The organism is Thioclava sp., from assembly GCF_048263065.1.
Taxonomy (GTDB): domain Bacteria; phylum Pseudomonadota; class Alphaproteobacteria; order Rhodobacterales; family Rhodobacteraceae; genus Thioclava.
The window spans coordinates 1-53,197 of the sequence record NZ_JBLXEM010000015.1 but is presented as its reverse complement, the minus strand read 5'-3'; the positions used below and the strand labels follow the sequence as shown (position 1 = coordinate 53,197).

The 53,197-nt window shown below is 56.7% G+C and carries 36 protein-coding genes, 3 tRNA genes and 3 pseudogenes; 20 read left to right on the top strand and 22 right to left on the bottom strand.

The window, feature by feature from the left end:
- Positions 1-48: 48 nt before the first annotated feature.
- Positions 49-159 (top strand): annotated as a pseudogene (locus ACN0SD_RS15470) (DapH/DapD/GlmU-related protein); the annotation flags it as partial.
- A gap of 12 nt (positions 160-171) precedes the next feature.
- The gene (locus ACN0SD_RS15465) at positions 172-429 is read left to right on the top strand and encodes a hypothetical protein (RefSeq protein ID WP_417809125.1); all 258 of its coding nucleotides are present in this window, start codon (positions 172-174) and stop codon (positions 427-429) included.
- Between the two features lie 194 nt (positions 430-623).
- On the opposite strand, the pseudogene ACN0SD_RS15460 reads toward ACN0SD_RS15465, so the two are convergent.
- From ACN0SD_RS15460 to ACN0SD_RS15435, 6 genes and pseudogenes are all read right to left on the bottom strand, one after another.
- Positions 624-1,749, bottom strand: a pseudogene (locus tag ACN0SD_RS15460) (IS3 family transposase).
- 335 nt (positions 1,750-2,084) lie between these two features.
- Positions 2,085-2,160 (bottom strand) — tRNA-Val (locus tag ACN0SD_RS15455).
- 116 nt (positions 2,161-2,276) lie between these two features.
- Positions 2,277-2,351, bottom strand: a tRNA-Val gene (locus tag ACN0SD_RS15450).
- A 20-nt stretch (positions 2,352-2,371) separates the two neighbouring features.
- Positions 2,372-2,803 carry an HU family DNA-binding protein gene (locus ACN0SD_RS15445; RefSeq protein ID WP_417809124.1) on the bottom strand — a complete coding sequence of 144 codons (432 nt, stop codon included), beginning with the start codon at positions 2,801-2,803 and terminating at the stop codon, positions 2,372-2,374.
- Between the two features lie 93 nt (positions 2,804-2,896).
- Positions 2,897-5,317, bottom strand: coding sequence for an endopeptidase La (lon, locus tag ACN0SD_RS15440; protein WP_417809123.1), 2,421 nt, complete (start codon positions 5,315-5,317; stop codon positions 2,897-2,899).
- A 203-nt stretch (positions 5,318-5,520) separates the two neighbouring features.
- Positions 5,521-6,855, bottom strand: coding sequence for an ATP-binding protein (locus tag ACN0SD_RS15435; protein ID WP_417809122.1), 1,335 nt, complete (start codon positions 6,853-6,855; stop codon positions 5,521-5,523).
- Positions 6,856-6,891: 36 nt separating this feature from the next.
- On the opposite strand from ACN0SD_RS15435, the gene ACN0SD_RS15430 reads away from it, so the two are divergent.
- From ACN0SD_RS15430 to ACN0SD_RS15395, 8 genes and pseudogenes are all read left to right on the top strand, one after another.
- A complete protein-coding gene (locus ACN0SD_RS15430) occupies positions 6,892-7,764 on the top strand; it encodes an MBL fold metallo-hydrolase (protein WP_417809121.1) in 873 nt (290 codons plus the stop codon).
- Positions 7,765-7,833: 69 nt separating this feature from the next.
- Positions 7,834-7,908 (top strand) — tRNA-Asn (locus ACN0SD_RS15425).
- Between the two features lie 120 nt (positions 7,909-8,028).
- Positions 8,029-10,272, top strand: a complete 2,244-nt coding sequence (locus ACN0SD_RS15420) for a DUF6538 domain-containing protein (RefSeq protein ID WP_417809120.1) — start codon at positions 8,029-8,031, stop codon at positions 10,270-10,272.
- A gap of 134 nt (positions 10,273-10,406) precedes the next feature.
- Positions 10,407-10,871, top strand: coding sequence for an antitoxin Xre/MbcA/ParS toxin-binding domain-containing protein (locus ACN0SD_RS15415; RefSeq protein WP_417809119.1), 465 nt, complete (start codon positions 10,407-10,409; stop codon positions 10,869-10,871).
- 109 nt (positions 10,872-10,980) lie between these two features.
- Positions 10,981-11,174: pseudogene (locus ACN0SD_RS15410) on the top strand (integrase core domain-containing protein); the annotation flags it as partial.
- A gap of 570 nt (positions 11,175-11,744) precedes the next feature.
- Positions 11,745-14,999 (top strand): hypothetical protein, encoded by a 3,255-nt coding sequence (locus ACN0SD_RS15405; protein WP_417809118.1) that lies wholly within the window; start codon positions 11,745-11,747, stop codon positions 14,997-14,999.
- Positions 14,996-20,902 (top strand): DEAD/DEAH box helicase, encoded by a 5,907-nt coding sequence (locus ACN0SD_RS15400; RefSeq protein WP_417809117.1) that lies wholly within the window; start codon positions 14,996-14,998, stop codon positions 20,900-20,902. The genes ACN0SD_RS15405 and ACN0SD_RS15400 overlap by 4 nt, the downstream gene beginning before the upstream one ends.
- 227 nt (positions 20,903-21,129) lie before the next feature.
- On the top strand, positions 21,130-21,918 hold the full coding sequence (locus tag ACN0SD_RS15395) for a hypothetical protein (RefSeq protein ID WP_417809116.1): 789 nt from the start codon (positions 21,130-21,132) through the stop codon (positions 21,916-21,918).
- A gap of 93 nt (positions 21,919-22,011) precedes the next feature.
- Here the strand turns inward: ACN0SD_RS15395 and ACN0SD_RS15390 are convergent, their stop codons facing one another.
- From ACN0SD_RS15390 to ACN0SD_RS15360, 7 genes are all read right to left on the bottom strand, one after another.
- Entirely contained in the window at positions 22,012-22,374 is a 363-nt protein-coding gene (locus ACN0SD_RS15390) for a hypothetical protein (RefSeq protein WP_417809115.1), read from the bottom strand.
- Positions 22,375-22,615: 241 nt separating this feature from the next.
- Entirely contained in the window at positions 22,616-22,840 is a 225-nt protein-coding gene (locus ACN0SD_RS15385; RefSeq protein ID WP_417809114.1) for a hypothetical protein, read from the bottom strand.
- Positions 22,841-23,400: 560 nt separating this feature from the next.
- Positions 23,401-23,715 carry a hypothetical protein gene (locus ACN0SD_RS15380; protein ID WP_417809113.1) on the bottom strand — a complete coding sequence of 105 codons (315 nt, stop codon included), beginning with the start codon at positions 23,713-23,715 and terminating at the stop codon, positions 23,401-23,403.
- Positions 23,716-23,917: 202 nt separating this feature from the next.
- Entirely contained in the window at positions 23,918-24,208 is a 291-nt protein-coding gene (locus ACN0SD_RS15375; RefSeq protein WP_417809112.1) for a hypothetical protein, read from the bottom strand.
- A gap of 135 nt (positions 24,209-24,343) precedes the next feature.
- Complete coding sequence (locus ACN0SD_RS15370; protein ID WP_417809111.1) at positions 24,344-25,708, bottom strand: hypothetical protein; 1,365 nt, start codon at positions 25,706-25,708, stop codon at positions 24,344-24,346.
- A 1-nt stretch (position 25,709) separates the two neighbouring features.
- Positions 25,710-27,632 carry a site-specific integrase gene (locus ACN0SD_RS15365; protein WP_417809110.1) on the bottom strand — a complete coding sequence of 641 codons (1,923 nt, stop codon included), beginning with the start codon at positions 27,630-27,632 and terminating at the stop codon, positions 25,710-25,712.
- Between the two features lie 268 nt (positions 27,633-27,900).
- Complete coding sequence (locus tag ACN0SD_RS15360) at positions 27,901-28,269, bottom strand: helix-turn-helix domain-containing protein (protein ID WP_417809109.1); 369 nt, start codon at positions 28,267-28,269, stop codon at positions 27,901-27,903.
- A gap of 214 nt (positions 28,270-28,483) precedes the next feature.
- On the opposite strand from ACN0SD_RS15360, the gene ACN0SD_RS15355 reads away from it, so the two are divergent.
- Together ACN0SD_RS15355 and ACN0SD_RS15350 are read left to right on the top strand one after the other, a co-directional pair.
- Entirely contained in the window at positions 28,484-29,026 is a 543-nt protein-coding gene (locus ACN0SD_RS15355; protein ID WP_417809108.1) for a DEAD/DEAH box helicase family protein, read from the top strand.
- Between the two features lie 308 nt (positions 29,027-29,334).
- On the top strand, positions 29,335-29,514 hold the full coding sequence (locus ACN0SD_RS15350) for a hypothetical protein (RefSeq protein ID WP_417809107.1): 180 nt from the start codon (positions 29,335-29,337) through the stop codon (positions 29,512-29,514).
- A gap of 126 nt (positions 29,515-29,640) precedes the next feature.
- Here the strand turns inward: ACN0SD_RS15350 and ACN0SD_RS15345 are convergent, their stop codons facing one another.
- Positions 29,641-29,949: a hypothetical protein gene (locus ACN0SD_RS15345; protein WP_417809106.1), complete on the bottom strand. Its 309-nt coding sequence runs from the start codon at positions 29,947-29,949 to the stop codon at positions 29,641-29,643.
- 73 nt (positions 29,950-30,022) lie between these two features.
- Here ACN0SD_RS15345 and ACN0SD_RS15340 point away from each other — a divergent pair, with 73 nt between their 5' ends.
- A complete protein-coding gene (locus tag ACN0SD_RS15340) occupies positions 30,023-31,141 on the top strand; it encodes a thiamine-phosphate kinase (RefSeq protein WP_417809105.1) in 1,119 nt (372 codons plus the stop codon).
- Between the two features lie 253 nt (positions 31,142-31,394).
- On the top strand, positions 31,395-31,841 hold the full coding sequence (locus ACN0SD_RS15335) for a thymidylate synthase (protein WP_417809104.1): 447 nt from the start codon (positions 31,395-31,397) through the stop codon (positions 31,839-31,841).
- A 15-nt stretch (positions 31,842-31,856) separates the two neighbouring features.
- On the opposite strand, the gene ACN0SD_RS15330 is transcribed toward ACN0SD_RS15335, so the two are convergent.
- Entirely contained in the window at positions 31,857-35,033 is a 3,177-nt protein-coding gene (locus ACN0SD_RS15330) for an RNA-binding domain-containing protein (RefSeq protein ID WP_417809103.1), read from the bottom strand.
- A 119-nt stretch (positions 35,034-35,152) separates the two neighbouring features.
- Positions 35,153-37,471 (bottom strand): hypothetical protein, encoded by a 2,319-nt coding sequence (locus ACN0SD_RS15325; RefSeq protein ID WP_417809102.1) that lies wholly within the window; start codon positions 37,469-37,471, stop codon positions 35,153-35,155.
- A 400-nt stretch (positions 37,472-37,871) separates the two neighbouring features.
- Between ACN0SD_RS15325 and ACN0SD_RS15320 the strand changes: the two genes are divergently transcribed.
- From ACN0SD_RS15320 to ACN0SD_RS15295, 6 genes are all read left to right on the top strand, one after another.
- The gene (locus ACN0SD_RS15320) at positions 37,872-38,057 is read left to right on the top strand and encodes an AAA family ATPase (protein ID WP_417809101.1); all 186 of its coding nucleotides are present in this window, start codon (positions 37,872-37,874) and stop codon (positions 38,055-38,057) included.
- Positions 38,058-39,170: 1,113 nt separating this feature from the next.
- Positions 39,171-39,794, top strand: a complete 624-nt coding sequence (locus ACN0SD_RS15315) for a hypothetical protein (protein WP_417809100.1) — start codon at positions 39,171-39,173, stop codon at positions 39,792-39,794.
- Between the two features lie 457 nt (positions 39,795-40,251).
- The gene (locus ACN0SD_RS15310; protein WP_417809099.1) at positions 40,252-41,796 is read left to right on the top strand and encodes an N-6 DNA methylase; all 1,545 of its coding nucleotides are present in this window, start codon (positions 40,252-40,254) and stop codon (positions 41,794-41,796) included.
- Positions 41,793-43,301 carry a type I restriction-modification system subunit M gene (locus ACN0SD_RS15305; RefSeq protein WP_417809098.1) on the top strand — a complete coding sequence of 503 codons (1,509 nt, stop codon included), beginning with the start codon at positions 41,793-41,795 and terminating at the stop codon, positions 43,299-43,301. Before ACN0SD_RS15310 ends, ACN0SD_RS15305 begins: the two co-directional genes overlap by 4 nt.
- Positions 43,294-44,496, top strand: coding sequence for a restriction endonuclease subunit S (locus tag ACN0SD_RS15300; protein WP_417809097.1), 1,203 nt, complete (start codon positions 43,294-43,296; stop codon positions 44,494-44,496). The genes ACN0SD_RS15305 and ACN0SD_RS15300 overlap by 8 nt, the downstream gene beginning before the upstream one ends.
- Positions 44,493-47,453, top strand: coding sequence for a type I restriction endonuclease subunit R (locus ACN0SD_RS15295; protein WP_417809096.1), 2,961 nt, complete (start codon positions 44,493-44,495; stop codon positions 47,451-47,453). The genes ACN0SD_RS15300 and ACN0SD_RS15295 overlap by 4 nt, the downstream gene beginning before the upstream one ends.
- A 163-nt stretch (positions 47,454-47,616) precedes the next feature.
- Here the strand turns inward: ACN0SD_RS15295 and ACN0SD_RS15290 are convergent, their stop codons facing one another.
- From ACN0SD_RS15290 to ACN0SD_RS15265, 6 genes are all read right to left on the bottom strand, one after another.
- The gene (locus ACN0SD_RS15290; RefSeq protein WP_417809095.1) at positions 47,617-48,762 is read right to left on the bottom strand and encodes a DUF4268 domain-containing protein; all 1,146 of its coding nucleotides are present in this window, start codon (positions 48,760-48,762) and stop codon (positions 47,617-47,619) included.
- An 83-nt stretch (positions 48,763-48,845) separates the two neighbouring features.
- On the bottom strand, positions 48,846-49,739 hold the full coding sequence (locus ACN0SD_RS15285) for a metallophosphoesterase (protein WP_417809094.1): 894 nt from the start codon (positions 49,737-49,739) through the stop codon (positions 48,846-48,848).
- A 98-nt stretch (positions 49,740-49,837) separates the two neighbouring features.
- Positions 49,838-51,403 (bottom strand): ADP-ribosylglycohydrolase family protein, encoded by a 1,566-nt coding sequence (locus ACN0SD_RS15280; RefSeq protein ID WP_417809093.1) that lies wholly within the window; start codon positions 51,401-51,403, stop codon positions 49,838-49,840.
- A gap of 110 nt (positions 51,404-51,513) precedes the next feature.
- The gene (locus ACN0SD_RS15275) at positions 51,514-51,927 is read right to left on the bottom strand and encodes a hypothetical protein (protein ID WP_417809092.1); all 414 of its coding nucleotides are present in this window, start codon (positions 51,925-51,927) and stop codon (positions 51,514-51,516) included.
- 216 nt (positions 51,928-52,143) lie between these two features.
- Entirely contained in the window at positions 52,144-52,827 is a 684-nt protein-coding gene (locus ACN0SD_RS15270; protein ID WP_417809091.1) for a hypothetical protein, read from the bottom strand.
- Positions 52,828-52,901: 74 nt separating this feature from the next.
- A partial coding sequence (locus ACN0SD_RS15265) for a hypothetical protein (protein ID WP_417809090.1) occupies positions 52,902-53,197 on the bottom strand: 296 nt, incomplete at its 5' end.

Sequence of the window (53,197 nt, the reverse complement as noted above, 5' to 3'; positions counted from 1 at the left end):
GTCGGTTTGCTCATGCAACCCAGCTACCATGCTGGATTCACGAGATGAATCCCTCACAGGATTTGTGCAACAGAGCCCATCGGCAACGACGTTTGGTTGGGAGCTCACTGTATAATACGTAGCGGAGTTTCAATTGGTGACGGTGCTGTCGTAGCCAGTGGGAGCGTCATCATGAAGGATGTTCCTCCATATACGATTGTTGGAGGGAACCCAGCAAAGAAAATTCGTCCACGCTTCCCACAAGAGATTACAGATCGCCTTTTAGACCTGAAATGGTGGCAATATTGCCCGTCTGGGTTTCGGGATTTGGACATGTTCGATGTTTGTGGTTTTCTAGACAACATGGAACGCGGAAAGGCTGCAAACGAACTAAAGGTGTTCACTCCAAAGACGATGAAATTCATGAACGGCAGTCTGGTTTTGGTATAAATATCTCTCAATTTCGGACCGAGACGCGTTGAGCGCTAGGTGCTTGGCTCAACTTAAACCGCCTGGAGTTTGTCGCAGACCTATAGTTTCATTTCACGCGACCATATCAATTTTACTGAGAAACTCTGTTGAGAGAGGTGGCTCGGTTTGTCTGAACAGGTTTCTGGCGTTCGCCAAGTGGTTTTCCGCCTTGATTACGCCGCCGCTTCGGGCATGGGCTGGTTGGAGTAGGCCTGATCGGGGGTTTTCCCGTCAAGCGATGAATGCGGGCGGCGGCTGTTGTAGAAGCCAAGATCCCGGCGCGGGCTTCCGAGACGCTGGAGTATGCCCGCAGGTAAACCTCTTCGTATTTGATGGTCCGCCACAGGCGCTCTACGAAGACGTTGTCCCGCCAGGCCCCTTTCCCGTCCATGCTGATCTTGATCTCGCATGCGGCCAGCACCTTGATGAAGTCGGTCGAGGTGAACTGGCTGCCCTGATCCGTGTTGAAGATCTCGGGCGTGCCGTGACGAGCCAGCGCCTCCTCCACAGCTTCTATGCAGAAGTCGGCCTCCAGTGTGATCGACACCCGCCATGCCAGGACGCGCCGGGTGAACCAGTCCAGCACGGCAGTCAGGTAGATGAAGCCCCGCGCCATCAGAATGTAGGTGATGTCCATCGCCCATACTTGGTTAGGCCGGGTGATGGGCCGCTTCCGGAGCAGATAGGGGTAAATCTTGTGCCCTGGCGCCGGTTTCGAGGTGTTCGGCTTGCGATACAACGCCTCAATGCCCATGCGCTTCATCAGCGTGGCAACGTGCAGCCGCCCGACCTTGAACCCCTCCTGGACCAGCAGCCCCTGCAACATCCGGCTGCCCGCGAACGGGAACTCCATATGCAGTTTGTCGATCCCGTGCATCAGCTTCAGATCGGCCTCCGACACCGGGCGGGGCTTGTAATAGACGCTGCCCCGGCGGTTCCCCAGCATGATCGCCTGACGGCTGACACTCAGCTTGGCTGCGGGAGAAATCATTTTCTTGCGCTCGGCAACAGACCCGCCTTGCCGAGCGCGCTCGATAAAAAATCCTTCTCCAGCGTCAGTTCTCCAATCTTCGCGTGCAGGGTCTTCACGTCGATGACCGGTTCCGGCTCGGCCTTCAGCCCATCACCGAATACCCCGGTCGCGCCCTCAAGAAGCTGATCACGCCACTGCTTGATCTGGTTCGGGTGAACGTCGAAATCCTGAGCCAGCTCAATCAGGGTCTTCTCACCCTTGATTGCGGCCACCGCCACTTTCGCTTTGAATGCCGGGCTGTGGTTCCAGCGTGGTCGTCTTGCCATGGTCTTCTCCTCGCTCGCAGCATCATGCTGCTGTTGCGCGGAAAATCCACTTATCCCAGTTGTTCAGATTTCCGGAACCACCTCTGGGCGCTCCATGGAGAAATTTCCTGATAATTCATCCATTAAGGCTGAATTTTAGATCAGGGGCTCATAAGGACGGTGGGTGCGCGCACCGCATACCTTCTTCCTGCCGCAATCACGAGACGGACGTAGCATCTCCCGCTTCCAGTGCCGATGTGCCGAATCTTGCCCGTCATAATGGGGCCAGTTTTGTGACCTCAGGATGGGCACCCCCTTTGGCTTGCAAGCACTTTTAGCGTTTCCAAGGGGATATCTGGTGGGCGGTGAGGGGCTCGAACCCCCGACATCTTCGGTGTAAACGAAGCGCTCTACCAACTGAGCTAACCGCCCCCTACCCGCTCTTTAATCGGGTCGTGAGCTGCAAGCAAGAGCGGTTTTATCATTCCGGCGCGAAGCCCTAAAACGACCAAGGCGCGCCCGGATCAGGGGCGCGCCTTAGGGGGGAATGGTGGGCGATGAGGGATTTGAACCCCCGACATCATCGATGTGAACGATGCGCTCTACCACTGAGCTAATCGCCCCCGTGGCGCGCTTTCTAGCCTCAGTCCTCATCCTCTGCAAGAGGGGACGGTGTTGTTTTTTCATCCGCGCTAGCATCGGCGAGCATACCCGAGGGGCGGCGCAGTTTCACCACCAGAATTTCATCGCCATTCTTTTCAAACTGGCGGTTGATCTTGAGCTTGCCCAGCGGCGGAACGCTAAGTTCCTCGCCATCCGACAGCGCCTCGCCCAGCACCTTCAGCACCGCTTCCGACATCTGGCGCGCCTGCCCCTTGTTAACACCCGCCGCGATCATCACGCGCTCGACAAAGGTTTTCTTGCTCACAACGACTTTGGTTTCCGGGGTCTCTACGGGGTGGGAGGCCACTGAAAGCGTCGCCGCAGACGCGGGCGCAGATTTGACGGCGCGCGGCTTAGCTGGCGCTTTGGTCGCGGATTTCACAGTGGTCTTGGGTTTAGCGGATTTGGCCATGATAGGTCCTTTTTCCCTAATTTCGGGAGGGGTTGGCGGGTCTGAAAAGGTAAAGCAAAGCGCCCGCCGCAAGGCATGCGACGGGCGATTATTTCAATGCGCGGTGGTTGCGGCCCCTGCCCCGTCAGACCCGCTTTTGGCGGCAGCGGCAGCGGCGGCTTCTTCGGCCTCTTCATCCCATTCAACGGGCTCGGGCATACGCACCAAAGCGCGTTTAAGCACCTCGGTCACATGGGTGACGGGGACGATTTCCAGCCCCTCTTTCACGTTGTCGGGGATCTCGGCGAGGTCTTTTTCGTTTTCCTCCGGAATGAAAACGGTCTTGATCCCGCCGCGCAGGGCCGCCAGCAGTTTTTCTTTCAGACCGCCGATGGGCATCGCATTGCCGCGTAGGCTGACTTCACCGGTCATCGCGATATCAGAGCGCACCGGAATGCCTGTCAGAACCGAGACAATCGAGGTCACCATCGCCAGACCCGCCGAGGGGCCATCCTTGGGCGTCGCGCCATCGGGGACGTGGACGTGAATGTCCCATTTTTCGAACTTCGGCGGCTTGATGCCCATTTGCGGGGCGACCGAGCGCACATAGCTAGATGCCGCCTCAATCGATTCCTTCATCACATCGCCCAGCTTGCCGGTGGTCTTCATCCGCCCCTTGCCGGGCAAACGTAGCGCCTCGATTTGCAGCAAATCACCGCCCACCGACGTCCAAGCCAGACCCGTCACGACGCCGACCTGATCTTCCTTCTCGGCCAGACCGTAGCGATGCCGTTTGACGCCCAGATATTGCGCGACCTTGGCTTCGTCGATCACGATTGACTTGATCTCGCCTTTCGACTTGATCACCTCGGTCACGGCCTTACGCGCGAGTTTTGCGATCTCACGCTCAAGGCTGCGCACCCCGGCCTCGCGGGTGTAATAGCGGATCACATCGGACAGCGCGCCATCGGTGATGGAAACCTCACCCTTTTTCAGCCCATGCGCCTTGATCTGTTTCGGGATCAGGTGCTGACGCGCGATCTCGGATTTTTCATCCTCGGTGTAGCCCGCCAACGGGATGATCTCCATCCGGTCCAGCAACGGACCCGGCATATTATAGCTGTTCGCGGTGGTCAGGAACATCACGTTGCTCAGGTCATATTCGACCTCAAGGTAGTGATCGACAAAGGTCGAGTTTTGTTCCGGATCAAGCACTTCGAGCATCGCCGAAGCCGGATCGCCACGGAAATCCTGCCCCATCTTGTCGATCTCATCGAGCAGGATCAGCGGGTTCGTGGTTTTGGCCTTTTTCAGCGCCTGAATGATCTTGCCAGGCATCGAGCCGATGTAAGTGCGGCGGTGACCGCGGATCTCGGATTCATCGCGCACGCCGCCAAGGCTGATGCGGATGAACTCACGCCCCGTGGCGCGCGCAACCGAGCGCCCAAGCGAGGTTTTACCCACACCCGGAGGGCCGACGAGGCACATGATCGGCCCCTTCAGCTTAGCCGAACGCGCTTGCACGGCGAGATATTCGACGATGCGTTCCTTGACCTTTTCCAGACCGTAGTGATCGGCATCCAGCACTTTTTCTGCTGCGATCAGGTCTTTCTTTACGCGGCTTTTGGTGCCCCACGGAATCGCGAGCATCCAGTCCAAATAGTTGCGCACAACCGTGGCCTCGGCAGACATTGGCGACATGGATTTGAGCTTTTTCAGCTCTGCCTCTGCCTTGTCTTTGGCCTCTTTGGAGAATTTCGTCTTGGCGATCCGCTCTTCCAACTCGGCGATCTCGTTTTGGCCTTCTTCGCCGTCGCCCAGCTCTTTCTGAATGGCCTTCATCTGCTCATTCAGATAATATTCGCGCTGGGTTTTCTCCATCTGCGTTTTTACGCGCGATTTGATCTTTTTCTCGACCTGAAGGACGGAAACCTCGCCCTGCATCAGCCCGTAAACTTTTTCCAGCCGCTCCGCGACATCAAGCGTTTCCAGCAAATCTTGCTTTTGCGCGACCTCAAGACCCAGATGACCCGACACCAAATCAGCCAGCTTATCAGCGTCACCTGCATCGCCGACAGCGACCAGCGCCTCTTCGGGGATGTTCTTTTTGATCTTGGCGTAGCGGGCAAACTCATCGCCCACGGTGTTGAGCAAAGCGCGCACCGATGCCTGATCTCCGGGCAGCTCAAACAGCGGCTCAGCCTCAGCCTCAAAGTAAGACTCGTTCACGATGAAATTGATGATCTTCACGCGGCTCTTGCCCTCAACCAGAACCTTGACGGTGCCGTCAGGAAGTTTAAGCAATTGCAACACGTTAGCCAGAACACCGATACGGTAGATTCCATCGGTGTCTGGATCATCCTCAGACGGGTCAATCTGGCTGGCCAACAGGATCTGGCGATCCTCGGCCATCACTTCCTCAAGTGCGCGCACTGATTTCTCGCGCCCCACGAAAAGCGGCACGATCATATGCGGAAACACCACGATGTCCCTCAGCGGCAAAACCGGATGGGTGACGGGGGTTATTTCGGTCATAAGTATTCCTCTGTGGCAAAAGGGCTTGGTCCCGTTCATCGGCGGCCATGTCCCTTCCCTGTTCAACCCAATATCTAGGTGGTCGGTTGGGTCGGTTCAACACGTCCTTGTCACTCAAACGCTACAATGCGCGCGCAGCCGCTTTTGGGCAAGAGGCAGCGCGCAGCTTTGATGGGACCTAGCACATCCGAGTTACCTGACCCTTAGCGCGGCAAGATCATTTCCGCGCGCAATCCGCCGAGTTTCTCGCTATCGCCCAGCTTGAGCGAGCCCCCGTGACTGCGCAAAATATCGACCGCAATCGACAGCCCCAAGCCAACCCCCGGCCCGCGATCCTGATTGCGCGCGGGGTCAAGCCGGGTGAAGGGGCGCTGCGCCTCGTCGCGTCGATCAGGAGGAATACCCGGCCCATCGTCTTCGACCACGATGCGCCAGCCCTTTTGTGAAATCGACACCGAGACATCACAGTGATTGCCATAACGCACGGCGTTGCCAATCAGGTTTTCCAACGCACGGCGCAGCGCATCGGGGCGGAACGTCGCCGCCCCCTGCCCGTCACAATTGCGCAGCGTCACATCCTGCCCGGCGCGCGCGCAATCCGCGACCACGGCGCGCACGAAGGGACAGATTTCCACCAACTCCGGCTCACCTTGCGTCGCGCCTTCGCGGGCAAAATCGAGAAACGCATCGACTAAGCGGTTCATCTCATCGACGTCCCGCTCCATTGCTTCGACCTCGGGGCCCTCATCCAGCATCGACAGCCCCAGCCGCAACCGTGTCAGCGGCGTGCGCAGATCGTGGCTGACGCCCGACAGCATCAATGTACGTTGCTCGATCTGGCGCTCGATCCGGTTGCGCATATCCAAAAAGGCCGAACCCGCCGAGCGCACCTCGCTGGCCCCGCTGACCCGATATGACACGTTGCGCCCCTTGCCAAACGCCTCTGCCGCAGCGGCGAGACGGCGAATGGGGCGCAACTGATTGCGCAAAAAGAGATAGGCCACCAGCGTCATCAACACCGAGACAAACATCATCAGCACCAGCAATTGATGCGGGTTTGATGCGGAAACGCGATTGCGCGGAAAGCTAAGTGCAAGCGCCCCGTGTGGCGTTTCCAACACCACAGTCACCTGATCATTGCCATCGTTAAGATCAATGTAGCGCACGTTTTCCAGCGTCGCGCGCAGCGTCGCGATCACCACAATCCCGGTCAGATCAAGAAAACTGCGCTGATCGCCACGGGCATTGGCCAGCACAGCGGGGGCCGGATAGCTTACTGTGAAACCCAGCACCGAATCGAGATCCGCCAGCCGCGCCCGCGCCGTCGCCAAATCCGGGGCTGTGCGGGCCGCGCGATCGAGCAGGTCGATCTCATGCACCATGGATTGCGTCATCTGCCGGGTCACGCGTTCAAAATGGCGCTGGATAAACACCACCGACACGACCAACTGGATCGTAACGACCGGCAAAACCAGAATAAGCGCGGCCCGCCCATAAAGCCCACGCGGCATCATCTGTTTGAGCCAGAGTAAATTCATGGCAGAACCCTAACCGGGCCAACAAGCGAGGGAAAGATGGAACAATTGCAACAAGGCGTGCGCCGAATCGTGGCGCCCAACCCTTCGCCGATGACCTATCAGGGCACGTGCTCCTATGTCATTGGCACCGGGGATGTGGCGGTGATCGACCCCGGCCCCGATGATCCCGCACATCTGCGCGCGATTGTGGACGGGCTTGGCGCGGGCGAACGCATCAGCCATATCCTTGTCACCCACGCCCATCTTGATCACTCGCCCGGAGCACGCGCACTGTCTGAGGCAACCGGAGCCCCGGTTTACGCCTTTGGCCCCCCAGATGCAGGGCGTTCGGCGATCATGACCGAACTGGCCGCGCGCGGCGTTCCAGGGGGTGGTGAAGGTGTTGATCATGGCTTTGCGCCCGATCAGTTGCTGGGTGATGGCGAGACGCTGGCGCATGGCGATTGGGCGCTCACCGCGCTGCATACGCCGGGCCATTTCTGTAACCATCTCAGCTTTGGGTTCGAAGATGCTGTGCTGAGCGGAGACGTCATAATGGGCTGGTCTTCAACGCTCATTTCGCCCCCCGACGGCGATCTGCATGACTATTATCAGTCCCTCGCCCGTATCGAGTCTCTCGCCCCACGTATCCTGTATCCGGGCCACGGCGCGCCGGTGCTTGACCCGCGCGCCCTCATCGCCGAGCAACGCGCCCATCGCGAGACCCGCAGCGCCCAGATCCTCGCGGCGCTAAGCACTGGCGCGGCAACGCCCGCATCTTTGAGGGCGCAAATCTACCGCGATCTTCCGCCCCCTTTGCACGGCGCTGCCCAACGCAATGTCTTCGCCCATCTCATTGAACTTACGCAACAAAACAAAATTCATCCTGCATCCCATCTCGCCCCGACGTCTGAATTTTCACTTCGCTGAAATTTAGCCGGTTTTTTGCAACAAACCCTCTGGACAACCCGTTTACAGATTCATATACACCCCTCGTGTTCCGGCGTAGCTCAGCGGTAGAGCAGTTGACTGTTAATCAATTGGTCGTAGGTTCGATCCCTACCGCCGGAGCCAATTTCTTCAGACTACATTGAAATCATTGGATTTTCTCCTTCGGGAGTCGATGCTCACTGATGAGGTGCACATTTCGGTGCACATGGCAGTGCACAAACACGTGCACAAGGACGTCTCGCCATGGCTCAGAGTCGCACCTCCCAACTCCATCTTGAACATCGTCCCTCGGGCTTCTACTGGCGCCGTAGGCTGCCCATTCGAAACGGAATCGACCTTCTGACGAAAAAGCGTTTCCGCGTCTTTTCACTCCGTACCACGTCATTGCGAGACGCGGAGACCCTTGCTGCCCGGTTGACCCGGATCAGTGATCAGATCTTCGCCGCCATGACGGAGAAGACGATGCCAATCGCAGCCGATATCGCAGACCGCTTGCTTACCGATCTCGCACGTTTCGAGCTCGAATGCTTTGAGCGTACCCGTGCGGTGGCGCCGCAACGTTCGGCAGAGGCAGCCGCCTTTGAGTTGCAACGCGAAGCCGCTTTGCAGGAGACGTTGCGTCAGGCGATCTTGTTGCGGGACCGCGAAATATGCCGCCAACCCTTGCGCCACGTTGCTGCCGAACTTGGCATTGAGCTTGACGAGGAAGATCCGGATTGGCTGAGCCTCGCGATCCGAGCAATGCATGTGCTTATCGACATCAGCGAAGAACGTGTCCGCCGCGATCAGGGGATTTATGATGGCCCAAGCCCAATTTTCCGGTCCGCCATGGCACAGATGCGCGGCGAGGCCGCCGTTCGCCGTCCAGCGGGTGCTGTGCCACAAAACGGCACGGTTACAATCGACCCACAATTGGCTTCAGGGCTTTTCGCGGCCGGCCGCAGCCCTGCTTCCGCGACCGAACCCGCGCCTACACCGACATCCCTTCGCCCAGCGCCACCGCTCTACGAAAACAAAGCAGCACCGGTAGCGGCTGTCAAAAACGGCGCTTCGACAGGTGACCTGCGGGTTGCCTCAGTAGTTCAGTCGGAAGAGGACCAACGTACAGCCGCAGCCGCCGCTGAAGAGGCTGTGCTGGCAGCACGGATTGCTGCGCGACCCCCAAAGATCACCGTCAACCCTGAGTACTTGCACGAAAATGCCAGAAGAATACTTGGTAAGCAGCGCGGCATAACTCTTAAGGAAGCCTTCGAGCTTTATGTCTCAGTCAAAACTGCCGGATATGGAGAGAACTTCTGCAAGCGTCAAAAGCGCCACAAAGAGGCAGGGGTGAGTTGGGTCAAATCGAGTGGCTCAAAGCTGGACGTTGCGAGCCGCCTCTGGATCGATCTATTGGGTGACCAACCCTTTGAGAGTATCTCTGAAACTGCTGTGGAAGATGCGCTGGATACGATTTGGCGCGTCCCCCGCGATCATGGTAAAACCGAAGAGTTGAAGGCGACAGACGGATATCGAGAGTTGATCGAACGGGTTGATGCGCGCGAGATTGAGTGCGCCGCGGCGCGGAGTATGCAGGTGTCGCAAAATCCAGGTCATACCAATGCTGACTTAGAGGCTGCACAGCACAGTGCAACCGTGCCGCGATTGCGTGTCGATACCTACCTTAAGCATTGCCGCGTTCCCAATGCGATCGGCAAGATGTTGCATGCGATGCAACTGATTGACACTAACCCCTTCGAGATTTGCTCTTGGACCGCGGCGGAAGTGGACAAATTGAAGCGTTCCCAGGACTGCCGGGCGCGCACAAGCTGGGATGATCGGATCAACACGCTCTTCGCCTCGTCGGTATATCAGGGTGAAACCAAGGAGCCAGGCGAACCCTTGTTCTGGGCCCCGTTAATCGCACGCCACCAAGGATTGCGTATGGAAGAATGCCTGCAGCTGGGGCCTAAAGATTTTGGCAGTGAGAGCGGGATCGCTTACATGACGATCCGTAACATTGAAGGAAACAGCGTCAAATCGGAGGCAGGCGAACGGAGGATGCCGATACACCCGAACCTCATTGAGCTGGGAATTCTGCAGCTTGTTAACCTGCGCCGTCAGCAGTCTCAGTCGCGACTGTTTCCAGAGCTCACGCGTGGGGCCACCAAGAAGACCTTTACGGAGAATTTTACCAAGGCCTTCGGCTATTACAGGAAGTCACAGGACTGCTACTGGCGCGGCTTGGATTTCCACGCCTTCCGGACGACGTTCCATGGTGATCTATTAAACCAAGACCGATCGGATGCGATCCGCCGGCGATTGATGGGGCACGCGCCGCAAGATGAGGGCGAAAAAGCCTATGCTCAGGGCTTGAAAATGGCGCCGCTGCTGGAGCGTCTAAGGGAAGTCGATGTCGATATTTCCATGATCGTCAGCCCCTTTGAGGTGCCTCGCTCGACGACACAAATGGCTGACAGGCCAGGGAGATATTTGAGGGCCGTATAGAAGCTATGGCTGACAGCCAGCGCCTCCCTCCGTTTGGCCTACCTATCACGACATGATATCTGAGTTCAGCGACAGAACCCGCACCATGAGGTATCTTGCACCCCGTCGCATAGGGGGGTCGCAATGGAGGGGCCATGACAGACTTTGAGATCATCGAACGCTCTCGCCTCAGTGGCCCAGGTTTGCGGGCATTTGCCAAGATTGCCGATCTCTGGGGGCTGGATGAGGCGCAGAGGATTGCCACTCTCGGTGGTCCAGATCAATCAACCTATTGTAACTGGGTAATACGGGCCAGCGCACTCGATGCGGTGACACTTCCACAGGATACATTGATCCGGATCTCCGCTACGTTGGGCATCTACAAGGCTCTGCAATGCCTGTTTAGCGACCATGCCCAGGCGCTCGAGTGGTTGCAGTCTTCACATCGAGGAGCGTCCTTCCAAGGCAACAGTCCCTTGGATCTTATCGTCCACGGCGGACAGGATGGGATGATGAAAGTCCGACGCTATCTTGATGGATGGTGCGAGGGGCGCGTCGGCCAAGGGGTGCCCGAGGACAGCTTTGTACCTGTAACTGAAGAGGACATAACTTTCGAGTAGCTCGCGAACAGGGAGGGACCATGTCTACCTTTGACATCCCTGTCTCGATTGCTTCGATCGCTGCGGCGGGCGTTTTGGTTGCTTGGATGCGCCATATGAGGGTTTACGAACCCTGGACGATGCGCGGCGGAAACTGGCCCTCTGGCGCTACGACTACAACACCGTCAGGCCACACTCATCGCTCGGAAACCAAACGCCAAAGCAAGCGCGGCAGGCGCTTGAGCAATTTGAGGGCTCCACGCCCGCCGCGTTTGCTCACCCGGAACCCCGAACTATCAAAACCAAACCTGCAGACTCTCGTTATGGATGAGGGACCAGTGGGGGGGCAAGTCAAGGGGAGTGGCTGGCTTTCAAACCAAGCGACGGCCTCGTCGTAGCCTCCCGGCTTGACCAAAGCAATGATCTGCTCAGCAATGTCCTGCTCCTTACACACCATACGGGGCCTCCGAGATGAAGCGGTGCAGCCGTTCAGGAATTCGCTGCCGACTTGGGCCACCAATCCGGACCAGGTCGATCGCATAGATGATCGCGACGCTGACCCAGGCGACTTCAGAGACAGACAAAATGATCCCAACAGTGCTCCTAATTAAGCCTGTAGCATGGATTGGCCCCACATGGTGCCGCAGCAAAAAGTTTGTCCCACGTTCTGATATGACCATGGAGGCTCTCATCCCACTGATTGCGAACGTCTTTCACGCGCGCCCCATAAGTCGAGCGCTACATTGTATTGACAACTATAAGTTACGCCCCCAAGCTGTTTTAAATAGTTTGTTAAATTAAGAGATAAAGCGCACAGAATGGCCGGCGCAGCACCTATTTAGCCAGTCCTGGGCCAAGCAAATTGGACGGCAAAAAACATTAAGGATGTAGTAATTGCAACAGGTTGCACTGAGGCTTGCTGCACAGTCAGCCCAAAACAAGCTTAGAACCATCGATTTCCAAGTAATGCGGTCACAGCTGATTGCAGGTGCGTCTCCATTCCTTGGGCTCGCCTTGGACGCTGAAAATCTGCCCGACGTTAAACGCTCATTTCACACGCTCTCTGACTGGAAGCTTGAGATCTTGATGCGCAAGTTTCGCTTCGCAGCAAGTTGGGCAATCTGCGCCACTCTTTCTGAGCATTATGGCGAAGAAGGCAGCTCTAAAGTGTGGCCTCATGTTGAAAATCTTTTGGGAAGGTCAATGGATGCTCAAGAAGCCCGAAAGGTAGTAACTTCCACATTTTTGTCCGCATGTCGGAAACTTGGTCTCGCATCGGATGGATTTGACCGTTCGGTGCAGGCTTTTCAGGTTCACGCAGGTGTCTCACGCTCACAGCTGAAGCATTTAGCGCGGGTGTTCATTGCGCAAGAGCGCTCAATTGGTCTTCCGGACCAAGAGGATATCGTACTGTTAAATCGCTGGGAAGATGACGCCCTCCATTTCTTGGATGCGGGCGTTCATGTGCTGCAGCGTCCAATTCTCATGGATCACTCAGCTTGGATGGCGTCGGCTTACGTAGATTGGCGTCGGGACCAGAATGCGTTGCTGGAGAGATCAAGTTATTTGAAATGCTTTGGTGAACAACTTCAAAACGTGTTCATCGGCTCAGGAGGAGCTGCGACCAGGATCGCGCCCGTCCCCCGACTTGTCTGGGAAGACGGTCGTCCGCAGTTGTCGATCCCAGGGCAACAGCAACGCTACAAGCTTCTTCTTGACGGTAAATTGCACAGAGTACGTGCCGGGCGCCTTTGGCCGCTGCCGTTCCCTCTTCCTGCAGAAGTTTCTTGGGAAGGAGATAGTCCAGGCTGCATACGTTTATTCCAGACGTCAGAGTTTGTTGTTTTTGACAGCAATACTGGCCGCCAAGTCGATTTGACAACTCGCGTCATCGAAGGTGAAACACGGCTGAGCGGCGTAGTCGCGACTGCTACCGTGGTTTCGAAGGAGAGCTTTGCGGTAGATTGCAAGCTAAGCCGGGAAACGATGCCGGAACTTTACTGCGCCGACATAGACCTTCGTTCAGGCAAGGTAATGCTGGCAAGAGGATCCAAGCATTGGATGCTCAGCGGCGTGCGCCGACCGCAAATCTCGATATATGGCCAACCGATTGCCAGGGGCCTTGGTGGTCCGGCCCTTTGGGGGCCGGAGGCAGAGGTAGAGCTTGATTTCGGCTCGAGTGAATTGCTCGCCGGACACATAGACGGAAAGCGGCGCCTCGCCTTCCTTCGTATCGAGGCACTTGGTAAAACCACAGATATGCCAGTCGAAGCAGACGGACGTGGCATTGCGACAGTAAGTGTCGCCGAGATCGCCCAAGCCGCAGACTTGCCTGCTGATGCGGACCCGGAAGCGCTTTCGCTTACGCTCCTCCGCACGAGCGCGGATTCAAGCGAACGGATTTTGACCCGTTTCAAGCGAAAGCTGATTGTTTGGCTCGGCTTCCGTGCACTGGAGGGTGTGCTTATCCGTTCAGAGAAAGCGCCCAAGAATTTCATTGAGGCTGATGCTCGACATGCCACGCGTGATGACGCTGGCCTCCTGTGTCTTGAGCGTGGAGGGGGTTATGTAGAGGGGCGCCTCGCCTTCCGCATTGGCGGACATGTAAAACTTTTCACCGTTCGGCCGAAACTCCTGTCAGCCGCTCTGGAGCGCGTTGATGGGACTGTGTCACCATGGAAGCTCGGCAGTGTGATCATCAAAGGATCAGCGACTAAAAGCGATGCTCTCGTGCTGTCATCGCCCGACAAGCGAGCGAGCCTGAAAGTTGGTTCGCGAACCATCCCTGACCCATTTCGAAATGGACCAACCTACGCAATTTCTATCGCCGTGCTGGACGGAGGAGACATTGTGCACCTTTCGGAGACCGGTGCGCCTACCTTGATTGCAACGGTGCAGAGCGCATCGATGCCGTCGAACCTTTCGATCCGGACTTGGGCAGGGGGCACCCGGATTTCTCTCGATATGCCCTTCAGTGTCGGCGGAATCATGGTCGGGCTCCAATCGGAAACGGGTGAACATGATCAAAGCGAAGTGAGCTTCGACCATTTGCTTGCGGCCGAGCCATGCCGGTCCTGGCTTCGAAGCTCGGAAGCAGACCGGAAATCGGTAACGTTGAAGATCGACGGAACCCTCTTGCGGGGGCTTAGTCTAATTACTCTTAAGATTCGTCCTCTTGGGGAAGACAACTGGTTACAACTAAGCAACCCGAGAGACGACTTATACGCTTTTCCGCTCATTGGCAGTGTGATGGCCGAACCGAGCGCATCTGCTCTTTACAACCTCGAGGTTTGGCTCTCGAGATGCTACGCGCCTGATGTCTGGGACAAAGGTCTTGGGAATGCGTTGCAACAAAGATGGTCAACGCTGGTTCATGCTGTCAGCGCGTTGCCGGGGGGCACAGAACGGCTCCTCTTGCTGTCTATGCGCGACGATGAGCCCGATTGGTTACCAATGCTTCACGTCCTTCAAGAGATACCAACGCTGTTCTCTGCCTCTGCAATTAAGTTTCACGCCTTCTCCAATTCCAACGGCGCTGACCGCGTCTTAAGGGTGATCGCCGATGCCTGCTCGCGCAGGCTGCGTGAATTGGATATCAACCCCATGGCAATGCTTGCTTTTCCGAATGCAAAGCGACCAGATATGGCTGGACAGAAGCTTCGCAACTTTCGCCCCAGCAGCTTACCGGTGATTTTCTCAACCTTGCCAGAGAAGCCGACTGAATGGTTGGCAAAGGATGCGCTGGGGCCTGACCATGCTTGGACCGGCCTGGACCTCCTGCGCGACCGTATCGAAACTCATGAGGTGCTCGGAGCCGGCGAGGCGGAGGCACGAATGTCGCTTCGGAGCGCGAACTTAAATCGGGCGGCCGTCGCATTGAGAGATCCTAATTTGTCAAATCTCTGCGTGAGCACAGAAGATGAGAGCGACACGTCTGTTCGCCTTATTGAACAGGCTCTTGTGGCTTTTGCTGTCCGGAGCCGTGAGGGCCCCGCAGCTGTCGAAGGCATAATTATGCGTGCGTCGCAAAAAACGGGACAGAGCAAACGCGAAGTTCTTGCTTCGGTAGGAGAAATGATCCGGCTGGGCAGAGAGATTTTCATGTTCCATCTGATTGCCGCTGAAATCGAACAAAGGAGTAGACCATGAAGGACCATGTCTGTGGAGACTTCAGCGGATCAGAATTGGACCCGCTTCATTTTCGAAATACGCTTGAGAACCGCCTTCGTAGTTTTACAACCGCCGCGGCTGCTGTATCGCCAGTTATCGCGCCCGCGCTTGGAAAAGAAATCAGCAAAATGATTGAGGGAGAGACCCTGATAAGGGGTCCCTTCGTGGAGAGCTTGCCAGATTTCGAAAAAGGCGATTCAATCGAACAGTTGGTTTCCAACGGCGTGTTATCAGATCAGTGGGCAGGGATGTTAAAAAATGCCCCAGACCTCTGGAAACGGCCACTCCATCGTCACCAACAAGCTGCTATTGGCCGAGACGAAAATTATATCGTCGCCACCGGTACAGGTTCAGGTAAGACGGAGTCCTTTCTTTTCCCCTTGATCGATGACCTCATGCGTAATGGCGTCGGTAAGCCAGGGATTAAAGCCATTCTGGTCTACCCTCTAAACGCGCTTGCAACCGATCAGATGTTCCGGATTGCGCGTCTGCTCTTCAACGAGCTGGGAGACCCAGGAATTACTTTGGGGCGCTTTACCGGACAGACCACTCCCGGTGCCAGCCGGGCGGAGATCGAGCGCGAAATCTTATCGTCACCGAGCTTTGAGGACGCATTTCCCGACGCGACCAGAGCACCGTCTAATTGGCTATTGTCTCGATCCGAAATGCTTGAGACACCTCCAGATATTCTTATCACAAACTACGCGATGCTCGAGCACGTGCTGCTGCTACCGCGAAATCGGGCGTTGCTCCAAAAGGCTGACCTCCGCTGGCTTGTTCTTGATGAATTGCACACATATGCCGGCGCCCAGGCGATCGAAGTCGCCTTCTTGCTTCGCAAACTAAAAGCAAACTTGGGCATGCCTACTGGGACGCTGCGATGTGTGGGGACCTCTGCAAGCTTAGATCCTGAACGGAAGGACGATTTGTCGAAGTTTGCGTCGGATCTCTTCAATGAACCGTTTGGGGCCGGTGATGCAGCGGTTATTACCGGTGAACGCGAACTTCATCCGAGACTGCGTGAGGACAAAACCAGCCATTCGCTCGCCCCAGAGGACTGGGTTTCGCTCGGCGACGGGCTCGCGCGCTTGCGCAGCGAGGGTGCCCTCTTGCCTGAAGAAGAGCGCTTTCATGTCGAAAATTGGAACGATGTGCTGGGGGCTCTTTTACCGCTCACGGGAAAAGATTTTGGCGAAGCGCTGCTCACCGCACTTTCGAGCCTGAAAGAGGTGCGTCAGGTTGCCATGGTGCTGCACCATAAGACCCACGGCCTGATGCTACTTGACCGCTTGGCAAGGGAAATTTTTGGCGACGCAGACCAAGAATTAGCCGAACGTGCCTTGATCGCGCTCGTCAATGTTTCCGTGCTCGCGGTCCCGCGGCAAGGGGGAGGGTTTCCTCTCCTCCCGGCTCGCTACCATATTGCGGCGACGACAATTGAAGGAGCATTGGTTGAGCTCTCGGCGGATGCGCCAGAAAGATGGAGCAGGGTGCGCGCGGGAAAGGTGGGGCGCGACGCGACCGACGACGCCCCGCCTGCCTTTCCGCTCCTCGTGTGCAGAAGTTGTGGTGAACCTTACATTGAGGCTTGGGATGATGGGCGACGACTGGCCGCTCTCCCGCCCCGGAACAACAACGGTGAACGGACCGTGCTCCGATTGATTGGCGCGAGTCCCGCAGCCTTGGACGAGGAAGAGATCGAAGACGAAGAAGCAGACTTCGTACATCTGGATCCAAAAACGGGCTCAATCGAAGACAGCCCGGGCGAGGATATTATCTCGTTACAAGTCGCTGAATGTGTGGCTGACGACCATGACCGGAAGAAATACGTAAAAGCCTGCTTGGCGTGTGGAGAGAAAAAGGGCGCTTTTGCTGAACCTTTGACCTCGATTTATGCAGGTGATGAATCCACTTCGGCAATGGCAACGCAGACGCTGTTGGAAGCACTGCCAGCAAAACCAGACTCCGACGCGCCGATGCGGGGACGTTCGCTTCTTGCTTTCTCCGACAACCGCCAGGATGCTGCGTTCTTCGCGCCTTTTCTGGAGCGAATTTCGAGAGTAGAGGCCATCCGCGGCGCAATTATCGATGCGGTTCGGACTGAGGCGGGTTTGTCTATCACCAACCTCTCCGCAGAAGCGAGCGCACGTCTCAGAAAGCACCGTTTTCGAATTTTTGACAGAGGTGATCAATCGGCGCCGCTGTCTGGTTCAGAGTTGAAGGACCGGATGACGGCACTTGTAACCGCAGAGATCACGCTGGGTGGGCGTGGGCGAGATTCGCTCGAAGCTTACGGCCTGCTTTCAGTCGAGCACGATGGGCTGGATAAAATTGAGCGTCGTGTGGCCCTCGCGTTAGAAGAGGGGGGGAGGCAGCACCTAAGCGGCCACGTCTCAGGCGTCATCGGTCTGATTTTGATGATGATGCGGCAGAGCCGGGCAATCTCCGATCTGGATGGGCGACTGGATCTTGGTGACGAAGCTATTTGGGGGCGAGGACTGGGGTCAGAACGTATCTCATGGGAACTTCGAAAAGAAAGCAACGCATCGCGGATCCGACGTGTCCTGCCGACGAGGCCGCGCGACAGAACCCGGTTGATCTGGGTGTTGTGTGATCGGCTCGGGTTGTCGCGAGAAGACGCGAACCATGTTGCTGAAGCCTGTTGGGAGGAGATGGTTCGCCCGCGTGTTGGTGTTCTCAAAAAGGGAAGCTTGGCGATGGTCATCGACCTCGACAAGATCAAACTCGGAGAGACCTCTGAACGGTATCGGTGCAATTCTTGTGGTCGGATTGCGCCCTTTGACCTGGGCGGCGTCTGTCTTGCAAACAGATGTGAAGGGGCAGTGTTCAAGCTACCACCGCTTGGAAATGACGCCGACGTCACCCGAAATTTCTACGTGGCGCGATGGCTCACCCAGCCGGGTGCTGCTATTGCCAGGGAGCATACCGCGGCGATCGGGACTGGGCTTCGAAACGAAATTGAAGGCAAGTTTCGAACTGGCGATATCAATGTCCTCAGCTGCACCACGACAATGGAAATGGGCGTTGATCTGGGTGACCTCGAAGCCGTAATCTGTAGAAATGTTCCGCCTGGTATCGCAAATTACCAGCAGCGTGCCGGGCGCGCTGGGCGGCGCGCACAGGTTGCGCCTATCGCGCTTACAATCGCCAGGGGTAGTCGATACGATCAGGCCTCGTTCCGACGCTTCGACGACTATCTGAAGGCCTTGCCGAACGTTCCATATATTAACCTTGAGAACCCTCGCTTCTTCCATCGCCATCAGGTGTCTTGCGTTCTCGCCGGGTGGTTTTCCAGGCGATTGGCTACCAGTTCGCGTTCGGGCTCCCCAAGACTTCGTGACGTGCTGGGCGAGCGCCTTGATGGCGCTACCCACAAGAGCCTGTTGGAAGATTTCACCATTTGGCTGCAAACGGAAGAGGGAAAGCAGTCGTTGGAGATTGCGCAGGCCATGGCCGCCGGCCTGCCGCACGGCGTCGCGCTCCATGGTGTGGAGCTCATCAAACATGTTAAAGATGAGGCCTTGTCGAGGTGGCTGGACGACGTGTGTGGCCGTTGGCAAATAATCGATGATCGCGCTCAAAGATCTGAGGAGGATGCGGCCTCTGCGGAAACCGAGGATGAAAAGCAGAAAGCGAACGGGCGTGTATATCGGGCGGGCAGAGAGAAGCAGCTCTTTCTTGATCGTCTTCTGACCGAGAGCCTTTCAAGGCTCGGCGTAATCCCGACCTACAGTTTCCCGGTGAGCTCATTAAGCTTGGAGGTTGTTCGGGATCGGGGGCATGGACGCGGAAGTGATGATATCGAACTTGCACGCGACGCATCCCTCGCGATCTCCGAGTTCGCGCCGGGGGCGGAAACCATCGCGGCGGGCAGAGTCTGGACCAGTACCGGCATCTCGCGACGCAGTTCGCATAGCGCAAACGACGTCTGGATGGACGAAGGTCGCCTTCAGATTTGCCGTTATTGTCGAAATGTAGAGCGCCTGCCAAAAGAAGGGGAAACCCTTCCGGCTTGCCCGTCCTGCGAAGGAAGTTTGGAACCACCGCGACGGTTCGTAGAACCGGTCGGCTTTTTGACCAGCTATAAAGACCGCGCGGGCGGCGAGCCGGGGTCATCCAGATTGCGGCCGCGTGCGGTGGATGAAGCCCGATTGCTCACGCAAGCTCCATCCAGTCTCATGAGAGCCACCGATGTCCGCGATGTGAGTACGTTTTTTGCCTCGGCTATTGGCAACGCGGATTGCCCCGAGGGCCAGATGATCGTCGTCAACCGCGGTCCAAACGGCACAGGCTACATGCGCTGCCCAAGGTGCGAACATGCCGAGCCGGCGCCAAAAAGCTACTTTGGGTTTTCGCCGCTGGCCACTAAGCATCATGATCCCCGGACTGGAGAGCAGTGCCCGGTCCAAGAACTCAAAGGCTCGACGGACCTCGCCCATACTTATTCGACGGATATTAGGCTCATACGGATCGCCGTCTCAATCGATCCTCCAAAATCATCGGTAGATGAGCGTGCTTGGCAGGAAGACGTGCTGCGCGGTGCAGCGGAGGCAATCAGACTGGCCGCCGCAGACATGCTTGGAACCGATCCACGAGACCTGCGGGCGACATTCGAATTGGCCCCCGCAGGAGGCTTCGACATTGTATTGGCTGATGCTACGCCGGGAGGTGCTGGATACGCTCGACGGCTGGTCGAAGAGAGTCGGTTTTCCGCCCGTCTGCTTCTTCTTGAAGCGATCAATAAACTCGATTGCGAAAAAGCCTGTCAAACGACCTGCGTCCACTGCCTCAATGACTATTCTAATCAAATCTGGTGGGACCGCATGGACCGGCATCTTTCGCGCACCTGGCTGGAAAAAGTAGTCGTACGATCGGTCGCACGGCCGAAGCACGTCCCTGAAAATGCGGTTCCCTGCATGGCGCCAATGGGCATCGCTCTTGGACCATTGCTAAAAGGACACAAACAGGTTGTTGCCACTGGACCTTCTGTTTGGGGCGCAGAGGTGCCCGAACAATCTCTGGGTAGTGCCCGCGCGCTCCGCGATTGGCTGGAAGATGATCGCGATCGGCGATTGTGGTTGGTAGTTCCAGAACACGATGAGAACAGCCCCACGGGGATAGACCGGCAGATCGCTGAAATGCTGAAGCCCTTAGAAGGCGCAGGCCGTCTTGTCTTTGTCAGATTGGACAAAAGCAAGCTCCAAGGATCACCGCGGCTCACGATGTTCGGCGGAATGATGAACGAAGAGCTTTTCGACGATCAGCCCGTGCAGAACCTCATGTCCGGGTTGGGTAATGGGATCTGCTTCCGGCGACACGGCGTCGACGCTGTAAAGGATTTGTGGATTGCTAAGCATGTCCAAGAGGTCAGCAAAGCTCCTCCGTCAAGGGTGTTCGAAAGGTTGCTTGATCGCCTCGTGGTCCATCGTTTCCAAGCCGGAAAGCCTCGGGATATCGCGACTGTATTTCAGGAGATCAGCGGACAAACGGTTTCACTCACGATCCAAGATCCCTGGCTTGGCGCACAACATCGCAACCGGGAAAAACTCGGTGAGTTCCTTCGTGCGCTGCGGCAGGCAGGTGTCTCTATCGCGTCTTTGAAACTGACCTGGAACCCTCGGAACGGTACCGATAGTCAGCAAGTCCAAAATGAAGGATTGCGCAGCCTATCGGAACCGCACGTATCTGGCGAAATCTCTTTGCGACCATGGGAACCCAGGCGCGGTCAGCATTTTCATGATCGGATTGTCCATATCCAAAACGAAGCCGGCGGATTGGGTTGGCGTGTTGATGTAACTTCAGGGATCGATAATCTGATGTCACATCAGAAGGAATGCAATCTGTTTATCGAAAAACTATGAGCCCGTGTTTCATCGCAGGTCATTCCGTTGCCCGTTCCCCGAAGAGAGCCTAAAGTGCAATTTATCTATCTAACGTTGCCGGGGTATAGACACTGCTGAAGATCTACGGCTCACAGCTGCCGACAAGGGGCTGCGGGTCCATTCATGCAAGAGTTCAGCGTGTTCCGGGGTTGGCTTAGAGGCGCACACCCCGGACGCCCGCGTACGGGTACAGGAAGTAATGAGTTTTGGAATTCTTCGACAATTTTAGGAAACTTTGGTTTCCAAGCGCTGAAACCAAGGCACATTTAGCCAAAATCGGTGATGTTTACACCGCCACCCTGGAAACGAAAAAACAGGTTTTGCTCGAGTATAAAACCGAACAAAAGGCCACAGAGATGGCACTTCGCGAGGTGGAGATTGCTTTCCGAAGTAAGTTTATTCGACTGAGCAGCTTAGAGAATTGCTTCAAAAACAAGCAAGGTCTCCATGACGGACTTGCCAAGCTGATCTCTGAAAGCAAATCTATGCAGTCAGACCTTGATTCAGCATATCGTAAGCTGAAAAAAAACAAGAATTCCAAAGCAGATTTCTATGATTGGTCAAATCGTCAGAAGTCCGTGTGGAATGGTTTTAGCGGGCGTGGAGGTCGCAGGATCAGAGGTGACCTAAACCCGATGAGCATCTTTAACAAGTATTCACGGGGGGATCTGGACAGATATAAAGCCAATATAAAATCCGCGGGGGCGACGATTGGCCGGATTAAGTCGGAGCGGGCCTCTATCTCGTCAAAAATTGCTTCAGTAAAATCGGATATTAGCGAAGCAAAGCGGCTCTGCGCATATGTCAAAACCTCGGAAGGCAAGAAAGAGAAAAATGACCTTAGGCAAACGATCGTCTCCCTGACCGATCAAATTTCCCAGCTGCAGTCGGTTTCGAACGCTCAGAAAGCTAAGGTTGAGGAGCAAAATATGTCAATAAAATTAACGAAAACACGATGGAGAGACGAAGCAAGAAAGATCAAGCTGTCTCAGTAATATAAGAATACGCCGAAAAACGAAGTCTGAGGGTTAATCAGGGTGGCGCGAGTACTGACTTGTCCCGGCTGTTTCCCAGCCGGGACCTCCGGTTCAATCAGCTGCAAGGCTGGCCGCAAGATCGGTCAGACGCGCGCCGAAAAATCGGATTGCGTTGTCCAAATCTCGGCAGCTTACGTCTGGCTCGCATAGAGGTTGCTCGATGGTCGTAGGCAGGTTTTCCAACACCGTAATCAAATCAACTAACGCGGCGCGGACATCATTCAGATGAGGCTCCGGTGACCAAAGAGTGTCTAACAGTCCCTGGGCAGTCCGAACTGCCGATGGCCCTGCGGCGGATTTCAGGATCTGGAGCAGATCTGAACCATCACGCCGCGCGAAGCTCTGGACAGCTTTTAGGCCCGACAACGCGCGTGGACCGTGGTTGGCAGTTGGAATGAGGATGCTATTCTGCATCTCGTTCTCCTTGCGATCGAGCCCCAGCAAAGGCCGGGCTTGGATAACTCGTCGCTCAAGTCACCGGCTGGAAGCCGGTGTATGACCTCTGAATGGGGCCAGTTCTCCTACTTGTTGATTTAGCTATAAGGGAAGTTCAGATAGAGGTTGGTGTGGGTCGGCACCTCGGACTGAGGCTGCAACTACTCTTTATTATAGAAAAGTCAGCTGGCGCCATTTTCCGTCTGCCATAACGTACGCATTATTGATTTGAGATAGCTGTAAGTTTTCTAACCGCATCCGTAATGGCACAAATGTCGCCTGTAAGGCCGGCAGCCAGTTTGCCGTCTTGGGGCAAATCCAGAACAGTTTGAATCCTTTCGAAACTTTTTATCATCTGGCGGTTTGACGTGAACCCGGCCGACACGCCTTCAATCAGGTAGAATGCCTCGGTTCGGGCTTTAGGGTCGCCCAGCAACCCGATCATTTTGGGTAGGCAATGGTCGTAGTTGGCGAAAGAAATTAGGGGGTGTTCGCAGGTCGTGTTAGTTCGGTGGGCGCCGCTGTCTCTGCGCGACCGTCGTGCAGTCGGCCAAAGGCGGCTTGGCCGACTGAGGGCAGTGCAGGCGGCGCGGCCTGGATCGCTCCACCCCTGAGTATTGTGCCGGCTATACCGGAATGTTAGCACCAATACCGTGTACATACCGGCTTGTGCATTCGACCGACACGATCTGCGAACACTCCCCCCAAATTACGTGCGGCTCGCGCGATAGGCGTCCCTTCTGGGGCAACACGGTTGTTTGTTGATGGATCGAGCATTTGTTATGAACCTTCAAAAAGCTTCTCCAGAGCGGTAGCGTCAAGGCGCTCGATTTCCTCCTTTCAAAGAGCGGGGTAGGGCGCACGGTTCAGCAGCTTCGATCCGGTGCGCTGAAGGTGAAATGATCGGGTCTGTCTGTCTGTTTTTTCGCTCGATTGGTGTTGAGGCTTGGTTCCACGTAGGAAACCGAGCCTCAACACCGAGCCGAGCCTCATTCTCACGCTTTTTTACCCCTCCGTGACAGCGGCCGCATCGAGCAGATTTTCCATCATGTCCTGCCCTCGGTTCATTCTGGCCCGCGCGACGGCCTGGCCCTGGTAGTAGACGGCAGATCTCAGATCCATTTGCGCATTAACTGCCAGCGCTGCAGTCATACCTTTCTGGCCCAGCCGTCCCAATTCCATATGCACCCGCGACCACGAAATATGAGCCCCGGTACCCATATGTTCGGCCCAGACCTTCGACGGCTGGCCGGCAGCGAGCCTCCTACCAGTGGTGGCGCGAAACAGAGGCAGCTCTTCTGCAAGGGTTTTAACGCGCATGTTCTCAAGATAGACAGGATCTACCCCCTGGAATACCACCGCATCCAGAAACAGCGTGAGCCGCGCGTGCAGACGTCCTGGCGCGCCACTTCCGCTTTTCGAGTGATAGCACCGAGCTGAGACTGCGAAGTTTTCTCGATCGGCGCATCACGCGGTAAGCCAAGTTCAGCCGGCCGCGGCTAAGAGTTCTAATCAAGCTCACTTACTCATAGCTATCTAAGTCTAAAACCTCAGACAGTACCTCGCAGACGTCATCTTGGTCTACGTCGACTCCGACGCGCTTGGCGAACTCGATGGCGCTCTCGAGATCGAACGGACCGATTAAAATTGGCCCCTTATTCAGTGCTGATAACAGCGCTGCATATGTTTGATAGCCCAGTCCGCGCGCCACGAACTCCACCCTGTGCGAGGGGCGCATTTCCGGAAGTTGCAGTGCGACGCAACGCTTCAGCCGGTTAATTGCAGTCTTATCGAGCAGTCTCATCAGCTTCATTGATATCCTCCTGGGGGGGCAAGCGAGCGAACCGTGGCAGTCCTGTTGGATATGGTCCCCTTCTGGAGCCGACGGAAATCATAGGCTGTGTGGAACGGGAGACGCCGCCGGCGATCCGTCATCAAAAGCGGCGCGTCACGACCGCCAGCGTTTTTTGGATGGCCCTGCCGATCGCGCATCGATAATCTTGCGCGCATCCTGCCAGGCCGCCTCTGCTGCTGTGCCCAAGCACACTGCCCGATAAGACTTACCAGCCTCCCGCGTCCGGTGCCCGAGATGCGTCGCAATGACATCTGCGGCATGCGTCGGGTCGTGTCGCCGCATGTAGTCCGCAGCGAGCGTCCTCAGGTCTTGAGATGGCACGCCGATCGCCGCCTTTGTAAGCTCGGTCGGAAGGTTGCGGTACGGCGCATCCTGCTCCAGCGTAAGCCAGTTTTTCCCATGCAGTTCCAGATATCGGTGGTGGATCAGGCGATCCGGACGACCGCCGAGTATCCATTCATCGAGGATCTCACAGATTTCAGGCTGGATAGCGCCCGACTCCGTCGCGCCTCCTGTCTTCTCCTGCTCCCATTCGGCGCGCCATGTGCCGTCGGTTTCACGGACAAGCTGCTCGCCAAGCCGCCAGACGACGGCATCGCCCTTGCGGGGCGGCTTGTCGAGGATGACTGCGCAGACGACGGCCTGCTGCATGCAGCGGCGTCGGGCGGCACTGTGCGCCGGCAGGTCATGCGCACGTTCTCGTAATACTCCGATCTTTTGCGCGACATGGGCGAAGCCTCCCCGCTCCATGAGGCTCGACAACCTTTCATACTTGTTCTTCTCCCCCAGCGTGGCCTCATCACGAAGCTCGCGCAGGACGACCCGCATGGCGGTCAAGCTCGCTTCTGCAACTCCACCTCCGGTGCCCAATGCGATCAGACCTTCGATGTAGTTGGCCGCCGTGACGGGCTTCACACGTCGATCCTTGTCGGGATGAAAGACGAACGCCTCCGACAGATCGCAGGCCGCAATGAACCCGAACTGCGCAGACGCGAGGTTTTCGGCGACGACGGTGGCGCATCGGTCTATGCTCGCGAGATAGCGTTTCCGGGTGCTGTTCTTGATTCGTGCAGCATCGAGTCCCGGCTTCATGAGCAGCCAGGCTTCAGGCCACGCAGCTGCAACAGTTTTTTCCACAGGCGGTGCGGTTGTTGCGGCTGACTTGGATCGCCGCGCATACCATTCATCGCTGACGAGCTTCGCGGGTGCTGTGGACACGTGCGGCGCGTAAACCGAAAGCGCTCGGAGCAGGCATCGGAATGACGACTCCGAGGCAGCTGCATCTCGATACGCATCAGCCGCGGGCATTGACAGATTATCCTTCCGCGCGCGCACAGCGGACCAGAAACGGCCCATGACATGGGCCGCGCCCGGTGCCAGACTTGGCGCGTCATCAATCATCGCGCGACGGACGGCTGCTGGCGCATCCCTCAGAATGACGCCGAGATCGGTTCTCATCTCATGTTCTCCTCTTCATGAGTGCATAGATGTTTGGGTGGCGCGCGAGCAGGGCTTCGCGAACGGCTACGGCTGCCGCTTCGCCGCTGTCTTTTCCGTAATGGCGGCGCGCGACCTGCTCCGTATTTGCGAGGACGGAGGCCACGCTTGCGAAATCGCCGGGCCTGACGGCAAGCATCAGCGTCGCAATCGCGTGGCGGCACTGATGTGGCGTCATGCCAAGACCGAGCTGGCGGTCCCCGAGGTCCCACAGATCCATGATCGCGGCCACGGACATGCAGCCCCGCGGAAGATTTAGCGCGGACTTGCGCAACCGCGGAAAAGCGGTTCCCGGAAACAGGTAGGGCGAGGATTCGATACCGCGAAGCTCCATGAGCTTCGGCCGATCGACCCGTTCCCATTGCCACAACACTCGGGCGTCTTCGCCGTGCACATTGACAATCACGGTCTCTCCGTTCTTGACCTCTCCGCCAGTAAAGCGGATTTCGGCATGCTCCCCGTCGACAATCCAGGTCAGGTTCCGCGGGGAATCCTTCTCGGCTTTGTGACGGGTCATGAACAGGTTGGCCGGTCGCAGGGGCCTGCTCACTTGAATGGCGTAGGCGGCGGCACAGGCGGAAAGCCGCAGCCCGCGTTCGTGCGCGGACGCGTTCGATGCGGTCTTGAGCACATTTGCCGAGATCGTAGCAAGCCGCCCGGGTGCGTTCACGAACGCGGCCGCCAGATCGGGCGACTTCCGCAGCCGGTTGCAAATGGCTTCGGCATCCGTTGTCATCTCGATCGGCGACAGCACGTAATCTTCGTAAAACATGCGGACAAGCCGGATCCGGGCGAGGATCTCCTCGTCGCGGAGCCCGTGGCGCGCGACCGTCGCGAGATTGGTGAAGCGCGACCATAGAGTCGAACTTTCGTCGGCATTCTTCAGTGTGACCGATGCGGCGGACCGCGCAATTTGGGCAGTGCAGGCTGCCTCCAGTGCATCGGCCGTGAACAGATCGCGCAGCGTGCCGAGCCCCTTGAACCCCGTCTCCGGACAGTAGCCCTCTCGCAGCAGCCATGTCGACGCCTGCCGGTAGCCAGCGAGCGCATTCTCCGTATTTTTCGGCAAACGCTTTTTCTTGCCGACGCGCTCGGCGACCTCCGCGTCGACTTCGACGGCGGACCGGCCCTGGCGCATCTGTTCCCTGGCCCAGGTTCTCATGTCGGACGGCAGACGCAGAGTCTGGCGAAATACCTCTTCTGCATCCGCGCGGAACCCTTCGGGCAGCGACTTCCAGGGAATGCGGCGCGCCCGGTCGGAGGCGGCCGGCACGACGAAATCCTGACGCGGCAAGAGATCGGCAAGCTCGGGCCAGCGGTTATGCCCGCGCCGCAGCTCCGCAACGCGACCCGCAAATTTCCGCAAAGACTTTCGACCCTCTGACGTTGCGTCGTGCCAGAGCCGGTCGAACTCCGCCTGGTCGAGGTCCGACAGGGCAAGGCGAGCCCGCGCCCGGACCAGGAGAAACGGCCTGTGGGTGCCGGTGGTGAAAAGCGCGCCGCTGTCGACGAACCCCTCGTTCTCGACGATGAACCCGATGGCCTTGTCGTAGCTCGCGCGGGCGCCGATGTCCGGGCTGACATGTCCGCGCGCCGCAAGAAATCGCTGTAGAGCGGAGCGGACGCGGGAATTCCCGCGCTTGCGCGCCGTGTCGAGATTCTTCGAGCGGGAGACGGCCCCATAGGCGGATACGGCGATCACCTTCTCGAAGTAACCGAGGTCAGCCGGAACGAGATCCAATTCCTCTTCGGTCAGGTCGAGCCGCGCGGCGACCTTCTCGATCTCATAGACGGTGTCGCGGCTCTCGTCGGTCTCCCTCGCCCAGTCCAGAAAGTCCGGGAACATCGGGGCGGCGGCGTTGGTCAGTGTTCTGTCGTGTCTCATCTTTTCGATCTCCAGGGTTGGGGCCTCTCGGGCCGCCTTCACGCGGAAAGGCGGCTCGTGCGGCCCAGGCCAAGGACCCCAGCTGGTCCCTTATGAAGATCGCGCCCGGCGGGGCTTTTCGCACAGTCTGTCGCAATTTTACCGCGTTTCGCAGGATCGCCCCCAAACATAACCCCGATAAATGTTTGGGGACGTCTGTGCGACGGACAGGATCCTCCGGCTCGTGTCGCAAAGAAGCCTGTGGCTACTGTGCGAAGGTCGGGCAGCGTCATATCCACCACTCTTGGGGAAGGTCGACGCCCCGCAGTTTCAGCCAATCGGTAACATCATGTGGATTGCAGCGAACAACTCCGAAGACGTTTCGCGTCGGCAGCCCGTCATCGATCCACCTATCGACCGTGCGCACGCTGACGCGGAGCGCTCCAGCGATGGCCTTCTTGCACAACAAATCATCTTGGTAACGCGCGATTTGCGCACGTTTCGGCATCGGCCCGTCCTCGCAGGCCCAGACGTCCGGCCAGGCCAGACGGTAATTCCTGCCAATGCGGATAGCATCAATATTACCCGTCCGGATTTTGCGCCGGACTGTGTCAGGCCTCAGACCAAAGTAATTGGCAACATCTTCAACTGAAAGCATTTTTTCCTCCTCATGCTGTTCATGAGAAGGAATTAGTCCCTCCGCAACTGCTACCAAAACGCCGGAAGTCATGACCAAAGGTGCCAGGTCTCAAATAGAAACAACAATCGAGAAGCGGCACCTTTGCTGGTGTGACATAGATCACGCAGTCGTGATAAAAGACGTTTTTGCGCGACAGCGCCTGCGCCCAGATTCTCCGGAATGGAGAATGTAAATGAAACAGGACACACATCTCAAGAGTGCGTTCCAGGTGCCACACTGGATCACGCCATCAAATGCCAGAGTGCGTCTCAATCGGGAAATCGATGACTTCGTGAGCAGGGCCGCCGCCGTAGCAGCGCCAGGCGCTGCACTTGCGCATAAGGTGACAGCCGGTCTCGGCAAGACAGCGACGACTCTGCGCGCGATCGCGCGCCATGGTGAGGCCCTTGTGGGACAAGGGCATGTACTGTTCTACGTGCCGACACTCGAGCTTGCAGAACGGGCATGTGAGGATTTCCGGAGGCTCGCATCGGGTCTTCCCTGCCGCGTGGTCCGCGGTCGCGACGCCCTGCGCCCGGATGACCGCAAGAAAGCGATGTGCGAGCGCGCCGAGTTGGCGAAGGCGGTCGCTGGCTTTGTTCCCTCTGTAACACAGGCGCTCTGTTCGTCATGTCGCCCTGTGCCGCTCAATGTCCTATCTTCAGCAGAAGGACGTCAAAGGTCCGCATATCGTGTTCTTGTCGCACAACTACCTGACCGTCGAACCTCCCGTTGACCGAGAGTGGCCGGTCGCTCTTCGCGTGGTCGACGTGAAGGTCTGGCCGACCCTGACCCGGACATCTCACCTCTCGATCAACGATCTCATGCGTGCTCCTCCGGCTTCCTATCCGGGGCGTCTTCACGACGTGCTCAACCTGGCCAAGGCCAGCCTCGTCGATGGCTTGCGATCTTCCGCTCCACGATCATCTCCGGAGTTCCGGGATCGATACTGCGCAGTTCCAGGAGCTCGCAAAAGAAGAAGGTCGGTTGCGGAACCACCTCGACATTAGGCCTTGGCAATCCTCCGAAGCGCTCACATTCCAAATGACGACGTTCGATACGAAATCCTTCATCGCCTCCCGGCGGCGGCAACGCGTATGCGAACGCCTGTCCGACAAGGAGGCGGGACACTGTGTCGGCCTGAAGTTGTCCGAGGTAAAGACCGCGCATGGCGTCGAGAATTTGATCCAGTCCTCCCGGATCGAAGACATCGATCGCGATTGACCGTTGCTCCTTTTGGACGCCGTTGCCGATCCTGGCATCACCCAACGTCTCGCGTCTGGAGCAGCGTTCGTTTCGATTCAGTCGCCTCCGATTGCCGACATCGTTCTGGTCTCCGACCGGACTCTGTCAAACAGTCGGCTGCTCCATCCGGAGGACGGAGAGCGCAGACGCGCCGCGGTGCTGACGATCCTCGCGCGAGAGGTCAAAAGAGCCGCCGGAGGTGGCGTCATGGTTGTCGCAACTAAGGCCGTCCTCGTGGCGCTTCATAGCGATGTGGGTGGTCGTCATCGAGAAAAGTCTCGCCAATCGAGAAATAGGGCCGTTCGCCATCAATCGGAGGGGCCCCTTTAAGAAGGCGTAGGGAAAATAACTCTGGGTGGCGCTTTGCGGCAATTTGCGGTGGTTGAATATGTTACCAAACATTGACTGCGTCATTGAATCCTGTTGCAACTTAACCGCACTTCCAAGCGGAGGTTTGCTTGCGCGACATTGAATAACTGGATAGCCGATGGACAAAAAAATGACGGTTCGGGAGGCCGGGGAACGGCGTGCCGTGGCCGCGATCACCGACATGATGGGCGCTTCGAGCATGTTGGTAGACGGATTTGGACACGATGCCGCGTTCGTAGACTTGAATCGTGGGGACGATGAGTTGCTTGTTCTGAACACCGACCGGTCCGGGCTTAATGCGGCCTATGGTCTTGGACTTGCCGGACCAGAATGCGTTGGCGATTTTGGCGTTTCACATGCCATCAGCGATATCGTTGTCGCGGGCGGCAATCCGCGCGCAGTGACCGTGGCTTTATTGCTTCCTGGCGACAGCACGCTCGAGTTCGTCCGTGATGTAATGCAAGGCGCCTCCGAAGCAGCCAAGCGCTACGGCGCCGAGATCGTTGCTGGCGACACCAAGCAGAACCCAAAATTCGCCATGGTTGCCACCGCTCTTGGCACGGTCTCGCGAGGGAAACGTATTTGCCGGTCGGGTGCCCGTCCCGGCGATGCGCTGGTCGTCACCGGCTTCCTTGGCTCGATGCTGCTGGGAATGGTCGCCTTCAAGCGCAATCTCCCGCACGGCGACCGAGCCCGGCGCATCGTCGAACGGGCGATCATCGAGCAACGTCCGCCCTTCACCCTTGGCCGCGCCATTGCCGAGGACAGTATACCGCATGCCGGTACAGACATCAGCGATGGCCTTCCAGGGGCAATTCATGCGATCTGCGGCGCAAGCAGCTGTGGCGCCCTGGTCGATGAATTGCGCATTCCTCTGCATCCCGACCTTGACGAGCTCGTTTTGGCGTCTGGTCTGTCACCGCTGCAGCTGGCGACAGCTGGAGGCGACTGGCAGTTTCTTTATGCTGTGCCACCAGATCTACTGTCGACCCTGCAGCAAACGGCCGCATCGTTGGATGCAATGGTAACCGTCATTGGCAGCTTCACGGAGAGGCGGGAGATCGCCATCCGTCATCTTGATGGCGCTTGGCACCAGCTCGAACGCGTGGAGCATGACAGTTTTGCAGACGGTGGGAATGGCCTCGGCCATTTTTCGCGGATCGGGGCGGCACCTGCCCGACGCGGCATGGAGCTCGAGGCGCATCACTTCGAGGAACGATGGAGTCGAATGTTCTAAAATGTGTATCAGTTTAGCGGCAGACCGCCTGTTGGGGGTCCGTGCTGAGACCATCGGGGAGTGCTGGATCGAGAGCATTCAACATGTGCTAAGCCATGGAGAGGCTCATTCAGACGGAGAGGTCGGGCTTATCGAGGTGCTCGGGCTTACTGTTGAGGTCTCTGCGCCGTGCGTTCACGATCCGCTAATATCTGCCCATGGGGATCTTACGGTTCTGGCCCGCACCCTATCAAAATTTGCGCGGGGCGCGAGTATGCCCGAGCGCCCCTTCACCTACGGGCAACGTATTTTTGCCATGGAAGGGATCGATCAGTTTGAATGGATGGTCGAACGGTTGCAACGCAAGCCGGACACAAAATCTGCAACGATTAACCTGTTGGTTCCCGGCTGCACTGCAGCCAGCCTTCCTTGCTTGACGACGCTTGACGCAAAGATCCGCGAAGGCCGACTGGACCTGCAGTTCTTCTTTCGCAGTCAGAACATTTTCGGTCGCCAATACGCCAACCTGGCCGCATTGGCGCAGCTGCAGCACGATCTGGCGGCGCGATGCGATACGATCAGTGGAGCTCTGCGCGGTTATGTCGCGTCGGCCCATATTTATGATTTTGACGTGAACGAGGCGCGCAAGCTGGCCGCCGGGGACCCGCTGAGGATTGCCGACAAGTATTATGAATTTGGACCGCAAACGGCTGGACCTTGATGCCGCCTGATCGTGCTAAGTGCAGCGCCCGGATTCTACTGCAAAGCCCCACTGTTGGCGCCTCTCGTCAAAGCTCGCGGTGATCCTCACGTCGAGCTCCTTTCCCTCGCGGAGCATATTGCGGTCCGGCGAGGCAATCCTTGACAATAGACAAAAGATATCGCGATCGAAATCTGGATGCCGAACAAAGCCGAAACCTTTCCCAAGGGGAATTCGCTGCAGAACGACTTTCCAGCGTTTTTTCGCCAGCTCTGCGGTGACCTCCTGTCGTGACTTTGCAACACTTAGCATGCCGGCCGAAAACTTGGCGCTTCCCAATCTTGCCGTCCGCGCTTTACTCGAAAGGGGGGAGGCAATCGCTATCTGCTCGCGCAGCTGCATCGGTAAATCCTCCCTATCAAGCAGCCCGTGCTTGATCGCGTCCTCAATGTTACGCTTTGTCGTTTTGCGATCATAGACAAGTCGTGCTCGTGTTTTGGCGTCGATATCCGCACGACGCAGCAAGCCAGCTTCCTTTTTGGCTAATCGTATGGCGTTCATCATTGACATGCGGGCACAAGTATTCTCCAGAAATCCCGGCCGTTGCCGAAGCTCAGCGGCAGAAACCACCTTGTACCGCAGCAGAATACTAAGTAGCCGCAGCGAAAGATCTGGTTGGTAGGCAATCCGACGCAGCTGGGCTTGGTAGCGTGGTAGCATCCCTTTCAGAATATCGTCTCGCTGTCTGTCCTTCTCGGTACGCAGTATGTCCAGAAGGTCGATATCCCGTCTCTCTTCTGAGGACCGGTCGAGTGCGGGCTTCCAAGAGGAAACGAAGGTCTCGGCCGAGATCATCTTGCGCCGCCGGAGAGCGCAGAGTTCGGAGACCGTGGCTGAGGACAGCACCTCGCTCAGAGTCGGCGCGGGACTGACTCCGACGATGGCGCGCAGCGCTGGCGAAAGGCCATCGCCCCAAGCATCGCAGCCGACCAGTGCATCTTGAAGTAGTTCAATCCAAGGGAAATCGGTTCCGCAGATCAGGTTGCGCAGTCGTTCGACACGGGCGGCGCCGGCCGCATGAGTCGACGCCGAATACCAGAATGCCCGGCTGTTCAGGCTGGTCAGAAGATAGGGCGAGATGGGATATTTCGGCGGCAAGCGGGCGACGATCGAGATGGCGCGGGCCTGTGCAGAAGCATCCTTTCCGAGAAGGACGTTCAATACTGCTTGAAGCCAAAGGTCATCGGCCAACTCTTCGGCGCGATGAGGTAACGAATTTCGGGTTCCAGCGGCGACGATCAGTGGCTCGACCCTCCAGGCTGCATCTACGAGTGCCGCCGATGGGTGAGCGAGCATCTCGAAGGTGAAAGCCAGAGGCATGGCCCATATGCCCGGCTTGGCATCGGCGCGCCGGGACAGCATGCCGGAATGCAAGTCATCATGCCGTGCCACCAGATATTCGGCACATAGATACTCCTGGATTGTCTCGTGCTCGAAGACGAGATCCCCGCGACCAGAGTTGCGAACCAGAACGGTGCCCTGTGATGCCCAGTCGATGAAGTGCTGGGTATCCTCGCCAAGGCGATGGATCAGGATGTCGCGTGCATGGTCCAAGGGAATTCGGCTGCTACCCTTCTGCCGCGTCTGAAATGCCAGCTCCGCCAGCGCGCTGAAGGTCAGTTCGCGCCCCCAGGGCAGCGACTGTCCGCCGCGCCGGGCGGTCTCGACCTCGCGCCGGAACCAGGCATCGAGAAAGCGGCGATAGAGCGCCGAGCGCTCATTCGGAATTTTATCGGTCTCGCGGGCGACCTCTGCGGCGATGCGGAGCAACATCGGACTACCCGCGATCGCGCTGCCACCGGCGTGCAAGTGCAGCTGTTCGAGGATCGGCTCTGCCTTCTGCGGCTGCTCAAGGTAGGCTTCCAGGAACTGGCCCTGGCACGCCCGGTCCATTGGCTCGATTTCCAATATCTCCAATTGCAGGTCCGGCGCCAATTGAGAGGTCCGGCTGGTCAGAAGCACACGTACAGCAGGATATTCACGTAAGAGCCCTGCGATTTCGCTCATGCATTGTGCATAGTACTGGTCAGGACACTCGTTTAGCCCATCGAGACAGAGCGTCAACTCGCCCGCATCGATCAGCTTCAGCAGTTCTTGCCAGTCGATGCCGCTTTCAGCCTCCAGTAACCCGGCCAGCCCCTCGGCTGTAAAGGCCGAGAGCGAGATCAGTAGCGGCCAGGGGCGGCCGGGCTGCCAGTTGCGCGCAGCATCGAGGGCGAACGCCGCAAGGCACCTGCTCTTGCCCGATCCCCCCTCACCGACCAAGAGAGCCCGGCGACTCTGTCGCAGGAATTCGGTCGCCGGCCCTCTGCGCGGTTTGGGTTTGGTTCGCAGCAAATCGCGGCCTCCGCTACGGGCCCAGCTGTCGCCAACATCCCCTGCTCGACGTCTGCCGCCGACGTCCGCCACGGTCCGTCCGCGGCGCTGAACCGCCGCAAGCGGGATGAACTTGGACACGGCTTGCGCCAACCGCGCCTCCAGCGCCGTGACATTGCGCCGTACATCCGGCAAAAGCTCCTCGGCCGGGCGGGCAAGTTGGCCGCTCTCTTCAAACCGCTTCCAGACCAGTCCGATCTCGGCGGCAAGCTCCTGGCGCTGTGCTTCATGCGCGGTCAGAACATCCGGCTGATGCGCGAGCAGCTCTCGGACCCGTCCGACCGCACCGCGCTCGCGCACATAAGTCACTGGGCTGGCGTCTTTTGGCCCTTTGACCTCGACAAAGCCGTAACCTGCCGGCGCCGGATCGACGAAGATCGCCAGGACGGTCTGCTCGCCATCAGGGATCTCCTCCAGCGCAACCAGCCGCTCGAGCAAAGCAGCATTCACCAGCTGGAAAGTTCCTTGCTGACCAGTTTTCCAGCCCTTGGGCGGCAGCAACAGCTTCTGCATGACTACTTCGCGACGAAACGCTTCCGCCCCCTTTGACTGACGTCGTCTCTTGGGGTCGCTGGCCTCAATGCCGATCACGCCGCCGTCATCAGTGACCCCAAGCAGCAGTACACCTCCGATCGAGTTAGCCAGCGCAATGACAGCCTTCGCCACGTGCCAATAGTAGTCATCGGCATTTGTGCCTTTATCGAAAACACCACCCTTGGGGTGGATTGAGGCCTTTAGCTCCAGCCACTCGGTTTCGCTTTGCTGGACGAGTTGCATCAGTGGTTCTACGCCCCCACGAGGGTGCAGAAGAACGCGCCGAGCAAGTTGGGGGGCAGAAATTGGCTTGGTAAGATGAGACATAGATCTTGCTGCCTATGGTAGGACCGGCGCGTAGCTCAGTGAAAGTTGAAGGGAAGGCATCTTGTTAGATGTGCCCAGATACGGGCAGGCGGCATTCCACCCTGCGTGGCCTCAGTACCAAATTCGACCAATGCCTCCCAAGGCGCATGACCCAGGCGCTTGCGCAATTCCGTCGCGGACGCTCCGTGGCGACGGTCAAGCGGCAAGTCAATTGCCTGTGCCAGAGTTTCGAGCACAAGTGCCATCCATCCAAGCGTCACCCCGTGATCATCGTCGAGACAATCCGCAACGGCGTCATCCATGAACGAGCGTGCAGCGTCAGTGTCGCCTGCGTCTCTCAGCAGCCAAGCCCGATAGGCAGATATCAGCGGCCAGGGATGATCGCTACCGGACCTCCATTTGCCTCGGTTGTCGAGATAAGCGGAGCGGGCACCGGCCAATTCCGTGGGAAATCGGCTCATCGCCCGCAGCCACAGATGATGTTCAAAACGCTTGATCTGATCTGAAGCTGACAATGATCGGCTGATTGCTTCGGGTTCCCGATTGTCGAGAAGTCGGCATATAGACTCCAGCACCGCTTCACCCTCGGCGCACAACTCGTCTCCTTCAATGCCGAAGGGCACGGAGTCCATCCGGGCTATCATTTCGTAGATCCCGCTCTGCCGCGTCTCTCGTACAACTTGCCGCGGATCGCTCAGGCGGGAAAAATTCGCTGAGGCAGCTTTGAAACAGGGGACAGCTGAGGCTGGATCTCCAGAGAATGCGTACATCTGTCCGCGCGTGGATTGCAATTTTCCATAGTTCAGCAGACCGGCCACAGCAACCGGCTTGGCCAGCCATTTGTCGACGGCTTCCTGTAACGCATCGAACTGAAAATTATTTGTCATGGCGCTTGCCATGCGCAATAGCGCCTCTGACACCAGTTGCGGCGCCTCGTCCTCTAATTTATGCACCCAAGCAAGACAGCGGAAGAGAAGATCATCTTGAATTTGTCCGCGATGATTGGACAAGGCCAGGATGCTGCTATCGAGTTGCAGCTGCAGCGTGCCGGGGATGACCTGCGATTGGCCCGCATAGCGTTGCAGCCAAGCGATTGCCCAGCCCAGCTCGGCGAGGGAGTACTGCTTGCTCGCAAGGCGTAGTTGCACTTCCGCAAGGTAGAACTCCCAATGCTTCGGGAAGTGCGCCATCGTCTTGCCCAAGCGGTCAAGCTCTCGGCGGAGGAAGCTGCCTTCATTCTCATCCGCTGCCGCTGCACAAAGCGCGTACCAATCGGCCGACGCCAGGGGGCCACCTTGAGTTAGTGCCAAAAACAGGTGGTGAAGGCTGCGGTCGTTGGCCTTCACAAAACAATGGCCCAGCAACTGCGACTTCCGCAGCCGGTCCTTGTTCGACCAGTCTGAACTGCCCCAAGTGAAGGCGACGACGTCGACGTAACCATTCATCGGATGGTTCTTATCCATGAACTTCATTTCCAGGGTGAGGTTGTTGAACCGCTGCGGATCAAGAGCGGTCACCTCGCTTTCGAGCGCCTGGGTTAAGATCTTTAGATCCGTTTGGGGGCCGTAGGCATCACGCTGCTCGATCAGGATACGAACACGGCTTCTCTGGCCATCATTAGGTACCGGCAGTTGTAGGAGCGTCCAGCGGATGAGATGGAGGACATGGCCGATCCAGTACCGATGACGCGCAGTGTTATCGAGAATGCTGAAACCGAGAATGCCGATGGGCGCATCCAGAATACGTTGGAGCACCGTGTCAACCTCATCAAAGGTCCGCTCGACGGCATGAAACCCACCGCAATCGGCCAACTTGACGCCATCGGGTATCGCCAAGGCCACAACGCGCCCCACCTGCTTCGATGTTGCGTCCAACTTTTCAGTAGCGTCGAATTTGCTGCCGGTTTCGTCCACATAGATCGTCCAGCAGTTTGATGACCTTAGGGTCCGCAGGCAATTCGGGTGTCGACCATCTTCAAAGCGCACATTGACATTACTTTTTTGGAACCGCCGGCTTTTTCGTTTCTGAAGTTTGTGGTCCCGATCGATCAGGTTCTTCATCTCCAGTGCCAGGCTTTTTTGGATATCGTGATCAGTCAAGCAGGACGCATTTGTCTCCATTAGCCATTGTCGCGCGGCTTTTTCCCCGCCTGCATGAAAGACTTTCGTCAGTTCCTTTTTTGCCTCAAACGCTCTTCTCCCTTTGGCTCGTGCAGCCTCAAAGGCATGTATTCTGTCTGAGGAACCTTCAGCGCGAATACCGTCCTCAAGTGCTTGCAACTCTCTTAGACGCTCCGGTGATGGCCCCCAAGCTTCGTTTCGATAGGCCAGCCAGAGTATGTCAGTCTTTTCCATTGCGCGAATTTCTTTCATCCCGTGTCGAGGCGTCGATGGAGCACCCTGAGAGAGAGGCAACTTCCGAAGCCGATCGATATATCTACCGCGATCATAGGTAAACGACAGGCGCCGACTTTGCATTTGAAGTTGGCACTATCTGTGCTGACAAGATACGCAAGGTGGTATTCAAGCCACATATTTAATAAGTTCACGATATGTCGGCATCGCTGTTGATGAAAGGACTCAAGAGATGACTCGAGCTACAACCGCCTTACCATACGAACATGGGGCCCATTGCTACGCCCTTCATTATCTTGATGATAGATTTTAGCCTGGGGCCAGAAGCGCGGGGCAGTCATGTTGTTAGCAAGATTGAGATTGAAAATTCCCGTTGTTTTGACGAGGCAGAGAAGGGTTTATGCTCCCACTCTCCCCCGGCCTTACCGCCTTGTTAGGGAAAAATGACGCAGGGAAGACGGCTGTCCTCGATGCATTGCGATTTATCTGCGGAACGCGCGCTGAGGAATACTGCCCGGTTCAGGATAGCGGGCACGTGTCTGAGGTCCCCCAACTGGTGAAGTCCAAAAGTCGGATGAGCGCCTGAAGAGCTTGAGTCGATAACGACGGCTTGGCGACCCATCTCGGCGATCGACCAGTTGCGTGGCCTTCTTCATTGAACGGCCAAAAAAAACGATTTGGCGGTTGAAGAAATTGGGGGTGAGCCGGTAGATTGTCGGTCTCCCAGGTAGCATTGGGCGGCGTGCCGTCCGAAGCTTAAAAGACCCCGCCGCAACCCATCGAACGTGGCGACAGTCTCGCGTCCGACCGGCGGAAAGGTCGATCGCGCTCGGCATTGGCCCCCGATCGGTGGGAAGCCCTATGCCTTCCTGCCAGCGGTAGATAGTACGGGCACTGACGCCGCGAAAAACGCCTACTTCTGCCGCTGTCATCAGTGGCTTCTTTAATTCGCAATGGTGCTCAGGATTCTGCTTCGCTGCGAGCCCCAGTGCCTTCCAAGCGACCGGCCAAGTCAAGTTTCCGCCCAAAGGGCGAAGGTTCAGTTCGCGCAGCACACAGGGTAGGCCCCGTTCTTTAAGGTTAAAGAAGTCAATGAGATCCGAACTTGGGACGATGTTGTTTGTCATAGTCCGAGGGATTTAGCCCCCTGTCTAAGCTTTACCTAATCGTCGACGCAATTTTTGTCCTGTCGGTCGCCTATGCGATCCATTCCCATTCATGGGCCGGCGGAAAAACGCGTCCACTCTGCGGGAAAATCCGGCTGCCCGTCGGGAAAATCCGACCGTGCATCGGGAAAATGGGACCAGACGTCGGAAAAACACGTCCCGACTTCGTGTAAGCGTCTGAACGAGAAACGGTTTTCGCGCCCTGAAACAAGAGAACCTTAGAACCCCCTGAAACAGGCATAGACGATGCCTCTGGCAGGCTTTTAACGAAGGAACCGCGATGGCCGGCTGAATGTGAGCTGTTTGACGCTGTCAACATCATGCTGACCTGGTCTCCCAGATCCTATATAAGATACTGCACTCGCTACCTAATTTGCGGCCGCGCCTTTGTTCTGGGAAAGTAATTTCCGAAACCGCTTTGCACACAGTCAAAACAACCAACCTTCTCTTCAGGCACTGGATGGTCCGCGGCCGAACTGACAGTTCATAAATGGCAAAATTAACTGACAGTTCAATTCACTTTTGGAGAACACATGAACGCAAATCGCAAACCTGGTCCAAAACTCCCCTATACCGACGAAATGTTAGAGAAGGCCGTCGATATGGTTGAGGCGGATCCAGACGTATCGGAATTCAACCAGAAAAATGTAGTTGAGAAACTTAATCTGCTCTATGGGCTCAAATACAGACCGCGGGCAGGTGATATGGAGTGTAATATCATAAGGGTGTTAAAGCTCCGCGAAGATCGAGAGGCACGAAGCAAAATTTCTTCGCTTCCAAGCGACGTGGTCGCCAAATTTGATGCCAGCCTAAAGGACTTTAGATTCCAAGGACTACTGAACATTTCTGACGCCCATGTGACCCTGATCGAGCAAGCCCAGATCCCACTTGTTGAAGCAGAACATGAGGTGTGCAGGATGAGGGCCGCGTATGACGCAGAACGTGCAGCACGCTTGCAGGAGGAAAAACGAGCAGCGGCATTTGAAGACCAGACGCTAAGACTTCAGAAAAAGCTTGGCGCAGCGGAGCGGAAAGTTGCTCGACTTGAAAGAAAGGTGCAGGCTCTAAGCTATTCGGGCGCCAAAAATGGCAATTCAATTTCTAAGGAGGACTTGGCCACACTGATTGGTGAAATAGTCGCGAAGAATGGATCGTGAAACTGTGGTGTCGCGTCCAGTTGGTTTCCTGACCAAAAAAGGCTGAAAGTCCGAAAAACCACAGCTCGTTGAAATTTATTTCTAAGGGCAGGGGCGCCGGCTATTTGTTCTCAGCAGGTAACCAAGCAAACCTGTGGCTTGGTCAACAAGTGTCGATTTGGAGGATGAGGCGGAGATTTAGAACCCATTATCTGTAGTCGTAAGCAATATCGTCCTAACCTTAGCGCTTTCTATATCTCTTTCCGTAAATTCCTATTCAGGTTCGCTTTAGGTTTATTTGGGGCTCGAAAACGGAGGGTTCGGTGGGGGAGAAGAGCCAGGAGCGTAGTAGGCCCATGCTTCGCTGAAAGGGCGTGTGCTTATGGAGACAGGTCTCTGGACAACTACCGCTTTAGGTTGCGGTTGCTATGCTATCCTATAGAAGGAGAACTGATCGAAAGCGCAGTGCCAAGCAAGCATGGACGGCGCGGGCACAATCAGTCCGAAAGGCTACTTTGACTATCCGATGACAAATGATGGACTGAAGTCTTCTCTTTGGGAGGCCGCAAATACACTTAGAGGCTCTGCAGTCGACCGCACTGATTGGAAAGGGTACATTCTACCACTTCTTTTCTTCAAGCGGATCTCCGATGTTTGGGATGAGGAAACTTTCGAAGCGCAACAAACCTATGGGGATGCTGATCCGTCGGTGTTCCCAGAGGTCCACCGCTTTGTCGTTCCTGACGGGTGTCATTGGGACGATGTGCGTGGAGTCGCCGCAAATGTTGGCGCTGCGCTTCATCGAGCAATGCAGGAAATCGAACGGGCCAACCCTGATACGTTGTTTCGTGTTTTCGGAACCGCCGATTGGGGCAATAAGGAAAAATTCTCTGACGAGTTGCTAAAGGATCTGATCGAAGGGTTCTCAGAAATCTCTCTCGGCAACACCGCAGTTTCCACCGATGTGCTTGGCGACGCCTATGAATTCCTGGTTGGAAAATTTGCTGACGTCACCCGTCGCAACAAGGCGGGGGAGTTTTATACGCCGCGTAGTGTCGTTAAGATGATGGTAGAGATTCTTGATCCCCAGGAGGGCGAGAGCATCTATGATCCGGCATGCGGTACTGGCGGCATGCTGCTTGGCGCGATCGAGCACGTTGTGCGAAAAGGCGGTGATCCTCGTACGTTCTACGGAAAGATTTACGGCCAAGAGAAAAACCTAACGACGTCGGCGATCGCGCGTATGAATCTTGTTCTGCATGGAATTGAGGACTTCCAAATCGCCCGGGAAGACACGCTTCGAAGTCCGGCGTTTACGGATTCCAGTACAGGCGGGACCGCCACCTTTGACTGCGTGATCGCAAACCCACCGTTTTCGCTCAAGGGATGGGGGCGCGAGCTCTGGGAGGCCGATCCTTGGGGGCGTGCCAAGTACGGCATTCCCCCAGAGAGCTACGGCGACTATGCTTTCGTTCAGCATATGATCGCCTCGATGGCGCAGGTCGGAAATGGCCGGATGGCCGTTGTCTTGCCGCAGGGAGCCTTGTTCAGGAAATCCGCTGAAGGAAACATCCGACAAGCGCTCCTCGAAAACGATATGATCGAAGCGGTCATCGGCCTCGCTCCAAACCTGTTCTATGGCACACAGTTGGCCGGTTGCGTCGTCGTCCTGCGGCGCACTAAGCCGCCTGAGCGTAAGAACAAGGTACTGATCATCGACGCGTCGAGCCTGTTCCGCAAAGGCCGCGCGCAAAACTTCCTCGACCAGGAGCACAGCGACCAGATCGTCGCCTGGTATCGCGCCTTCGAGGATGTCGAGGATCGGGCCAAGGTCGCCACCATCGACGAGATCAAGAAGGAAGGCTGGACGCTCAACATCTCCCGCTACGTGCTGCCGCCCATCGGTGAGGACATCCCCCCGCTGCCCGAGGCTGTCGATGCCTTCAAGACGGCCCTTGCGGACGCACGCGCGGCCGAAGATCACCTGCGCAAGGTACTGACCGAGGGAGGCTGGCTGCAATGACCGACCACCTCTCCCAGCGCGAGCTTGAAAGCTATCTCTGGGGCGCGGCGACGCTGCTCCGCGGCCTTGTCGATGCCAGCGACTACAAGCAGTACATCTTCCCGCTGATGTTCTTCAAACGTCTCTCCGACGTCTGGGACGAGGATTACCAGGAAGCTCTCGACGACACCGGCGATGAGGGCTACGCGACCGCCACCGCGAACGACCGCTTTGTTATCCCCGAGGGCGCGCACTGGAACGACGTGCGCAGCGCGCCGAAGGATGTCGGGCGGGCGCTGCTCTCGGCCTTCCTGGCCATCGAGGCGGTCAACCCCGAGCGGCTGCAGGGCGTCTTCGGCAACGCTCCCTGGACCGACAAGGGCCAGATGCCCGACGCCACGCTCAAGAACCTGATTGAGCACTTCTCGAAGCACGACCTGACGCTCGCCGCCGTACCGGAGGATGAGCTTGGCAACGGCTACGAATACCTCATCAAGAAGTTCGCCGACGACAGCGGCCACACGGCGCAGGAGTTCTACACCAACCGCACGCTGGTCCACCTCATGGCGCAGATGCTCGAGCCGAAATCGGGCGAGAGCATCTATGACCCGACCTGCGGCACCGGCGGCATGCTGATCTCCTGCCTCGCCGAGGTGAAGCGGCGCGGCGGTGAGGCGCGCACCATGGGCCTTTACGGGCAGGAGCTCATCACCATCACCGCCGCCATCGCCCGGATGAACCTCGTCATCCACGGCGTGTCGGACTTCCAGATCTCCAGCGGCAACACGCTGGCCGCCCCCGCCTTCGCGCAAGGCGACGAACTGCGCACCTTCGACGTGGTCCTCGCCAATCCGCCGTATTCCATCAAGAAATGGAACCGCGGCGCGTGGGAGAAGGATGTCTGGGGGCGCAACTTCCTCGGTACCCCGCCGCAGGGGCGCGCGGACTATGCCTTCTTCCAGCACATCCTCAACAGCATGGACCCCGAGACCGGGCGCTGCGCGATCCTGTTCCCGCATGGCGTGCTCTTCCGCAATGAAGAGGCCGAGATGCGGCGCAAGCTGATCGAGGCCGATCTGGTGGAATGCGTGCTGGGGCTTGGGCCGGGGTTGTTCTACAACTCGCCGATGGAGGCCTGCGTCATCCTCTGCCGCAGCAAAAAGCCCGCTGACCGGCAAGGGCGCATCCTGTTCATCGACGCAGTGGCCGAGATCGCGCGCGAACGGGCGCAGAGCTTTCTGAGGCCACAGGATCAGGCGCGCATCCTTACGGCCTATCAGGATTTCACCGATGCACCGGGGTTTGCCAGCGTTGTCAGCACCGCCGATGTGCTGGCGTCCGAGGGCAATCTGTCCATCGCCCGCTATGTGAAAAAGCCAAAGCCAGAGGTGCCGGTGGGTGAGGCCGTGACCCTGACCGCCGCCTGGGACATCTTCGATGCCGAGGGGCGCGGCTTCTGGACCGGTATGGATGCGCTGGTCGATATGCTCGATGGGTTAGAGCCTGCGGAGGACGCCGATGCTTGAGCGGGTGATCTCGAAAAAGGCTGGCTGGACCCGTGTGGCGTTTGGCGATGTGGTGCGCAAAGTCAACGACAAGGTCGATCCTTGGGAGTCCGGACTGGAGCGGTATGTGGCCGGAGACCACATGGTAACTGACGATCTTCGAATTCGTCGTTGGGGTACAATCGGAGACGACTACCTCGGGCCAGCATTTCACATGCGGTTCAAGCCAGGCCATGTGCTTTATGGGTCCCGTCGAACCTATCTGCGCAAGGTAGCGTTGGCCGATTTTGAAGGCATCACAGCTAACACGACATTCGTGCTCGAGTCGAAAGACTCATCTATATTGATGCCTGAACTACTACCATTCATCATGCAGACCGAGGCATTTCACGCAAATTCGATTGCACGATCCAAGGGATCGGTGAATCCCTATGTCAATTTTCCAGATGTTGCGTGTTTTGAATTCTCTCTACCGCCGATCCAAGAGCAGGCGCGGTTGGTGGAGGTCATGTCGGCGCATTGGAATGCGTTAGAGGGCATCCGGTCAGCAGAAGCCTCTCTTGCCAGACTACAGAGTTCATTTATTGAGGACTTCATAGAGAAGAAGCACCCCGATGCACCAACTATCCGAGTATCTCAATTGCTGCGCGAGGGTCCACGAAATGGAAAATCGCCACAGGCAGCGGAACAGGAAAATGGCTTCAAGACAGTAAGCATTAGCTCGGTTGCAAATGGAGTGTTCAATCCAGATGGTTGCATCAAGTTCGTCGACATTTCCGCAAGCGAGGCTGCGCCTTTCCTCGTCGCGGAAGGAGATGCCTACGCGATCAGGGGCAACGGGAATCGTAATCTGATGGGCAAGGTGGGACTTGTTACTCAGGCGTATCCCGATCTGATTTATCCAGACCTTCTTATTCGCTTGCGCTTTGACGAAACCAAGATTCTCAAAGAATTCGCTGCCGCGCAATGGAACCATCCGTCAGTACACATTCAGCTCGCATCCCGTGCGAAGTCTTCTAACGGCATTTGGAAGGTGAACGGGCAGGATATTCGCGCACACACTTTAAAAGTGCCGACGCTCGACGCCCAAAAGAGCGCAGTTTCAATTCTATCGGAATTCCAAGGCCAAGCGATTGGTCTACAGAAGCGGTTTAGGCAACTCCGAGCGATTCAAACATTTCTTTATGATCAGGCATTTGCCATGGACGTGAAATGACATTCAACGAAGCCAATACCGTCGAAGCCTTCATCCGCGACCGCCTCACCGGAACGAGCGGCCCGACCACCGTCACACCCGGCCTCGCTCGGCAGCGCAGTGCGATCTCTGGCCTCGGCTGGCATTTCGTCGGCCCCGCCGACCTGCCGCGTCAGTCGCAAGAGGCGCTGGTCGAACCCTATTTGCGCGACGCCTTGATCCGCCTTAACCCCGACATCGCCGCCAACCCGTCCCGCGTGGACGATGTGCTCTACCGCCTGCGCGCCATCGTCATGAGCGCGCGCTCGGACGGGCTGGTGAAGGCCAACGAGGAATTCGCCGCCTGGATGCTCGGCGAACGCTCCATGCCCTTCGGCGCGGACGGCCAGCATGTCACCATCCGCCTGATCGACTTCGACGACATCGAACAGAACAGCTTCGTTGTCACCCAGCAGTTCACCTTCCGCGCCGGGAAGACAGAAAAGCGCGCTGATCTGGTGCTGCTAGTCAACGGCCTGCCGCTCGTCCTGATCGAAGCCAAGACACCGGTCCGCTCCAGCCAGAGCTGGCTCGACGCCGCGCTTCAGGTTCATGACGATTACGAGAAGAACATACCGGAGCTGTTCGTGCCGAACGTCTTTTCGGTCGGCACCGAGGGCAAGGAATACCGCTACGGCTCCGTCCGGATGCCCGTCGATCTCTGGGGCCCGTGGCGCACCGATGACGATGTTCTGCAATCGATGGGTGAGGTCGACAAAGCCGTCACCGACATGCTGCGCCCGGCGATGGTGCTGGACCTGCTCGCCAACTTCATCGCCTTTGCCACGCAGAAGGGCAAGCAACGCATCAAGATCATCGCCCGCTACCAGCAGGTCGAAGGCGTCAACAAGATCGTTGAGCGCGTCGTCGCCGGACAGGTGCGCAAGGGGCTAATCTGGCACTTCCAGGGCTCCGGCAAATCGCTGCTGATGCTGTTCGCCTCCAAGAAGCTGCGTCTGCACCCCGCGCTGAAGAACCCGACGGTACTGGTGGTGGTCGACCGCATCGACCTCGACAGCCAGATCGCCGGCACCTTTTATGCCGCCGACATGGCCAACCTGGTGCGCACCGACAGCCGCAAGGAGTTGTCCGATCTGCTGGCAAAGGACGTGCGCAAGGTCGTGATCACCACGATCCACAAATTTGGCGAGGCTGACGGCGTTCTGAATAACCGCGACAACGTCATCGTCATGGTCGACGAGGCGCACCGCACGCAAGAAGGTGGCCTGGGCCGCAAGATGCGTGAAGCACTGCCAAACGCATTCCTGTTCGGCCTGACCGGTACCCCAATCAACCGCGCGGACCGGAACACTTTCTACGCTTTCGGTGCTGTGATCGACGAGAACGGTTACATGAGCCGCTATGGCCTGAACGACTCGATCCGGGACGGTGCGACGAAAGAGTTGCATTTCGAGCCACGGCTGGTCGATCTGCACATCGACCAGCAGGCAATCGAAGCGGCCTATGCCGAACTGACCGATAGTTTGACAGACGAGGACAAAGACAAGCTCGGCCGCGCCGCCGCCAAGATGGCGATCCTCGTGAAGGCCCCCGAGCGTATCCGCGCCATCTGTGGCGACATCGCCAAGCACTACCAGGAGAAGGTCGCGCCAAACGGATTCGGCGCGCAGGTCGTCACCTTCGACCGTGAAAGCTGTCTGCTTTACAAACAAGAGCTCGACAAGTCGTTGCCGCCAGAAGCATCCGACATCGTCATGTCGGTGAATAGCGGCGAGGATCAGTATGCTGCCTACCGGCGCGACCGAGATGCGGAAGAGAAGCTCCTTGACCGGTTCCGGGACCCCAAAGATCCACTAAAGATAATCATCGTGACATCAAAGCTGCTGACGGGGTTCGATGCTCCAATCCTGCAGACGATGTACCTGGACAAACCGCTACGAGATCACACACTGCTGCAGGCAATCTGCCGGACGAACCGCCCCTATGGCGAGCAGAAAACCCATGGTCTGATCGTGGACTACCTTGGCGTTTTCGATGACGTCGCGCAGGCGCTGAAATTTGACGAGAAAGGTGTTCAGAAGGCCGTTTCTAACATCGCCGAACTGATGGCGATGCTCCCCTCGGCAATTCAAAAATGCTTAGAATACTTCGCAGGCGTCGACCGAAAACTAACCGGCTACGAAGGCCTAATAGCAGCACAGGATTGTTTGCCCGACAACGAGCGGCGCGATACGTTCGCTTCCGACTTTAGTATTTTGAATCGGATCTGGGAGGCGCTATCGCCGGACCCAATCCTGACACCACATGAAAAAGACTATCGTTGGTTGGCTCAGGTGTACGAATCTTTGAAACCATCAACCGGTACAGGTCGGCTCCTGTGGCACCGACTTGGAGCAAAAACTATCGAGCTGATCCATGAAAACGTACATGTGGATACCGTTCGGGATGATCTTGAAACCCTGGTGATGGACGCGGAGCTCTTGGAGGCAGTCCTCTACAATCCGGACCCAGAAAAGAAGGCGAAAGAAGTATCAGTTAAGTTGACCGGTCGTCTTCGAAGACACGTAGGAAACGCTCAGTACAAAGCGCTGGCTGAGCGGTTAGAAGATCTAAAAAACCGACATTACCAGGGTTTGCTTCTCAGCATAGATTTTTTGAAAGAATTGCTTAAGCTCGCCAAAGAGGTCGTTGTCTTAGAACGCGAAACTCCTGATGAGAAGACTGTAGATCAGGGTAAAGCGGCTCTGACTGAGCTTTTTGAGGATGTGAAAAACGAAGAAACCCCAATCATGGTTCGGCGGGTGGTCAATGACATTGACGAAATTGTTCGGGCGGTTCGGTTTGAAGGTTGGCAGGCAACTCATGCAGGAGAGCGAGAGGTCAAAAAGGCGCTTCGTCAAACGCTATTCAAGTACAAGCTTCATCAGGATCCTGAGCTTTTCGAGAAAGCGTATAGCTATATTCGCCAGCATTATTGATAATGGGATTCCCTATACAGTGACCCCCCTCGGGGTGGACAGCTTCTAACTATTAAAGTTTGCGATCGGTAGTCGATATGCGCCGGAGAACAGGCACGCGTTCATAATGTGTCGGCTCTCTTTGTTAGGTTTTAGAATGTTCTGGCAGAATAGAATGCTGCATTTAGTCAGGAAGCTTTACGCTTTCATTCATTTTTAGCGCCTGATTAAGCTCTGCGAGAGGGCCGCGCAATGCATTCTCCCATTTTTGAATGTGCTCGACGTGCCAATCAACATATTCTGGCCACCGTTCTTTATCATAGCCCTCGCAGGGCGTCGAAAACTGGAGCCGGGAAGCCTTTTTGTCATCAAGGCGAAGCCATTGAATTTCGTTTCCGAACTCAGCTTCAATCTGATCTTTTTTCTCCATGAGGCGATCAAAGAGCCATTTATTCTCAGCAGCGCTTGCACGTCCGAACGAGAATTCCACCCGCAGTTCCGTTTTGCCGAATATTAGGGCGTAAGGACATGATCGAAGGCCAGATCCTGCACTGAGCCAGTGGTCCTTGCCGGCGTTAATGTTCTGGTAAAGCGTATCACCAGCTTCCTTTAGTGCATCAAGTACAGCCTCCCAGTAGGCGCGTCGCAGCTTGTGGCGGCTCTTTTGTTCACCCTGGGCGCCCCGCGCTTCAGTCTCCTTCTCCGCCATGCCAATCATGAAGTCGGCCGCTTCCGGGGTCGGGATGACAGGTTGGATGTCGACGAATAGCTCATCTCCGAATAAGTATGGAACGACCTTAAAACAGCGCGCATCAACTTGGCTTTCTCTCAGCCAAAGTACGGTCGCAGTCACCTCCTTGCGAAACTTCGCCGCAATGAACATGAGCCGTTGGCTATTGCCCGGGTTCAAGACAACTTCGCTTAACTCCTCAACCTCAAGGAATTCGCAGATCAGCTGAACCGCATTGCCGCCGCTTGCATGCCGGTCGAGGTATTGTTGATAGATGTCAACGATTTGCGCCTTGGTCAGGCTGGAGACATAGGCTGCATACTTGAGCGCCTGCCACGCAACATCGCGACCTGAATCGTCGAGCTTATTTTCGATGACAACAAGCTGCCCATCTTTATCGAGCGCAAGAAGATCAAGGCGCTCGCGAGTGTCAGCGAAACCATCGAACTCTTTCTGAATAATCAATAAATCTTCGCCCAATGCATCGGGCTGGTTTGCCAGCCACTCTTGCAAATGCTCCCGCTCGCGCAAGTTGAGATCGCCGAACCGCTTCTCTTCCAGTTTCTTAAGCCGGTTTTCCGATCGGTTTACTTGGAACATCAGTCACCTCAGAAGTTAAGAAGAAGTTATGTTGGCTATGCAACTGAGAAACGAGAGCACGCGCGTAGCACATGGGGGCATCATCAGTGGAAGATCGCAAGGTTATCTGTTCGTAGGTCGGTCTCTCCTCGCCATCTGTAGGCGCAGGGCGTCGCAGGGTAGTCCAGACAGGCAGCCCGACTGGTTTCGATGCAAGGCGTCCCGGTCATCTTGTAATGCCCGACCAGGACAGGGGGGGCTGAGAGAGAGTAAAGCTCTACTTCCCGATCCGATGGGAGGTCGTCGGAGGGCAGCTGTTCAACATTACCTACAGAGAGCGCAGCTTCTTTCCAGCTTGTTGCATTTGCCCGCCACCAAGCAATCCGAACATGATCTCTTGGATGGCCCTTGGAATCGTGAAAATGCGCACCTTCAGGAAGTTTCATTTCTGGTCCGGTGATCAGCCTTTTTACCGCTTTGGCAAAGTCCGTCTGTTCAGCGCCAATCTCCGGAAAGTCTGAGGGTGCCAAGCGCCCGTCAGGTCTTCGTTCTGCTACCAGATCGATGTCCGGCTGGTTCCAGCAAGCATGAATCAGGCGCAGGCCATCAAGCTCTATCCAGAGTGGTAGTGTCCGGAACCAGTCCACCCAGAAGTTCGCCTGAGGTGTCGATACGCCAAAATGTTCGACGAAACTGCGATGCTGGGCTGTGTTTTTCTCACTTCGTTCGCGCAGGGCGAGACCATCTTTTCCAAGGGTATGGTACAGAATCGCGTTTAATTCATGGTTTCCCATGACCGCGATAGCCCGCTCCTCTTCTATAAGTTTGCGTACTCTTTTCAGAACGGCTTCATCAGCGGCTGCTGCTTGATCTTTCCCGGCGTCAATAAAATCACCCAGAAAGGCTAAGGGCGCTTCATTGCTCAACCCATTAAGTGTCGTTTCGAGACGCGTCATATCCGCGTGTACGTCAGGGATAATGTCCCAAGCTTTGGTCATCTATAGTCTACCTATCTGGTACTGATGTTTCGGAGATAGGCTTAGTCGCCCAAGGTTTTGAATTTCATTCACGCTCGGAGCGATCATACTAAACTGTCCTACCACCCAGGGTAGCGATCTGCCAAGCCGCCTTTGGCACTGATCTCATCTCTGGTGAGGCCACGGGCGCATAGATCGAGATCTCTTGCGATTTGATCTATCAGATCGGGACATTCGATTTCCCGGCGCCACGGATGCGCCATGACCTCATCGGGATACATCAGCCCGAGCAAATTTCCTGCAATCGCTCCGGTGCTGTCGCTGTCGCCTGAATGATCAACAGCTATGCGCAGACCCTCCTCGAATGAAGAGGAAGCCAAAGCCGCATAGAGTGCAATTGCCAACGCCTCTTCCGCGATCCAGCCGCCGCCAAGAGATTCTACAGTTTTCGGGGTGCCGTCCCGTGGCGCTTTCAAGGCCGCGTCCAGTGCTTCGTTCGTTTCGGGGCCAAAGTGACGGGCAAGGTCTCTGGCCGCTTTTTCCACGGCCGCACCACCAAGCACAGCCTGTAAAATAAGTGCCCAGGCTGCTGCAGCCTGTTGTCCCACTCTGTGACCGTGGGTGGTTGCCGAGCTTTCTATGGCTATCTGCTCTACGTCTGGCGATGCCATAAGCCCGACTGGTGCCACGCGCATGATCGTTCCACAGCCTTTTGAATCGTTCTGCGCGGCGCTGCCGAAGGCGGATGCGGACTGAAGGGCGGACAGGCAAGTCATTCCTGGGGCGCGTCTCTTATGCAGGCGGCGATCGCGAACCAGACCAACGTCATCGACATCCATCTTCGGGCGTGCTCCTTGGGTAGCGTACCAGCGGAGCAAAGCATGATGAATGACGCTCGGGGGGTGACAAATTCCCTTCAGATTGCCCCTTACGATCGCACGGATGAGACCTTCTGCAGTGAAGAGCGTCATTTGCGTATCGTCAGTGATTGCACCCATGCGGCCATCATGTGGAAGCATTTCATCTACCCCATTCGGGAAACGCGATCTGATCTGTGAAAGCTTCCAAAACTCGATTTCTGCCCCAAGTGCATCTCCAATCGCCCCGCCAAACAGAGAAGCGCGGATCATTTCTGCGCGCCGGTCGGGCAGGGAGGCCCGCTCGCGCAAAAACCTCTCTTGCACCGCTGTTTCAATCGCCCCTGGGCGGGCATCCCGAATGCGAGACATAGCTTCTTCTGCAGTGTCGCCGCGTTCGATCAGGAGCAGAGCAGCAAGTGTTCCGGCGCGTCCCAAGCCACCGCGACAATGGATTAAAATCTTTCCGCCTTGATCCAGCACACGGTGCAGCGTCGGAGAGATTTCTTTCCAGCGGGCTAAACTGTCATTGCTGGGAATATTTAGGTCAGGGACAGGGTAGTGCACCCATACCATTCCCATGCTTTGAACAATGTTCCCGAGCTCGCCAGCGCCCAGCATCTCCAACTCATCAGGTTCAACAAGGGTCAGCACAACTTCTGCCCCCCAGGCATCAATAGCTGAAAGGTCGGTGTTGAGGTCGCGATCCCAGGCAGCGCCGAAGACACTGGCCCCCTTCTTGCCGGGACAGATCGTGATCCCAATGTAGCCCTGACCGACAGCAAGGTCATTGATGAATAAAGGGTGCGTTTCACTTGTTCGTTTCATGGGAAATCCAGTTTGTGGAAATTCTTGGGCCACAAGAATGTCATCGTACGGAGAGCTGAGGGAAAATATTTGATGAGACCTGATGAGCAGGTCTCAGTGCGCCTGAGGTTTCATGGCGTATTTGCTTCGGTCTCGCTTGCCTTGCGCGCTTGATAGATCGTTTCGAGCTTTTCTATTCGACCCTCCTCAATCATCTCGCGAACCCATGCCTCAGTGTTTTGAGTTTGATCATCATCGCTGTCCATGTATTTCCCGAAGCCCAGCTCCGCGCGGCGGGCATTCGTCTTTGCTATGTAGGCCTCTGACATAGGGTTGATGCCTTGGGCTCGGCGCTTTGCATCCACCCCGTCATCGAGCATGAAATCGTATTCTTCGGGGAACAGTCGGCAATGCCATAGGCTGATAAGGTCTTCTTTCTCTTTCTCATCGGCCTCGCGCTTGTCCAGCTCTTCGATCTCAGCTGGCGACAAACCTTCGCGCGCCTCGCGATATTTCTTTAATTCTTCTTTGCGTGCTCTGTTCACGAAGATTCCTGACTTTATTAAAGACGTCCAAGTTTTGGGTGCAATCGGTTGGAAGTTGGTGCGAAGATAAGTTCATCGCCGGGCACTTCCGCTTGCCTATTCATATTATCCGTCCAAATTCAGATCGTCCAAAAGGGGGCCGCGGTGCTTTGAAATGGCGCAGCGCCATAAAAGAGGCTACGCGGCAGGGAGGTCCAAGAACCCGCTTGGGCAAGATCAAGTCACCAGTAAGACGCGCTTTTTACGTCCCAACTTGGTGATAAACACGATTTCCTCGGTTTTATCTTTGTTAATCAAGTACCTGAGGCGGCGAAGTGGATACACCAAGCCGTCAATTGTCGCCTTGTCACCAGCCGGAGATAGAAGGATATCTCTTCCCTCTTTTGCCAGCCTTACGAGTAGCGCACGCAGGGATTGCAGTTCCAGGTTCAGTACTTCTTGCCGAATTCCAGAGACCGTGATTGGTTCGAGGCCTCCTTTGTGGCGTTCCTCGTTAATTTTACGCATGGTCTTTCGTGTCAGATAGTAGCCAAATGCCGCCAGGAGTGCCGCGGCACCACCTGCTGTGGCCCAACTCGCGGCCGTCAAACCCAGGAAAGTCGCTGGCGGAGCAATCCCAAGCGAACTGGCGACACCCCCCAATCCGATCGCGCTAAGCGCGGAGCCGACCCCCAGAGCTGCACTTGAAGACAACCCTGCGAGACCGCCACTGGCGCCAAAGATGCCTGCAGCTGAAACGAGACCCAGTGAACTTAGCAAACCGCTGTTGCCCAACACGAAAGCGCCGACCCAGGTGCCCGAAAGGGTGCCTGCAATGTATCCGGAGGCGGCGGTGGAGGCGATCCACCCTCCGGAGGAATGAAGAACTGGGATAGCGATAGCAAGTATTGGAAGGGGCATAAAACTTTCCGATCAAAAACGACGCATAGGTTTCCCCGAAAATTGCGGGGTGCTGTTGAGCAGACTGACGCTCTTTACAGCTTCTCGCAAGCTACTTGATCCGGCCTCAAGGCGCTAAGGATGCGGTGCTTGCACAAAGTCACAAAGAGTGGCAACGTAGGTGTCACTCTGCCAGAGTCGATCCGAAATCGAATGTTTTTCCTTTTGATTTCAACGTAGTTTGCGAAAATGCTACGGCCCCTACCGCCGGAGCCAATTTCCTGATAAGCATCTGAGAACAAACACATTTCGTGTTTGGCTCTGATGCCTTTTCCCTGAATTTGCAGATTTGGTTGCACGTGAGGTTGCATATCAAGTTGCCTCTGCTCCA

Coding starts and splice junctions, on each gene's coding strand:
- ACN0SD_RS15465 (WP_417809125.1), top strand. CDS start 172: ATGAAGGATGTTCCTCCATATACGATTGTTGGAGGGAACCCAGCAAAG.
- ACN0SD_RS15445 (WP_417809124.1), bottom strand. CDS start 2,803: ATGGCCAAATCCGCTAAACCCAAGACCACTGTGAAATCCGCGACCAAA.
- lon (WP_417809123.1), bottom strand. CDS start 5,317: ATGACCGAAATAACCCCCGTCACCCATCCGGTTTTGCCGCTGAGGGAC.
- ACN0SD_RS15435 (WP_417809122.1), bottom strand. CDS start 6,855: ATGAATTTACTCTGGCTCAAACAGATGATGCCGCGTGGGCTTTATGGG.
- ACN0SD_RS15430 (WP_417809121.1), top strand. CDS start 6,892: ATGGAACAATTGCAACAAGGCGTGCGCCGAATCGTGGCGCCCAACCCT.
- ACN0SD_RS15420 (WP_417809120.1), top strand. CDS start 8,029: ATGGCTCAGAGTCGCACCTCCCAACTCCATCTTGAACATCGTCCCTCG.
- ACN0SD_RS15415 (WP_417809119.1), top strand. CDS start 10,407: ATGACAGACTTTGAGATCATCGAACGCTCTCGCCTCAGTGGCCCAGGT.
- ACN0SD_RS15400 (WP_417809117.1), top strand. CDS start 14,996: ATGAAGGACCATGTCTGTGGAGACTTCAGCGGATCAGAATTGGACCCG.
- ACN0SD_RS15390 (WP_417809115.1), bottom strand. CDS start 22,374: ATGCAGAATAGCATCCTCATTCCAACTGCCAACCACGGTCCACGCGCG.
- ACN0SD_RS15385 (WP_417809114.1), bottom strand. CDS start 22,840: ATGATCGGGTTGCTGGGCGACCCTAAAGCCCGAACCGAGGCATTCTAC.
- ACN0SD_RS15380 (WP_417809113.1), bottom strand. CDS start 23,715: ATGCGCGTTAAAACCCTTGCAGAAGAGCTGCCTCTGTTTCGCGCCACC.
- ACN0SD_RS15375 (WP_417809112.1), bottom strand. CDS start 24,208: ATGAAGCTGATGAGACTGCTCGATAAGACTGCAATTAACCGGCTGAAG.
- ACN0SD_RS15370 (WP_417809111.1), bottom strand. CDS start 25,708: ATGAGAACCGATCTCGGCGTCATTCTGAGGGATGCGCCAGCAGCCGTC.
- ACN0SD_RS15365 (WP_417809110.1), bottom strand. CDS start 27,632: ATGAGACACGACAGAACACTGACCAACGCCGCCGCCCCGATGTTCCCG.
- ACN0SD_RS15360 (WP_417809109.1), bottom strand. CDS start 28,269: ATGCTTTCAGTTGAAGATGTTGCCAATTACTTTGGTCTGAGGCCTGAC.
- ACN0SD_RS15355 (WP_417809108.1), top strand. CDS start 28,484: ATGAAACAGGACACACATCTCAAGAGTGCGTTCCAGGTGCCACACTGG.
- ACN0SD_RS15350 (WP_417809107.1), top strand. CDS start 29,335: ATGACGACGTTCGATACGAAATCCTTCATCGCCTCCCGGCGGCGGCAA.
- ACN0SD_RS15345 (WP_417809106.1), bottom strand. CDS start 29,949: ATGACGCAGTCAATGTTTGGTAACATATTCAACCACCGCAAATTGCCG.
- ACN0SD_RS15340 (WP_417809105.1), top strand. CDS start 30,023: ATGGACAAAAAAATGACGGTTCGGGAGGCCGGGGAACGGCGTGCCGTG.
- ACN0SD_RS15335 (WP_417809104.1), top strand. CDS start 31,395: ATGCCCGAGCGCCCCTTCACCTACGGGCAACGTATTTTTGCCATGGAA.
- ACN0SD_RS15330 (WP_417809103.1), bottom strand. CDS start 35,033: ATGCAACTCGTCCAGCAAAGCGAAACCGAGTGGCTGGAGCTAAAGGCC.
- ACN0SD_RS15325 (WP_417809102.1), bottom strand. CDS start 37,471: ATGGAAAAGACTGACATACTCTGGCTGGCCTATCGAAACGAAGCTTGG.
- ACN0SD_RS15320 (WP_417809101.1), top strand. CDS start 37,872: ATGCTCCCACTCTCCCCCGGCCTTACCGCCTTGTTAGGGAAAAATGAC.
- ACN0SD_RS15315 (WP_417809100.1), top strand. CDS start 39,171: ATGAACGCAAATCGCAAACCTGGTCCAAAACTCCCCTATACCGACGAA.
- ACN0SD_RS15310 (WP_417809099.1), top strand. CDS start 40,252: ATGGACGGCGCGGGCACAATCAGTCCGAAAGGCTACTTTGACTATCCG.
- ACN0SD_RS15305 (WP_417809098.1), top strand. CDS start 41,793: ATGACCGACCACCTCTCCCAGCGCGAGCTTGAAAGCTATCTCTGGGGC.
- ACN0SD_RS15300 (WP_417809097.1), top strand. CDS start 43,294: ATGCTTGAGCGGGTGATCTCGAAAAAGGCTGGCTGGACCCGTGTGGCG.
- ACN0SD_RS15295 (WP_417809096.1), top strand. CDS start 44,493: ATGACATTCAACGAAGCCAATACCGTCGAAGCCTTCATCCGCGACCGC.
- ACN0SD_RS15290 (WP_417809095.1), bottom strand. CDS start 48,762: ATGTTCCAAGTAAACCGATCGGAAAACCGGCTTAAGAAACTGGAAGAG.
- ACN0SD_RS15285 (WP_417809094.1), bottom strand. CDS start 49,739: ATGACCAAAGCTTGGGACATTATCCCTGACGTACACGCGGATATGACG.
- ACN0SD_RS15280 (WP_417809093.1), bottom strand. CDS start 51,403: ATGAAACGAACAAGTGAAACGCACCCTTTATTCATCAATGACCTTGCT.
- ACN0SD_RS15270 (WP_417809091.1), bottom strand. CDS start 52,827: ATGCCCCTTCCAATACTTGCTATCGCTATCCCAGTTCTTCATTCCTCC.